Here is a 57,671-nt window from a genome sequence, read left to right on the forward strand (position 1 = left end):
ACCGGCAATAATTTTCACCAGCGTAGACGAAGCCGTCCAGACTGAAGCTTTGGCTAACGACATCAGGCGAAGAAACTCAGCAGAGAACTGATCACCGTACGCTGGTTGTTATCCGACAGGTTATAAAACAGCGGCAGACGCAGCAGGCGCTCACTCTCTTTGGTAGTGAAGCGATCATCACCGTGGAAGCGACCAAAACGTTCACCGGCTGGCGAAGAGTGCAAGGGAATGTAGTGGAACACCGTGAGGATTTCCGCCTCTTTCATCCAGTTGATCAGCGCCTGGCGATCGTCACTGTCGCGCAGCTTGATGTAAAACATGTGCGCATTGTGAAGGCAGTTATCCGGCACCACCGGCAATTCGATGCGTCCCGCCGCCGCCAGCGGTTGCAGCGCATCATAATAGCGCTGCCACAGGCGCAAACGCTGCTGGTTAATGCGCTCAGCCGCTTCCAGCTGCGCCCACAAATAGGCAGCTTGCAGGTCTGCCATCAAATAGCTCGAACCGATGTCGCGCCAGGTATATTTATCCACCTGACCACGGAAGAACTGGCTCCGGTTGGTGCCTTTTTCACGGATGATCTCCGCGCGCTCCACTAGCTTCGCGTCATTAATCAGCGTCGCCCCACCTTCGCCACCGGCGGTGTAGTTTTTGGTTTCGTGGAAGCTAAAGCAGCCAATATGGCCAATAGTGCCGAGCGCACGCCCCTTGTACTGGGACATCACGCCCTGCGCCGCATCTTCAATCACAAACAAGTGATGCTTCGCCGCCAGCGCCATGATGCTATCCATCTCGCACGCGACGCCCGCGTAGTGCACCGGCACGATCGCACGGGTTTTCTCGGTGATCGCTGCTTCAATAAGGGTTTCATCGATATTCAACGTATCAGGGCGCACATCGACGAACACAATCACCGCACCGCGCAGTACGAAGGCATTGGCGGTGGAGACAAAGGTATAGCTCGGCATGATCACTTCATCGCCGGGCTGGATATCGATTAACAGCGCGGCCATTTCCAGTGATGCGGTGCAGGATGGCGTCAGCAGCACCTTTTTGCTGCCAAAATGCTGCTCCATCCACTGCTGACAGCGACGGGTAAAGCCGCCGTCACCGCAGAGTTTGCCGCTGGCCATCGCCGACTGCATGTATTCAACTTCGCTGCCGACAATCGGTGGCGCATTAAATGGGATCATGAGGCTTTCCTGTAAAACCAGTAAGCGGTGCTTTCGAGGCGAGCACCGCTGCGTAAATAGAGGCGCATCGCCGTGAGATTGCTCAGCTGTGTCGCGACGCGCAGTCGTTCCAGCTGCCGCACGCGGCCCCAATCTGCCGCCGCCAGCAGCAAACGTTGGCCAATGCCCTGGCCTTGTGCTTCGGGCTGTACGGCAAGCAGGCCGATGCGCGCATCACCGTTGACTTCACGCATCGAGACAAAGCCTTGTAATTGGCCAGCTTCGTCGCTGGCCACCAGACATTGGTGATCAAAAGTGCCGCGTACCGCGTTTTCAACCCACTGCGCATAGAAGCGACCGCTGTCATCGGCGTTAAACCAGGGGGAACGAAAACGGCTTTGTCGAAACGCATGCGATGCCGCCTCCCGTAATGCCGGGATCTGCGCTTCACGCGCAATGCGTACGCCGGCCTGGCGCTCGGTGCGTTTGATATTGATGGCGAGGTCGGCCTCACCTTCCACCAGCTGAAAACCGTGCTGGCTCAAGGCATCAATAGCGTCGGTGCGCTCGGCGGGCACTTTGGCCTGCCACAACATTCCTGGCTGCTGCAGCGCGTCGGCCAGGGCGAAGTCGCCATCCAGCTCAATACGCGCACTGTTCACGCCAAAGAAATCGCTTTCCCACGCAAGGGGATTAATACTGACGAGGACGGGCATGGAGAACATCCATCAGGTATTGGCCGTAGCCGGTTTTGGTCAACGCTTGCGCCGCCGCCAGCAACTGTTCGTCACTCAGCCAACCGTTGCGCCACGCAATCTCTTCCAGACAGGCGATTTTGAAGCCCTGACGTTTCTCCACGGTCTGCACAAACATACTGGCTTCTATCAGGCTGTCGTGTGTACCGGTATCCAGCCAGGCAAAGCCGCGCCCCAGTAACTCGACAGAGAGTTCACCCTGTTCTAGATACATCTGGTTAATCGCGGTGATTTCCAGCTCGCCCCGTGCAGAAGGCTGTACCTGTTTGGCAAACTCCACCACGCGGTTGTCGTAGAAGTAGAGGCCAGTTACCGCCCAACGTGATTTGGGTTGCTGTGGCTTCTCTTCGATGGAAAGCGCATTGAAGTCGTCATCAAACTCCACGACACCAAAGCGCTCAGGATCCATCACCTGATAGGCAAACACCGTGGCACCGTGACTCCGCGCAGCGACTTTTTTCAGTTTCGGGCTGAAGCCCTGGCCAAAATAGAGATTGTCGCCCAGCACCAGGCAACAGTTGTCTTCGCCAATAAAAGACTCACCAATGATAAACGCCTGCGCCAGACCATCGGGGCTGGGTTGCTCAGCATACTGCAGCTGAAGGCCGAACTCGCTGCCATCACCGAGTAGACGCTCAAAATGCGCGCGGTCTTCCGGCGTGGTGATAATCAAAATCTCACGAATCCCCGCCAGCATCAGCACCGACAGCGGATAGTAGATCATCGGTTTGTCGTAAACCGGCAGTAGCTGCTTTGAGATAGCACGGGTGATAGGGTGCAAGCGCGTGCCTGAGCCACCCGCGAGGATGATACCTTTCATCGTTGCTGCTCCTGTATTGTGCCTCAGTGCGGCGTGGCTAAACCCAACCGCTCGCTACGATAACTGCCGTTGAGAATCGCCTGCCACCATTGTGGATTCGCCAAATACCACTGCACGGTTTTGCGAATGCCACTTTCGAAGGTTTCCTGCGGCGTCCAGCCTAACTCACGTGCAATTTTGCTGGCGTCAATGGCGTAACGCAGATCGTGACCGGGACGATCGGTGACAAAGGTAATCAAATCACGATAGCGCGTCAGATGCGTGGCGCGCTGCTGTGGGGCCAACTCGTCCAGCAGATCGCACAGGGTCTCCACCACCTCAATATTACGGCGTTCGTTGTGACCACCAATATTATAGGTTTCACCCACTTTACCGCTGCTCACCACACGATAAAGTGCGCGCGCGTGATCCTCTACATATAACCAATCGCGAATCTGGCTACCGTTGCCATACACCGGCAAAGGCTTCCCCGCCAACGCATTGATGATAGTGAGCGGAATCAGTTTTTCCGGGAAGTGATACGGGCCATAGTTGTTCGAACAGTTGGTGACGATGATCGGCAAGCCGTAAGTGCGTAACCAGGCGCGCACCAGATGATCGCTGCTGGCCTTAGTGGCTGAATACGGGCTGCTGGGGGCATAAGGAGTGGTTTCGGTGAAGAAATCATCACTGCCATGCAGATCGCCAAACACTTCGTCAGTGGAAATGTGGTGGAAGATGAAACCTTTTTTACGTTCATCCGCCATGCCATTCCAGTAATGGCGTGCGGCTTCCAATAACTGATAGGTGCCCACAATATTGGTTTCGACAAAGGCAATTGGCCCATCAATCGAACGATCAACATGGCTTTCCGCTGCCAGGTGCATAATGCAATCGGGTTGATACTGGGCCATAACGCGGTCCAGTTCAGCACGATCGCAAACATCCACCTGCTCGAAGGCATAGCGCGCATCATTCTGAACTGAAGCCAAAGAGGCTAAGTTGCCTGCGTAGCTAAGTTTATCCACCACCACCACTCGATGGTCGGTTTGCTCAATCAGAAAACGCACCAGCGCTGAGCCAATAAAACCTGCGCCACCTGTCACCAGGAACTGTTTCATCGCCAGACACCTTTAGTATCGACAATCCACTGCTGCGTAATCTGGCTGGCATCGATGGCGCGGAACTGCGCATGATCCACCAGCATCACCACAATATCGGCCTGCTGCAGCGCATCCTCCGTAGAAACCAAAGTCGCTTCATGGGCCAGTCGCACAGGGATTTCCGCCACATGTGGTTCCACCACCAGCGTGCGGCCGCTGTGCCATTCGGCTATCAGGTGTGCCACCGTCATCGCCGGGCTTTCACGTAAATCATCGATGTTCGGTTTAAATGCCAGACCGAAGCAGGCAATCGTCACCTCAGAAGCACGTTTGCCGCTGGCAGTCAGGCAATCCGCCAGTTGCTGTTTAACCTGATCTAACACCCAGGTGGGTTTGGCATCATTCACTTCACGCGCGGTGCGAATCAGACGGGCCAGTTCAGGGTTTTGCGCCACGATAAACCAGGGGTCGACAGCGATGCAGTGGCCGCCAACGCCTGGTCCCGGCTGCAGAATGTTGACGCGTGGATGGCGGTTCGCCAGCGCAATCAGCTCCCACACGTTGATATTTTGTTCCGCGCAAATCAGCGACAGCTCGTTGGCGAACGCAATATTCACATCGCGGAAGCTGTTCTCCGTAAGTTTGCACATCTCGGCGGTACGCGCGTTGGTTTCAACACATTCACCGCGCAGGAAGATGCGATACAGTTCGCTGGCACGCGCTGAGCAGGCGGGCGTCATGCCGCCAATTACGCGGTCATTTTCTAGCAGTTCCACCATCACTTTGCCGGGCAGCACGCGCTCAGGGCAGTAAGCGATAAACACGTCACAGTCATCACCGTGCTGCGGAAAACGCAGATCAGGACGTGCCTCCGCCAGCCAGGCGGCCATCTGCTCGGTAGCGCCAACCGGTGAGGTCGATTCGAGGATCACCAAATCGCCGGTTTTCAGCACCGGTGCAATCGACAACGCGGCTGCCTGTACGTAGCTCAGATCCGGCTGATGATCGCCGATAAACGGCGTAGGTACGGCGATTAAGAAGGCATCCGCGGCTTCAGCTTGCGTGGTAGCTCGCAGGAAACCTGCCTGCACGGCTTCGCGCACCACGTCGCCTAACTCTGGCTCAACAATGTGAATGTCGCCGCGATTGATGGTTTCGACCGCGCGGACATTGATATCCACGCCGATCACTTTTTTTCCCTTTGAGGCAAAAACGGCCGCCGTTGGCAGCCCAATGTAGCCCAGTCCGATAACGGAAATGGTTTCAAAACGCATAATTATACTCTGTGTTGTTTCAGTGCCTGCAGGATGCGCGAGCAGGCATGACCATCGCCATACGGATTGTGCGCGCGGCTCATCCTCTGCCAGGCTTCTTCGTCCCGCAGCAGCAGGCTGACTTCTTCGACAATCCGGTTGATATCGGTACCGACCAGTTTCACTGTGCCTGCATCCACGGCTTCCGGACGTTCAGTGGTGTCACGCATTACCAGCACTGGTTTGCCTAACGACGGCGCTTCTTCCTGAATCCCACCGGAATCGGTGAGGATCAACCAGGAACGGTTCATCAGCCAGACAAACGGCAAGTACTCTTGCGGCTCAATCAAAATGATATTGTCGATGCCGCTTAGGATACGATTCACCGGTTCGCTGACGTTGGGATTGAGGTGCACCGGATAGACGATTTGCGCCTGCGGATGCTGACGCGCAATCTGCGCCAGCGCGCTACAAATACGTTCAAAACCGCCGCCAAAGCTTTCACGTCGATGCCCGGTGACCAGAATCAGTTTTTTATCCGCATCAAGGAACGGATAACGCGCAGCCAGACGCGCATTCAGGTCGGTATCATCCAGCACCCGATCGCGCACCCATAGCAGAGCATCAATCACCGTATTGCCGGTGACAAAAATACGCGCATCCGGCAGATTCTCACGCAGCAGATTCTGGCGTGAATTCTCGGTGGGTGTGAAATGATAGCTCGCCAGATGGCCTGTTAGCGTTCGGTTAGCCTCTTCCGGCCAGGGCGACATCAGATTGCCGGTGCGCAGTCCTGCTTCGACGTGCCCCACCGGAATCTGATGATAAAAAGCGGCTAAGCTAGCAGCAAAAGTGGTGGTGGTATCACCGTGCACCAGCACCACATCAGGCTGGAAATCGGCGAGCACCGTTTTCATTCCCTGTAAAATGCGGCTGGTGATCTCCGTCAGCCCCTGCTCCGGGCGCATAATGTTGAGATCGTAATCGGGCTGCAGCTTGAACAGCCGCAGCACCTGATCGAGCATTTCACGATGCTGTGCGGTGACGCACAGGCGTGATTCAAACGACGGGTCCTGCGCCAGTGCCTGCACCAGCGGGGCCATTTTGATCGCCTCAGGACGCGTGCCAAATACGGTCAGAACTTTCACGTGGCTTCTCTTAATGGCTCGTTGGTGACGTCGGACGAGGACGGCGCACCAGCGCCACACCTGCACCCACCAGCGCGCCAATGACGCCCCACATGATCATCATAAATACCCGGCGCGGACTGTCGCGCGACACCGGCTCTTCAGGCGTACGCAGATAGCGGTAAGTCTGGAATGGCTTATCCAACTGCGCGCCTGCCTGCAACGTGCCCAGCATCGCTCTGTTCTGATCATAGCTCAAATCGTAAGCGGGCCCGCTGGCTTGCAATGTATCGAGCTGAGCCTGCAGCATTTGCTGCCCCAGCAGGAAGCGATCGCTGTCTGGCAGCGCTTCGCCGATGGCCGGTGCACGGTTTTCTTTGATGCCCTGCTGGCTTGCGACCTTTAAGGCTTGTTCAATGCGTTGACGCTGGCGATCAAAAACCGCCTGTGCCACTTCCTGCTGACGAGTGACCTGCGCTTGCAGCTGCGCGCTGCGCGCCTGCCACGCTCCTTTCAGCTCTGCATTCAAATGGCGTGCCGCGCGTTCGCTGGCATAGGCGATATATTGGCGCAGCAGGTTATTTGCATCGCCGGCGGTTTCGGCAATCAGCTTAATGTTATCCAGCGTGTTATGCGCCGCATCCGCAGGCGTGAACTGAATATTGGTAATCAGATCGTCCAGCAGTGCGGCATCGTTGTGCGCATTGCCACTTTTACGACTTTTGAAATAATCGGTCTGCTGCCAGAAATCACGGCGCGTATCCCAGGAGGCCAGTTGCATGGTGAACTCCTGATAAACCTCATCCATCACTGTTGGGGCGGGCGTGTTGAGATTAAGCGTGTTGGTACGCACATCAAGATTATTGAGGAATTGCTGCTGCACGAAGAAGTCACCCAGCATATTCACCGTCGGGCGATCGGTCGTCGCGGTGGTGCTCCATGCTTGCTTCATCAGCATCGACGCCAGCCATGCCAATAAGGCAAAGAGCAGCGCAAAGCCGATAATCCAGCGCTTACCGCGCCACAGCGTGCAGCCAAGGCCGCGCACATCCAGTTCGTTCTCCACAACGACAGAGGTCATAACAAAAGTCCTTATCAGGGTACTGATCGGGGTAACTTATTTTTTATCTTCGCCACTACTTTGCCAGCGGCGTTTAATACGACGGATTTTACGCGCCACACGCCAGGCGTGTTTCAGGCAATAGCCGTAAAGGAAAAACGCCATCAGGAACAACACCAGCATCACCCACTCGGGGATGAAGGCAAGGTATTCTCCCAGCACACCGATACCGGCCAATAGCGCTGCAGCCACGGTAATCAGCACAAAGGCCTGACGTGAAGTAAAGCCGGCGCGCATGATCAAGTGATGAATATGCTGGCGGTCAGCTGAAAATGGACTCATACCTTTGCGCAGGCGGCGATACATGATCGCCACCATATCCATCAAGGGAATGGCAATCAGCCACAGCGCGGTGACCGGCGTAATCGGATGACTCAAACCTTGGGTGGTTTCCAGCAGGATCCAGATAATGGTGAAGCCAATCATGGTGCTGCCTGCATCGCCCATAAACACTTTGTAGCGGCGGCCAATCAGCCCCAGGTTGAGCAAAATATAGGGAATGGTGGCGGCGATCATGGCGAAGCACCACATCGCTAGACTGGTTTGCCCGTCGAAATAGAGGATGATGCCCATGGCGGCAAAGGTCACACTGGCCAGCCCACCCAGTAAGCCATCGATGCCATCCACCATATTGAAGGCATTAATGGCAGCCCAGACGGCGAACAACGTTAAGACGTAGCCAAATGGCCCGACCACCAACTCTACCGGACCAATGATAAATCCGAGGCTCAGCAGATACAGTTTCGCGCCAACCATCATTACGATGGCCACCGCCGCCTGCACTAATGCACGGATTTTAACGCTGATATCAAAGCGGTCGTCTAATGCTCCCACCAGTACCAGCACCCCTGCGCAGCTCAGATAAAGAGCCGCATGAGGCAAATAATAATCTGAAATAGCGAAAGCAAAGCAAATCCCCGCATAAACGGAGATCCCGCCCACTAACGGAATGGCGCCATGGTGTCGTTTTCTTGAATTAGGTGTGTCCACCAGCCCAATTTTTTTAGCGGCTTTACGAGCAAAAAACAGGAACACTAAAGTAAAAAGAAAAACAAAACCCAGCTCAGTACTCATAGTGAGTAAATTCACGTTAACGCTCTCAGCTATAATCATCGACAACAATAAGCAAGATTCCTGCCATTGCCGTATATCCTTTGTCCGAATTGTGCCTGCGAAAAGTCTGACTGATGAAAAAAGCAGCACCTTTTAGCACAATCCTCATAATGCTTCCTGACTGGGCTAATCCTAATGCCCATAAATGAAAAACGCCACGTTAAGACGTGGCGTTAGCAATAAATCCTGGCAAATTGTGCGACCGAATCGCTTCGCTTAGCGATTCATTTTCGCCAACTTACGAACGCTTCATCATATCGAAGAATTCGTCGTTGGTTTTGGTCATCGCCAGTTTATTGATGAGGAACTCCATCGCATCAATTTCACCCATTGGATGGATGATTTTGCGCAGGATCCACATTTTCTGCAGCTCTTCCTGCGTGGTGAGGAGTTCTTCTTTACGGGTACCTGAGCGGTTGTAATCAATCGCTGGGAAGACACGTTTTTCGGCGATTTTACGAGACAGGTGCAGTTCCATGTTACCTGTACCTTTAAATTCTTCGTAAATCACTTCGTCCATCTTCGAACCAGTATCAACCAGTGCGGTGGCGATAATGGTCAGGCTGCCGCCCTCTTCCACGTTACGTGCTGCACCGAAGAAACGCTTCGGACGATGCAGGGCGTTAGCATCGACACCACCGGTCAACACTTTACCGGAAGCCGGTACCACGGTGTTGTAGGCACGTGCCAGACGGGTGATGGAGTCGAGCAGGATGATAACGTCTTTCTTGTGCTCGACCAGGCGCTTGGCCTTTTCGATCACCATCTCAGCAACCTGAACGTGGCGAGAAGCCGGTTCGTCGAAGGTCGATGCGATAACTTCGCCTTTCACCAGACGCTGCATCTCGGTCACTTCTTCCGGACGCTCGTCAATCAGCAACACCATCAGCACGCAATCGGGATAGTTGTACGCAATGCTCTGTGCAATGTTCTGCAGCAGCATGGTTTTACCCGCTTTCGGTGGTGCCACGATCAGACCACGCTGACCACGACCAATCGGCGATGCCAGATCCAGCACGCGTGCGGTCAGATCTTCAGTAGAGCCATTACCCCGCTCCATACGCATACGATTGTTTGCGTGCAGCGGCGTGAGGTTTTCGAACAGAATCTTGTTACGCGCGTTTTCCGGCTTGTCGTAGTTAACTTCGTTAACTTTCAACAGTGCAAAGTAACGTTCACCCTCTTTTGGCGGGCGAATTTTACCAGAAATGGTGTCACCAGTGCGGAGGTTGAAACGGCGGATTTGGCTAGGAGAAACGTAGATGTCATCGGGACCGGCGAGGTAGGAGCTGTCTCCAGAACGGAGGAAACCAAATCCGTCCTGCAATATCTCCAGCACACCATCACCAAAGATGTCTTCGCCACTTTTCGCATGCTGTTTAAGGATAGAGAAAATAATATCCTGTTTACGCATACGTGCCTGGTTTTCCAGACCCATATTTTCGCCGAGGGTAATCAGCTCAGAAACCGGCGTGTTCTTTAATTCGGTAAGATTCATAGTGAGGGTTCTTAAACTCGGGGTAATTCTCGAAATGATTGTCGTGGGTGGTATGGCGAAAATTCCATGCCTGTTAATGGCTCTCTTTCAACTCTACTCGGCGAACATCGTCAGGTGTGGCGATAGGAAACGTTAAGAGATAGTCGAAAGGTGATGCCGAATGTGCTAGTCATCAGATTGCCAAACCACGATAACGTTCAATGCGAGCAGGGTCTGACAAGGGAAAACTTTAGATGCAAACTACAAGGTAAGTGCGTAATGCAGTGAGGTCAACTTAACACGCCTGAATGGTGACGTCCAGCAGTGGCGAAAAAATTCACCACTGCGGAACAACGCCGTGCTGGGCTTAGGCCAGGTTAGCGTTCAGGAACTCTTTCAGCTGACCTTTAGACAGGGCGCCTACTTTGGTCGCAGCCACTTCACCGTTCTTAAACAGCAGCAGTGTCGGGATACCGCGAATGCCATATTTAGGCGCAGTGCCCGGGTTGTCATCAATGTTCAACTTGGCGATGGTAAGCTTACCGTCGTACTCTTCTGCGACTTCGTCGAGAATTGGGGCGATCATTTTGCAAGGACCACACCATTCAGCCCAGAAATCTACCAGAGTGACACCGTCGGCTTTCAGCACGTCAGTGTCGAAACTGTCATCGGTCAAGTGAACGATTTTATCGCTGCTCATGTTTAACTCCAAAGATTGTGCCTGGCGAATCGGCGTAAAATATACCAACGTAGGTTGACTTTATTTCATCGGATACGCTTTCGTAAAGCGCTAGTAAGCTGATATTCTACCACACTATGAGCAAAACACACTTAACTGAACAGAAGTTTTCCGACTTCGCCCTGCACCCACAGGTGGTTGAAGCCCTTGATACTAAAGGCTTTTCTAACTGCACGCCTATTCAGGCGTTGGCACTGCCTTTTGCGCTTTCAGGGCGTGATGTTGCGGGTCAGGCGCAAACCGGTACCGGCAAAACGATGGCGTTCCTGACGTCAACGTTTCATCATCTTCTTTCTCATCCAGCCGCTGAAGGCCGCCAGATTAATCAGCCACGTGCGCTGATCATGGCCCCGACGCGTGAACTTGCCGTGCAGATTCATGCCGATGCAGAGCCGCTGTCGAAAGCCACTGGACTCAAGCTGGGTCTGGCTTATGGCGGTGACGGCTACGATAAACAGCTGAAAGTGTTGGCCGATGGCGTCGATATTCTGGTGGGCACCACCGGTCGCCTCATCGACTATGCGAAACAAAATCACGTCAACCTTGGCGCCATTCAGGTCGTGGTTCTGGATGAAGCCGATCGCATGTTCGATCTTGGCTTTATTAAAGATATCCGCTGGCTGTTCCGCCGCATGCCGCCGGCCACCCAGCGTCTGAGTATGTTGTTCTCGGCAACTCTGTCTTACCGCGTACGTGAACTGGCGTTCGAACATATGAACAACGCCGAATACGTGGAAGTGGAACCGGAGCAGAAAACCGGCCATCGCATCAAAGAAGAACTTTTCTACCCTTCAAATGAAGAGAAGATGCGTCTGCTGCAAACGCTGTTGGAAGAAGAGTGGCCCGATCGCGCCATCATCTTCGCTAACACCAAGCACCGCTGTGAAGATATCTGGGGCCATCTGGCCGCGGACGGTCACCGCGTAGGTCTGCTGACTGGCGATGTGGCACAGAAAAAACGTCTGCGTATCCTAGATGACTTCACCAAGGGTGATGTCGATATTCTGGTCGCCACCGACGTTGCGGCACGTGGTCTGCACATTCCTGCGGTGACTCACGTGTTCAACTACGACTTGCCTGACGATCGCGAAGACTACGTGCACCGCATTGGCCGTACCGGCCGCGCCGGCGCCAGCGGACACTCGATCAGCCTGGCTTGTGAAGAGTACGCACTCAACCTGCCAGCGATTGAAGAGTACATTGGTCACGGTATTCCGGTGAGCAAGTACAACAGCGATGCACTGATGAGTGAGTTGCCTCCGCCGAAACGTCTGCAACGCAGCCGTTCTGGAAACGGCCCACGCCGTGGCGGGAACAACAGCAATCGTCGTAGCGGCGCACCGCGCAATAACAACCGTAAACGTTCGAGTTAAGCACACCATGCTAAGCGCATCGTCTCTTTATGCTGCGATTGATTTAGGGTCCAACAGTTTTCATATGTTGGTGGTGCGCGAGGTGTCCGGCAGTATTCAGACCGTTGCGCGGATAAAGCGCAAAGTGCGTCTGGCTGCCGGTCTGGACAAAGCCAATCACCTCTCCGCCGAGGCGATGCAGCGTGGCTGGCAATGTCTGAAGCTTTTCTCCGAACAGCTACAAGATATTCCGCCCGAGCAAATCCGTGTGGTTGCAACCGCCACATTGCGCATTGCTGAAAATGCGCAAGACTTCCTGACCCACGCTGAAGAAATTCTTGGCTGCCCGGTGAATGTCATCAGCGGCGAGGAAGAGGCACGCCTGATCTATCAAGGTGTGGCACACACCACTGGGGGATCCGATCAGCGCTTAGTGGTGGATATCGGCGGCGGTAGCACCGAGCTGGTTACCGGCGAAGGTTCGCACGCGACCACATTGTTTAGCTTATCAATGGGCTGCGTCACCTGGCTGGAACGCTATTTTGGCGATCGTCACCTGGCGAAAGAAAATTTCGAGCAGGCTGAAGTAGCCGCTCGCGAAATGATTCGTCCCGTGGCGGCTGCACTGCGCGAAAAAGGCTGGCAGATTTGCGTCGGCGCTTCTGGCACCGTGCAGGCATTGCAGGAAATTATGGTCGCGCAGGGCATGGATGAACGCATCACCCTGAGCAAGCTGCAGCAGTTAAAGCAGCGCGCAATTCAGTGCGGCAAACTGGAAGAGCTGGAAATTGAAGGATTGACGCTGGAGCGCGCGCTGGTGTTCCCCAGCGGTCTGTCGATTCTTATCGCTATCTTTCACGAACTCAGCATCGACAGTATGACGCTGGCCGGTGGTGCACTGCGTGAGGGTCTGGTGTACGGCATGCTGCATTTGCCGATTGACCGCGACATTCGCAGCCGTACGCTGCAAAACGTCCAGCGTCGCTTCTCTATCGATGTGGAGCAAGCAAGCCGGGTGCGTCAACTGGCTGAGAGTTTTTTCCGTCAGGTGAGCAGCGTCTGGAAACTGGATAACCGATGTCGCGATCTGCTACTCAGCGCCTGTTCGATCCACGAAATTGGCCTGAGCGTTGATTTCCGTCAGGCACCTCAGCACGCCGCCTACCTGATTCGCCATCTCGATCTTCCCGGTTTTACGCCCGCACAGAAAAAAATGCTCGCCTGCCTGCTACAGAATCAGAGTGGCAGCATCGATCTCGGTTTGCTGACGCAACAGAATGCCGTGCCACCGCGCATGGCGGAGCGCATGAGCCGGTTACTACGTCTGGCGATTATCTTCTCCAGCCGTCGTCGAGATGACACGCTGCCTGCGGTACGTTTACAGGCAGACGATGATACGCTGCATCTGACGTTGCCAGCCGGTTGGCTGGACGCGCATCCGCTGCGTGCCGAGTTGCTGGAACAAGAGAGTCATTACCAGTCTTATGTGCACTGGCTGCTGACTATCTCTTGATCAAACCTGCTGCGCTAGCTGATGCTGCGTTGATAAGTCCCCGTCAAATGCGCATTTACGGCCTGTAAACTCCGCTTTGCCGGGATCTTTTCGCCTTGCCTCCGCTACGCTCGCAACGGTTCTCGCTTGAGGCCTGGCCTGAACGAACGGCGGGGGATTTACCCTTTCTTCGCATTCTCCAGCATCGCACGTAAACCCGCGACGCGTGTCTGTCCGGTTTTCACCCGCTCCTCGGCGCTGATCACCTTTTTCTCGCGCTCCCACACCACATCATCCTGCGGCAGCTCCATCAGGAAGCGACTCGGCTCCGGGCGTACCAGTTCGCCATACTGACGGCGTTCACGGCACAGGGTAAACGTCAGCTCTTTTTGCGCGCGGGTAATACCCACATACGCCAGACGACGCTCCTCTTCGATGTTGTTCTCATCGATGCTGCTCTGATGGGGTAACAACCCTTCTTCCATCCCGACCAGATACACATACGGGAACTCCAGTCCCTTTGAGGCGTGCAAAGTCATCAGCTGCACCTGATCGCTATCTTCATCACTTTCACCGCGCTCCATCATGTCGCGCAGCGTAAAGCGCGTCACTACCTGCGCCAGCGTCATCGGCTCATTGAGTTCGTCGCCTTCCAGCATCTCGGTCATCCACTGGAACAGCGTGTTGACGTTTTTCATGCGCATTTCGGCGGCTTTAGGGCTCGGCGAGGTTTCAAACAACCAGCTTTCGTAATCGACACCGCGAATCAGATCGCGCACCGCATTCACCGGCTCGCGCTCCGTCAGCTGGATAATCTCATTCAGCCATTGAGTGAAACGCTGCAGATGCTCCAGTCCGCGGCCGCTCAGCGTCTGCTCCAGCCCCATGTCGAAGCTGGCATTGAACAGACTTTTATTGCGCAGGGTGGCCCATTCACCGAGCTTCTGTAGCGTTGCAGGACCAATCTCACGACGCGGCGTGTTAACGATACGCAGGAACGCGCTGTCGTCTTCCTGATTAGTCAGTACGCGCAGATAAGCCAGCAAATCTTTGATTTCCGGCCGCGAGAAGAACGAGGTGCCGCCAGAGATGCGATAAGGAATGCGGTTCTGCATCAACTGCTTTTCAAAGACACGCGACTGATGGTTGCCGCGATAGAGAATCGCATAATCTTTATAGGCGGTTTTATTGACGAAGTGATGAGCAATCAACTCACCAGCGACCCGCTCAGCCTCATGATCTTCATTATTCGCACTCAGAACCTTCAGCTCGCTGCCCTCGCCGAGCTCGGAGAACAGACGCTTCTCGAATACATGCGGATTGTTAGCAATCAGGATGTTAGCTGACTTGAGAATGCGCTGGGTTGAGCGATAGTTCTGCTCCAGTTTCACTACTTCCAGCGCCGGGAAATCCTCTTTCAGCAGCACCAGGTTTTGCGGCCGCGCACCACGCCAGGAGTAAATAGACTGGTCATCATCACCCACCACGGTGAAACGCGCCCGCGCGCCCACCAGCAGTTTCACCAGCTCATACTGGCTGGTGTTGGTGTCCTGATACTCATCCACTAATAAATAGCGAATGCGCTGCTGCCAGCGCTCGCGCACTTCCTGATTGCGTTGCAGCAACAGCGTCGGCATCGCAATCAAATCGTCGAAGTCCAGCACGTTGCAGGATTTCAGGTGCTGGTCATACAGCTGATAGCAGTGGGCAAAAATCTGGTCGCGCTGCGATTGAGCCAATCCGACCGCCGTTTGCGGATTGACGAGGTCATTCTTCCAGTTGGAGATGGTAGAAATCAGCTGCTGCAGTAAGGTTTTATCTTCTTCCAGCCACTGTTGGGTGAGGTCTTTCAACAGCGCCAACTGGTCCTGATCGTCGAACAGTGAAAAGCTCGCTTTCATGCCTAACGCTTTATATTCACGCTTGATGATCTCCAGTCCCAGCGTGTGGAAAGTGGAGATCATCAGGCCGCGCGCCTCTTTGCGTCCTAACGTCTGCGCGACACGCTCCTTCATCTCACGCGAGGCTTTGTTGGTGAAGGTCACCGCGGCGATATGGCGCGCCTGATAGCCGCACTCGCGGATCAGATGGGCGATTTTATTGGTGATGACACGGGTCTTACCCGAGCCCGCACCGGCCAGCACCAGGCAGGGACCGGTGACAAATTCGACAGCACGTTGTTGGCCGGGGTTTAAACGCATAACGGAATATCACTCAACAAATGAAAAGAAAATCCCCTGACGATGCCGAATGGCAGGAATACGACAGGTGGGCGAGCCCCGGAAGCGGACTCAATCAGACACCGTACCGAGCATTCGCAACCAACGCACCTGCAATTTGAGGTATGACGGGGATATAATGCGCCGAACATTATACATACATACAGAGACACCCACATGGCGAAAACCGCGGCAGCTTTACACATCCTCGTGAAGGATGAAGCGCAGGCCAAATCCCTGCTGGCTCAGCTGGAAAAAGGCGCGAACTTCCAGCAACTGGCAAAAAAACATTCGACTTGCCCATCGGGCCGCAACGGCGGCGATCTGGGGGAGTTCCGTAAAGGTCAGATGGTGCCAGCCTTTGATAAGGCGGCGTTCTCCTGCCCGCTGCTGCAGCCTTACGGGCCGGTGAAAACCGCCTTTGGTTATCACATCATCAAAGTGCTGTGGCGTAACTGATCACTTTTTACTTTTCATCTGCTGCAGCACGTTGCTGCACTGATTGGCATCGGTATCACTCGGTGAAATCAGTGCCAGCAGTGCGGCGGCCGGCGCCACCACTGCGCCCAGCGCCACTGCAGCGGCACCACGTGCGATCAACGGCCCGGCTTTCACTCCCGCATCCGGATTTTTGAAGGTGCCACGCACATACAGCGGCGATCGCAGCGTAATAATACGAATACCTTTGCTGTCTGGATTAATGGATAAATCCAGCCTTTCGTTGGCAAAGTTAACGTTGCCGGTGACATTAATCACCGCATTCTCCGTATCCAGCACAAACACTTTCGGCGTGGCTACGCCCTGACGGATATTGAGATCGGTGGCGGCACAGTTGATGCGCACCTCATCATCGCCAAACAGTTTGCCGACCACATAGTTACCGACGTTGAGGCCGGCAATCTCCATCAGGCTGCGGCTGATCAATCCATCATTCATCAGCAGTTTCAGCTCGCCGTTACTGGTTCCTAAAATATCCGCTACCGAGTTACCGGTGCCGCTCAGGCTGGCATCGCCGTTTAGCTGACCGAGGCTGCGCTGCATTGCGGTGACATTAGGGAACAGCTGACGCAGTTGCAGCTTACGCGCATGCAGATCGGCGCGACCGCGCATCGGGCTTTTATCCCCTTCCAGATGAATGGTCGAATTGATGCTGCCACCGGCCATACCGAAGCGCAGCGGATCGAGCAGCAAATCGCCGTTCTTCAGCTGCAGATGGGTATAGAGATCGCTGAGCGGCAGCTTGCTGCTGTGTTCGATGCGTTTTCCGCTGAATTTCACATCCGCATCCATCACATCCCAGCTTTTGGTATCAAACTTGTCATGCGGTAGCACGCGGTCCGCCGGTTGAGTCGAAGCATCGCCGCGCTGGGCTTTGGCCTGCTGAGTCTTCTCACTGCCCTTGCCTGAATTCACACCAATCAACGGGCCTAAGTCCGCCATACGCAGCTGATTCGAGGTCAATTCCCCGGTCAGAGTCGGGCGCGGTTTCACCTGCCGGTAAGTCAGCGAACCATGAATATCGCTGTCGCCGATGTGGCCATTGAAGTTTTCGTAGCGGAACAGCGGCCCTTTCTCTTCGTTAAAGCGCGCGATCAGATGGCCGTCAGTTTCATACGGCGGCGTATCAGGCAGCAGCACGCCGGTTAAACCGTACAGATTCGCCAGCGTATCGCCAGCAAAGCGCAGACGCACATCCAGCCCACCAAGGTTTAAAGGATCCTGCAACGTCCCGTCGATGCGCACGCGTGTGGTGCCGTTGCGCACATCCACCTGCAGTGGGAACGGCGTGGTTTTGCTGCGCAACGACAGCATGCCGCCGATCTTACCGTCGCCTTCCAGTTTCTGATTGTTGTAGGTCCCGTCGGCCTGCCAGCCGAAGACAAAATCACCTGCGCCTTTCTGCTGGTCGTTACCGCCAGCAACCTGCGCATAAGGCACCGGTTTGCCCAGTGGATTAAGGGTGACGGTCACATCGGCTTTATTGATGGCATCGCGATAGCGAATCTGGCCTTTGTCGAACAGGATATTATCGAGGCGGAAAGACCAGGCAGAAGGCGGCGCATTGGCATCGCTGTTCTCGCTGCTGGCTAAGTTGAAGGTCCAGTTATTCTTTTTATCCGCCGTTTGCACCAGCCGCGCATCAGGCAGCTGCATTTTTATCCACGGTAGATAAACCTGTTTATGCAGCAATGCCAGCGGCGCAAGCGTGGCTTCAACGCGCTGCAAATGGACCATGGTGACATCAGGAATATTCGGTGGGTTACCCAGCATGATGTCATCCGCATGCACCTGCGGCCACGGCACCCAACTGCGCCAGCCCGGCTCTTCGCGATTGCGCACCCAGGCAACGCCCAGATCGCCGCGAATGGCGAAAGGCCGATTTAATTCTGTGGAGACTTTTTGGTTGATGGTTGGCTTCAGGCGGTTCCAGTCAAACGTGGCGATAATCACCACGACCACTACAACCAACAACAATAAAATCCCGAAAACCCAGCTCAGGACTTTTCCCGTACGTGACATTCTGCTTCCTCCTTGCCCTCAACGTCTCACATAACTGTAGTCGAGACGTTGCGGATCGGGATCAGGGAAGCTCGAGCGCCAGGGATTCCAGCGTGCTGAAGGGAACGGGGCGCGAGAAGAAATAGCCTTGTGCAGCCATCGCGGGTGAGTTGCACACCTGCTGCCACTCCTCTTCGGTCTCTACGCCTTCGACGATAACGCCGTTGCAATAGCGATTGATCAACGCCAGCAGCATCGAGAACAGCGAACGACCTTCATCGGTAGAGCGTAGCAGCATGAACAGCTCGCGTGACAGTTTGATGTAGTCATAGCGCAGCTCAGTCAGCGCGGAGAAATTTGCCATGCCAGAGCCAAAATCATCGAGCCACAGCGGACCCAGCTCAGGCATCTTCGCCACCATCTCTTCCTGCGGCAATGCATGGTGTTCCGTGAGTTCAAAGCGCACCCAGGGCAGTTGTATTATCAACTGGCGGATAACGTCATGTTGCTCGATCGCCAACAGCGTCGGTCCATCAATATTCACCGAAGCAACCAGCTGACGCTGGTTGAAAAAGTGTGACCACTGTAATAACAGCTCAAGCTGTTCCTCGACGACATCGAGACGCTGCGCGATAGTCAGCGCTTCAAAATAGGTTTCGGGCGACAACCTTTTTTCTGGTGCGGATGGATGGGTCACCGCAGTCAGTAATTCAATAGCCAGTAAACGGCCGGAGACCTGGTAGATCGGCTGGAAAGTATAGAATCGTTGGCACTGCTGCCAGTAGAAACGCGTTTCCTGTTGTTGCTCCAGTTCAATTGAAATAGGCAGCCGATGACTCAAATTGTTCATCACCATGGTTTTTTCCTGGTAGGTGGTGGGTGCCTGCAAATTGCTTCTCAGCGGCAAGTATCGGCTATCAGCGCGATAACTTTATGCGTCTCAGCCACCACACGAGCAGTTGAGTGTATCAGTGCGTTTCAGGCTTAATCGGCAAAACAAGCGGCGCTTTGGCCGTTAAATCGCCGTGGAAAAGGTGCTCAGGCACCTTAAGTTAAATTAAAACGTCGTTTTAAAAACCATTGACAGCTGCCATACCAGACGCGAGACTCGTGGGCAGAATTCACTACAGGCCGAAGACCATGACGCAGAAGAAGATTGCCATTATTGGCGAATGCATGATTGAGCTGTCCGAAAAAGGTGAGAACATCAAACGTGGCTTTGGCGGTGACACACTAAACACCGCGGTTTATCTGGCACGCCAGTCAGATAACCAGCAGCTGCGGGTGGATTATGTCACCGCGCTGGGCACCGACAGTTTCAGTGACCAGATGATCGCAGCCTGGCAACAGGAGCAGGTGCACACCCAGCTGATTCAGCGCCTCGACAATAAAATGCCGGGCTTGTACTTCATCGAAACCGATGAGCACGGCGAGCGTACCTTCTGGTATTGGCGTAACGATGCTGCCGCGCGCTTCTGGCTGGAGAGCCCAGAGTCTGACGCGATCTGCGCCCAGCTGGCCGATTATGATTACCTGTATCTCAGCGGGATTAGCCTGGCGATTCTGCCGGCTGCCAGTCGTGAGAAACTGATGGCGCTGCTCAGCGCCTGCCGCAAAAACGGTGGCAAAGTGATTTTCGACAATAACTACCGTCCGCGCCTCTGGGCCGATAAAGCCAGCGCGCAGCAGGCTTACGCCGAAATGCTGCGTCATACCGATATCGCCTTCCTGACGCTGGATGACGAGCACCTGCTATGGGGCGAACAGCCGCTGGATGCGGTGATTGCGCGCACGCGTGAAGCGGGCGTGCAGGAGATCGCCATCAAACGCGGTGCCGATTCCTGTTTAGTGGCGATGGGCGATGAGCCGCTGCGTGAAGTGCCCGCCATCAAGCTGGCTAAAGAGAAGGTGATCGATACCACTGCCGCCGGCGACTCTTTCAGTGCAGGTTATCTGGCCGTGCGTTTAGCCGGTGGGAGTACAGAGGACGCCGCCGCACGCGGTCATCTCACCGCCAGCACGGTGATCCAGCATCGCGGGGCCATCATCCCTTTAAGCGCCATGCCGCAATAGTCTTGATCACAGCACTTCCCAGCGGCGCTATTTCAGGCAAAAAGTCTGACGCCGCTGGAAGCCAGCTGACGCGATGAGTTGCACCACTCGATCACTTTTACGTTCTGGATTTGATAACCACGACTTACATAATGCGCAGGATAATTTGCCTTAAATCCCGAGATTACACCGCCAATTTTGACTAACCTCGCCAGCCATCCATCTTTGACTCGCATCCGGCCACACGAGTTTAATAATTCTTACCATATCAATTTAAATTCAATGCATTACGGAAAGAAATCGGGCCGCCAGGCATAGTCCGAAACTGCAGAAATGGCGGGTTTTCGGCTGGACGCCAGCGCGAAAACAGACCATGTTTTAATCAATAACAGCAGGACGCTGTTAATCCGGCCGCGAACAAAATAATGACAACACGACTCGCTCAGGACTGATTTATGCACACAGAAATCATTAATATCTGGCCGCACGGTGATGCGCCAGGCGCGAGTGATTCGCGCGCACAACCGCAAATCGTCGATCTCGCCAAAGAGTACGAACCTTATGACCGCGCGGCGACTGGCGTGCGTTGCCCTGAAATGGCCATCTGGCATCCGGAAACCTCCAACGGTATCACGCTGCTGGTGGCGCCCGGCGGCGGCTTTCAGCGGGTGCTGATTGACCGTGAAGGCAGTGCGCTCGCCACCTTCTTCACGTCAATGGGTTATACGCTGGCGGTGATGACCTATCGGCTGCCGTACGATGGCCATCACGAAGGTCCCGATGCGCCGCTGGCCGATGCACAACGTGCCGTGCGCGTGCTGCGCGATCGCGCGCAGCGCGGCATGAACGGTAAATACATCGTGATGATGGGCTTCTCAGCGGGTGGGCACGTGGCGGCCAGCCTGGGGACGCGTTTTGCTGAGAAGGTCTATCCGGTGCAGGACCAGGCCGATAACTTCTCGCCGCGCCCGGATGCGATGGTGCTGCTCTATCCGGTGATCAGCATGCGCGACGGCCTGGCACACGAAAGCTCGCGCACTCGCCTGCTGGGTGCATGGCCGGATCAAAAGTTGATTGAGGCGTACTCAATGGAAACGCGCGTGCATGCGCAGACACCGCCCACGTTGCTGATACACGCTTCAGATGATGAAGCGGTTTCAGTGAATAACAGCATGGTGTTTTTTAGCGCCCTGCGGGAACACAAGGTGCCGGTGGAAATTCACTTTTATCAGAAAGGCGGTCATGGATTTGGCATTCGCGGTGTCGCCGACCTGCCACTCGCCAGTTGGCCGATGCTCGTCACCGAATGGCTACGCGCCAAATGATCTCCTTCATACTTTGAGCTGCAGCGGCGTTGGCTGCGTGGATGCGCCCCAGTCACTTACTGACGTAAGCTCCGGGGGACTTATCCACTTGCCGCCTTGCTGCAACTCAAATTATTTTGGAGATCTCATGTGCCATGAATCATAAAAATTGATACCAAAGCCATGAATTAAGCCATGTGTCATGACGAGGGTTGAGCCGGATCGGTTGCGCTCGCGCTGCCGTTACTTTCTGGTTTGGCTTCATCCGAAGCCGCCGGTGCCGCTGGTGCATCCGGCACCTTCATCACTTTATCCCAGCCGTCCTGAAGCATTTTCACATTGGTCTCAGCTTCACCCTGCGGCTGAATTAGCACCATCGTCAGTTCCTGCGTCAGTTGCTGGCGCAACTCCTGATTCAACTGCTCGCGCGTCAATCCACTGAGAAACGCCTGACGCAGCTTTTGATACTGCTCCGGCGCGATATCCACCACCGCATTTTGCTGCGAGCGTAAACGCTGACCCATCAGGATATCAGTGTCGGTGCGCGCGTAAGTGGCGAACAGCTTATTCAGTTCCAGCAGCTTTTGCGCCATCAGCGCATCAAACTCATCCTGCGGCAACCCTTTATCACGCACTGCCGCCAGCTCTTTCGCCACCTGGTTCATGTTCTGCGGCAGCGAGGCGTTGGGGCTGTCCATGTTAATGGAACACTGGGCACGCTGGTACAGCACGCGGCAGTCAAAGCCCACCTGAACGTTTTGCGCTTTGCTATCCGCCAGCGCACGTTGCACGTGCCAGAACAGCGCTTCACGTGCCAGGTCGCTCTGCCAGTAATGCTCTAAATTCTGCGAGTCGCGAATCGGTTGCCACGGCGTATCCCACACCAGCGACAGGCGATCCTGGTTCATGCTGCCATTAACCAGATTCACCGCCTGGTGCGGCAGAGGAGACAGCGTAGGCAGTGCTGCGGGTGCCACACGTTTACCTTTCAGCACGGAGAAGGTTTTATTGATTTGCTCTGCCATGCTGCGGCTATCAACGTTGCCCACCACATACAGGGTCATGCCATCCGGCGTGTACCACTGCTGATAGAAACTATTGAGCTGAGCAATGTCCACCGGCGCACGCGGTTGTTCGCCCGGATCGTGAGCCAGCATCGCTGAGCCTTTAAGACGATAACGCCACCAGACATCCTGGGTATTCGGCGGCCAGGTGGCGATAGGGTCGGTCGCGGTCAGCGCGGTCGAAACCACCTGCTCATTGATGGTCATTTTGCCTGCGGTTGCCGACAGCCAGTTCAGCGCTTCTTTCAGCAACTCCGGGCGGTTATTAGGCAGACTCAGGTTGTATTGGGTGTAATCGTACGACGAAATCGCCGGTGGCAGCGGTCTCTGCGGATCCATGGCTTGTTGCCACAGCGCACGCTGCTGATTGGTATCCAGCGCGGCGTTATGCACCATCGCCAGACGGGGAATTAAGTGGCTGAAGCCCGTTTGCTGCGCGCTTTCCACCAGCGAACCGGTGTTAACGATAAGACGTAACTCAATGCGATCGCTTGGACGTTGTGGCGTGGTGAGAAGCTGCCAGCTAAACCCATTGTCCAGTTTGCCTTCCTGCCACGCGGGATCGGGCTGGAGTGTTTCGGCGTGTACGCCGAAGCCGGATGCCGCAAGGATCAATCCGCCAACCAAAAGCCGAATTCTGGTGCCCTGCATGTGAACCCCTACATAAACAGATCAACGCTCGTTATCGCGACATGTGCGGCCACAACTTTGGTAGCCGACGCGGCAAGTTGCCGCCACGTTTATTGAAGAACAGACTCTTTGACCACAGGAAGGTCAGGATGTCGCGCAACGAGGTAAAAAATCGGGAAAAAAATCAATGGGGTTTATTATGCAAATGCCCGCTGTCAGGGCAAGTGACAGCGGGCATTTCTCGGGAAATTAACGCAAATAGATGATCAGATGCTGGTTTGTGAGGCGCTATTGACCTTTTTCGCTGAAGAAAGCGTCGCTTTCATCTGCTTTTCATCCAGCTGACCGACCCACTTCGCTACCACTACCGTCGCCACGCCGTTGCCGACCAGGTTAGTCAGTGCGCGTGCTTCGGACATAAAGCGGTCAATACCCAGAATCAGCGCCAGACCTGCTACAGGCAGATGGCCCACCGCAGACAAGGTGGCCGCCAGCACGATAAAGCCACTGCCGGTTACGCCCGCTGCGCCTTTTGAGGAGAGCAGCAGCACCACTAACAGCGTGATCTGATGGAAGATGTCCATATGCGCATTGGTTGCCTGCGCAATAAACACCGCCGCCATGGTCAGGTATATCGAGGTGCCATCCAGGTTAAAGGAGTAACCCGTCGGAATAACCAGGCCCACCACTGATTTCTTACAACCCAGCTTCTCCATCTTATCCAGCATGCGTGGCAGTGCAGATTCAGATGAAGAGGTGCCCAGAACAATCAGCAGTTCTTCTTTGATATAGGCAACAAACTTGAAGATGTTGAAACCTGCCCAGCGTGCTATCAAGCCCAGCACCACCACCACAAACAGCACACAGGTGATGTAGAAGCAGATAATCAGCTGACCGAGTTGCACCAGCGAGCCCACACCGTATTTGCCGATGGTAAAGGCCATGGCACCAAAGGCACCGATCGGCGCCAGGCGCATAATCATGTTGATGACGCCGAAGATCACTTTCGAGAAGCTCTCAATGACGTTAAACATCACCGTACCGGCACTGCCTAAACGGTGCAGGGCGAAACCAAACAGAATGGCAAACAGCAGCACCTGCAGGATGTTGCCACTGGCAAAGGCACCAATCACACTGCTCGGAATAATGTCGAGCAAGAAGGCAATAACGCCCTGATCCTGTGCTTGCTGGGCGTAGACCGCCACGGCTTTGGCATCCAGCGTGGCAGGATCGACGTTCATGCCCGCACCCGGCTGCACTACGTTAACCACCACCAGACCGATAATCAGCGCGATGGTACTGACAATCTCAAAATAGAGCAGCGCCACGGCACCCGTGCGTCCAACTGCTTTCATGCTCTCCATGCCGGCAATACCGGTCACCACCGTACAGAAAATCACGGGGGCGATGATCATCTTGATCAGCTTAACGAAACCATCGCCAAGCGGCTTCATTTGCGCGCCTAACTCAGGATAGTAATGGCCTAACAGGACGCCGATGCCGATGGCAACCAGCACCTGGAAGTAGAGGCTTTTGAACAGTTTCATAACAGGTGTCCAGGTATAGACGGAATTCACCGCCGTTATTATGGAGAACGCATGCGGCAAGCCGCCTGGAAGCGAAAAACCTTACCGATTGCGGGAAAATAACACTCCGTTAACAGGATTAATATACCCTTACATTCCTTACAAAAGTTACAAAACTCTAACTATGAACTGAAACGCTTCAGCAAACGGCTTCACTACAATTTCGTTAATAAAATCAATAAACAATGTGATTATTCAGGATGTGACGAGCTGTCAAGCCAGCGTTGATTAAAGACGTTGAGAGGGAGTGCTTCAGCGTATAAGTAGCCCTGTCCTATAGTAATTCCGCGCGCCAGCAGCCAGTCGCGCTGCTCTTCTGTCTCCACGCCTTCCGCGATCACATCAAGGTGAATGATGTCCGCGATCGCCGCGACGATGCGCACCATGGTGTCGTCATCGGGCAGTGCCGCGACAAAGCTGCGGTCCATCTTCAGCTTGTTCACTGGCAGCGCTTTAAACTGATGCAGGTAATTGAGGTTGGAGTAACCCATGCCAAAATCGTCTAGTGCCACAGCCACACCGGTTTGCTGCAGTGAACGCAGCAGCGTAATCGCTTGTTCGGCATCACCAATCTGCGCGGTTTCGGTAATCTCCAGCACGAAATTGCCGGGTGCAATACGATGGCGCTCCAGCAGGCCCTGCAGATGAGTCACCATGCTGGCATCGCGTAACTGCACGGCAGAGATATTGACGCTGAGCGGAATATTAATCCCCTGCTTCTGCCAGGCGGCGAGAATACGGCAGGACTCCTCGAACACCCAACGTCCAATCGCCGAAATCACACCAATCTCTTCGGCGCTGGCAATAAACTCTTCTGACAATCCATAGCTGCCATCTGGCATGCGCATGCGCAGCAGTGCTTCCGCGCCCGCCAGCTCGCCGGTTTGCATATTGATTTGCGGCTGCAGGTAAAGCGCAAACTGGCCATCCTGCAAACCCTGCAGGATATCGTGTTCCTGGGTCAGACGTTTTTGCGCCCGTTCAGTGAGTGCCGGATCGAAGAACAGAATCTGATTTTTACCCTGATGACGCGCCGACATCATCGCTGATGTCGCACGATCGAGCTGCTCGCTGGCGCTGACGACGCTGTCATCATGCAGTGCCAGGCCAATACTGGCGTTCGGCCGCAGCTGTAACTGATGCAGGTTCACCGGCTGATTGATACGAATCATCAGGTTACGCGCAAGACGCATGGCGCGGAACGGATTGTGCGCGCGCTTCATCAGCAGCGCGAAGTCGCTCGGCCCGGTTTGTGCCAGTAACGTGTGGTCGTCAACGGTGCTGCGAATCTTCTCCACCAGCGTCAGCATCAGCGTATCGCGCTGCTCATCACTCAGTACGCCATTGGCTTCCTGCAACGTTTCGATGCGAATCACCATCAATCCCCACGGCTGACGGCTGTGGCGATGGCTGGCGTGTTGATCCAATAACGCGAGGAACAGGGCACGGTTGGGCAGGTCGGTAACGGCAAAATGGGTGGTCATGCGACTCATTTCATCATGAATCGACTCCAGCACCTGTTGATTGCGATTGTAGCTGCGGATCAGCATGCCAATTTCATCGTCACGATGATTAAGCGGCAGGTCGAGCTTGTGCGTCAGAATGGCCTGCGGCGGCAACTCCTGCAAATCCCGCGAAAGATTACGTAAGGGATGGACGATCAGGCGGTTGATACACCAGCTAATCGACACCGAAAGGATCAGCGCCAGCAGCAGATAGGTGGTGATCATGGTTGAGAGCGTGCTCAACAGGAACTGGTAAACCCGCGAAGAGTCAGCCTGCAGTACCAGATAGGCAATCGGCTTCGGTAAGCCCGTTCGCTCCACTGAATAGAGCGGCAGCGTAATTTGCACCGGCAGTTCAAACAGACGCGCGACAAAACGTGGCACCGGCTTCTCCGGCGCGAAATCCGCGTGCAGCGCCTGGAACGCGTTCGGCAATACCACATCCGCACGAGACAGAATGCCCGCCGGTTTCAAAGTATTGAGAATGCGTTCGGCCTGTGGAATATCACCCTTCAGAACCGCTTCTGACAGCGGCTGACGCACCGTGTGCGCGATATTTTCCATCTGCTGGGCGTAGTCAATCCTGCGCTGCTGCACAAAATGGAATAACTGGATGACGATAAAGATGCTGATGGTCACCATCGCCACGGCGGACACCGTTGCCATCTGCTTTATCGTTAACGAACGACTGACGCGCAACAAAAACTCTCCAGGCGGCTAAAGCCGTGTATTTAGATGAAATGCGCTGCGAGTATATCGCAGGTCAGTGTTTTTTTGCGCCGGGATAAAGTCGAAAAATGGCAGGATGGGCGAGATAAAGCGGTGATTAGGAATTGCACACCCCATCACAACGAGGTTGAGGTCAAAACGGTCGACATCTCAGCCGACCGTTTCAATTGATAATTACTGCGGATAAGGCACCCAGTCGCCGCCGTTCAGACGGATCCAGGGTTTACCCTGGTACATCATCACCACGGCGTTATCGTTTTCCGACACCACTGGTGTTTGCGGCAGGTTATCCGTCAGCACCGACATATTGACGTTCGGCGCGTTAAACACCTGACCATCCACCACACGGGAAATGATTTCGGAAATCGCCAGCAGGCTGGTTGGCGTATCAATGCTCAACGGTTGTCCCTGATGCGGCGCTTTCATGCCAACAAACTTAATGCCGACCGGCACATGCGTAATGCTCGGGCTGGGAATATCACGCAAACCTGACATTTGCATTTTATCGCCCTGCAGCGCCGCACCGTGCTCCGGCACCACCAGCACCATCACGCGGCGACCTGATTTCTCCAGATTGGTCAGGAACGTATCCAGTTGATCAAACAGTACTTTAGCGCGCGGCTGCCAGTCAGCGGTGCGCGTGCTGCCGAGCTCGCGCGTACCGTCATGCAGTGGAATCAGGTTATAGAAGGTGGCACTGCGCGCATCACTGCTTTTGGTGCGATCGTCGAGCCAGCGCAGCATTAGTTGCCCATCATTGAACACCGGCGAACCATCAAATGAGGTCAATTCCGGTGCAATACCCGCTTGTGACATCAGCGGCGCCTGCAGATTGCCCTCTTCACGCAACTCTTTGAGATAATTACCAAACACGCCGGTATGATCCATCATCAGTTCCTGCTTAAAGCCCAGCTTCGCCAGGTTATCAAACAGGTAGCAACGCTGATCGGTGGCTTTATACAGATTGGTATGCGAAGTCTGACCACAGCTGGCGCGCAGCAAACGAATCCCAGCGGGTCCGCTGTAACCGGTAGCAGAGTTGTAATTGTTCAGCAGGATATCGAAGTGCTTCCACAATGGATGGTCGCGCAACTGTGCCACATCCAAATCGGACCAGGAGAGTGAACAGATGTTGATCACCAGGATATCAAAAGGCTGCGAGTCCGCGGGCAGCGCATCAGGGAAGTGAGTAGCACGCTGACGCTCGCTGTCGTAGAAACGATTGAGCCACGACGTCAGATTGGCGCTGGTGGGTGGCGCCGACTGATCAAGGCCGTTGGGCACTTTTGAGGTGGCCGGTTTGTCATTGAGGGACACTTCCGGGGTCGCCGCTTTGGTCGGCAACAGATTCATTGAGGGACCGGCAATGGTCAGCACGTTAAGCCAGATCAGCATCAGCGAGACCAGCACCGTGACGCGGATCCACTGCGCCACAAACATATAGATCACCAGCAGCACGAAGCCTGCGCCAATCATCTCCCAGTTAATAAAACGTTCCAGCAAATCGAGCAGATAGGCAGAGGAGAAGCCAGCAACCTGGCTGCCCTGACTCATGATCGATTCCAGTCCCGGCAGCCAGGTGTCATGCCAGAACAGTGCAAAGCCAATCGGCAGCGACACCCAGTGGCGCACACGGTGTAAACGGCGTGACGGCAGCGGGAACAACAACCAGGCCAGAAACACCAGATTGCTCAAGGCGTGGAAATTGAGATAGCCATACCACAACAGACCAAATTTGATCAGGAAGTAGAAGTTCCAGCCGCCGAGGCCGCGCCACCACGAACCGTGCAGCGTCGAAGGTTTGTTATCACTCATTACGGTTTGGTATCCGTTTTATTCGGTTTGCGTTGCCACTGCCCTTCCGACTTCAGTGCGCGTAACGGCAGCAGACGCATCAGCAAGCTGGTGCTACTGCGCGGTAACCAGCGCACAAACAACGATTTCAGGAACAGTAAAATTAATAACAGCAGGATCGCCACCTGCACCCAATCCATCAGCGTCATCAGTGGCGATCTCCATCGAGGTTGAGAACAATCGGTTGCGGGATTTGTGCCCCGCGCGCAGCGGAAGAGGTTGCACTGGGGGCCTGCGGCACCTCCAGCGGTGCCATTGGCGCCTCACGCTGCGCTAATGGCGTCAGCTGACGGATTTTATGCACTTCCGACAAGATCTGGTTGTCCTCGAACCACACCACGCGATTGCTGAACAACTCATCATGCGGCAGCGAGAAAATCGATTTCAACGCGATATCCAAATCGTTGAAGCGGCAGGACGACAGAAACAGATAGATGCGATCGTTTATCAGCGTCACCAAATCGCCAAAACGGCGCGGTTTACACAGCGTCAGAATCTGCTCGGGTTTCAACTGTGGCACCGGACGCAATGCCACCATCAACCCTTTATCATTCTCCGGCAGCAGCGTATTGCTCATCAGCTGCTGCACGGCAGCACAGAAGTTTTCCAGTGGCAGATAGCCTTTCTGTTGCAATGGCTGTAAGGCCTGCATCAGCGCTGTAAGGTTGGCAGGGACATGGCGGGTAAACTGCTGACCCTGAATCCCTTCCAGCGTGGTCAAAAAGCGCGACAGCGTCTGCGCGCCGGGCACGATGGCATTCACCCCACAGGCCAACAACAGTCGCTCATCGCTATACCTAAGACTGGTACTGATTTCGCGTACCACAATCTTTAAAGCGTTACCGCGAGAGCGACGCAAACTGTGGACCATTTTTGCCAGGGCATTTATATCCTGGTTATGGGCCAGGTTAAAAATCACCGTTGCCGCGTTAGCCTGCTGGGCGCGTGAGAATACCCCTTCGTTGTCGCTAAACAGTTGCCACTGGCTTGAGAGCGGTGGAGCACCTTCTAGCACACCCTCCTGAGCGAGAAATTGATTTTCATCATTCAGGCTCAGCGGAATATTCTGCTCCGCTTCATTGTCCGCCATAAATTCATTATCAACACAGCGCAAGCGAATAGCGCGGTCGGCTAACAATTTGTCAGCGGAGTACCACCAGTTAATTCGATATTGCCAGCTATCTTGTTGAAATTCTAAATGTGCGACACCATCAAGTTGGCGAAAATAACGCTGGAGATGATTGCGCAGATGAATAATCGATGCACCTGAGGTAATCAGCAATAGTGTGATTTGTTTTTTGATTAACAAACGTCGCATGCTTTTAACCCAATGATTCAGCTCATCCTCGGATAATTTACTCCACAGCGCGGCGTTACTGTAAAACAGCACTAAGCCACTACGGCTATTCAGCACGCGGGCGAAATCACTCTCCAGATGCTGCAAACTGGCTTTATTGGCAGGCAACGAAAATAGCGGGATACGCGCCGGTCCGTTCAGCGGATCGGGCGTCAATAGCGCCTGGGGTTTCTCATCAGCACTGATTAATGTTGCCGCATCCTGGTGGCTAACCACCTGACGCAGCAGTAATCGGGCATCTTCCTGACGCTGGCTGGTGATCCAATAAAACCCTGGATTTTGCAGGGTAATTAATTCCTGCTGAACCTGATGTAGGCCAAGTGCATAGCGATTTTTCATATTTGTTTCGCGATCAGAACAATCCAGGCTAGTTTAATATAGACGGCGACGATTGGAACTGCTGAAATAAATAAAACCTGCGCTATCTCAAATCATATCGATTTTTGCATGGTGCCCGCTTTTCTTCGGGTTTAGACTTTACAAAAAATATAACCACAATTCATCCGTTGCTGTTTTTTTGGTGGCAAAAAGTAATGAAAACAGAGAATGCCTTTTCACTGATCGCTTCCACCAGAGAAGATCAGGATGACATTAATGCGCTGAGTGAAGCCTTTTCCCTGAAGGCATTTCACTACATTGATATTGCTCGCGAAGAGCGCCTGAACAACTTGCTGGCACGCTGGCCGTTGCTGCAAGAATTAGCCGCCGATCAGGAGCCGCAACGCTAATGCCGATCATTGCCCTACAAGGTCTGCGCGGCGGCTGCGGCGCGACATCGCTCAGTGCAGCGCTCGGCTGGGCGCTCAATGCGCTGCAGGAATCGGTGCTGGTTATTGATTTCTCGTCCTCGAATCAACTGGCTGCGCACTTCAATCTGGCGCTCGCTAATCAGAACGGCTGGGTGCCGTCGCTGCTGGATCAGCAGCCGTGGCAACAGAGTGCCCAGCGCTATCAGAACGGACTCGATTTTCTCCCGTTTGGCGTGCTCAGCCATCAGCAGACGTTGAGTTTTCATCATGCCGACGCGCATTTCGCCGCGCCGTTGCTGAACGCATTACCGGCCCTGAAATCACAGTACGATTGGCTGATCCTCGACCTTCCGGCGGATCTGCTGCCGTGGCAACGATCCTTCGCCCAGGCCGCCGATCGTCTGCTCCAAGTCCTTTCGCTGGATGCCAACTGCCAGCTGCGCTTGCATCATCCGCGTTTTTTGCCGCATACGCTGTTTCTGATCAATCAATTTAATGCCAACAGCCAGCTGCAACAGGATCTGCATCAGCTGTGGCTGCGTACGCTGAAGAATCTGATTCCGCAGGTGATTCACCGCGACGAAGCGCTGGCGGAAGCGTTGATGATGAAACAACCGGTCGGCGAGTATCGCCCTCATGCACTGGCGAGCGAAGAGATCAACACGCTGGCAAACTGGCTGTTATTGAATGTTGCAGGAGAGACAGCGTGAATCCGTTGCGCTGGCTGCTGGTGCCGCAGGCCTGGCAGGCGCTGCAAAGCCGCGCGCGCGTGGCTCGCCAGCACGGCACGGGCCGCTTAACCGTGATGTTGCACCTGCTGTGGTGCGTGCTGGCCTGGTCGCTGCTGCGGCTGGAAACCCCTGGCTGGCAGCGCCTGTTGCAACAACGCCAGCGTTACTATCCACAAATTTCACCGCTGCGCCCGCGCCCGTTAGACGTGCTGCGTTACGCGATGCAGAGCCTCTGGTTGATGCTGGTTTTACCACTCGATAACAGCGCACGCAGCGAACGTAAACGCTTCAATGCTTTTGGGCCGCTGTTCCGCTGGCGTCAGCAACTCTATCAGTGGCTTGACCATGTGCCCGCACGCCTGGCGAAGACCGGACTTCATCTGCGGACCGAGCAGCTATTACAAAAGCTGCCTGGCCGCGTGCGGCATCTGCTGTTTATTGTTGCCGCGATTGTCGCCAGCCTGCTGGCGCTGCTGTGTATTTCGCAGCCGTTTGGTATCACCACACAATTCGTCTTTGTGCTGCTGTTATGGAGTCTGGCGATGATGGTGCGCCGCGTGCCGGGTCGTCTCTCGACCATCATGCTGATTGTGCTGTCGCTCACCATCTCCTGCCGCTACTTGTGGTGGCGCTACACTGAAACCCTGAACTGGGATGATCCGCTGAGCCTGACGTTTGGTCTGCTGCTGATTGGTGCTGAAACCTATTCCTGGACAGTGCTGGTGCTGGGTTACTTCCAGACGCTGTGGCCACTGAATCGCCAGCCCGTTTCAATGCCGCCGGAAATCACTTCCTGGCCGAGCGTCGATATCCTGGTGCCGACCTACAACGAGCCGTTAAGCGTGGTGAAACCGACGATTTACGCTGCGATGGGCATCGACTGGCCGCAAGACAAGCTCAACATCTATCTTCTGGATGACGGTACACGCGAAGAGTTTCGCGAGTTTGCTGCCAGCGTGGGTATCCATTATGTGGTGCGCCCCACCCACGAACACGCCAAAGCGGGCAACATCAATCATGCGTTGAAAGTGGCGTGTCGCAGTGATTACGTGGCGATTTTTGACTGCGACCACGTGCCGACCCGCTCCTTCCTGCAGCTGACCATGGGCTGGTTCCTGAAAGATCACCGCCTGGCGATGCTGCAAACGCCGCATCACTTCTTCTCGCCCGATCCGTTCGAGCGTAACCTCGGCCGCTTCCGCCAGACGCCGAATGAAGGCTCGTTGTTCTACGGCCTGGTGCAGGACGGTAACGACACCTGGGATGCGGCATTTTTCTGCGGTTCCTGTGCCGTACTGCGCCGCACCGCGCTAGATGAGATTGGCGGCATTGCGGTGGAAACCGTCACCGAAGATGCGCACACCTCGCTGCGTCTGCATCGTCAGGGTTACACCTCCGCCTACATTCGTATTCCGCAGGCGGCCGGCCTCGCCACCGAAAGTTTGTCAGCGCACATTGGCCAGCGTATTCGCTGGGCGCGTGGCATGGTGCAGATTTTCCGCCTCGACAATCCGCTGATGGGCAAGGGCTTAAAGCTGGTGCAACGCCTGTGCTATGCCAACGCCATGCTGCACTTCCTCGCCGGCATTCCGCGCCTGATCTTCCTGCTGGCACCGCTGGCGTTTCTGCTGTGCCACGCCTACATCATCTATGCGCCCGCGCTGGCGATTGCGATCTACGTGCTACCGCACATGGTGCACACCAGCCTGACCAACTCGCGCATCCAGGGACGCTGGCGTCACTCGTTCTGGAGCGAAGTGTATGAAACGGTGCTGGCGTGGTATATCGCTCGACCGACGACGGTCGCGCTGTTCAACCCGCACAAGGGCAAGTTCAACGTGACGGCTAAAGGTGGACTGGTCGAGGAACGTCATCTCGATTGGGTGATCACCAAGCCTTACATGATGCTGGTGTTGCTGAATATAGCGGGTATCGGCATGGCGTTCTGGCGCATGGCGTATGGCCCGGCCAACGAAATGCTCACCATCTGGGTCAGCCTGGTGTGGGTGGTGTACAACATGATTATTCTCGGCGGTGCCGTGGCGGTTTCGGTAGAAGCGCGCCAGATTCGTGAAGCGCACCGCGTCGAGATCGCCATGCCTGCTGCCATCGCGCGTGAAGATGGCCACATGGTGCCGTGCACCCTGCGCGACTACTCCGATGGCGGTGTCGGAGTCGAACTGCGTGAAGCGGATGCGCTAAAAGAAGATGAACCCGTGTGGCTGCTGCTGCGCCGTGGCCAGCAGGAGTTCAGCTTCCCGTGCCAGGTACAACGCGTATTCGGCCGACGCGCCGGTATTCGCCTGCATCAGCTCACCACCCGCCAGCATATTGAATTTATCCAGTGCACCTTTGCGCGCGCCGATACCTGGGCGCTGTGGCAGGACGGCTTCCCGGAAGATAAACCGGTGCAGAGTCTGGCCGATATTATGGTGCTGGGCTTCAAAGGTTATCTGCGTCTGGCGGAGTATGGCCCTGCCCCACTGCGCCGTATTTTCCGTGTACTGACTTCCCTGGTGAGCTGGCTGGCGACACTGCTGCCACAGGGCATTGGCCGCGCTCCGGCGGCAATCAAAACCGATTTTTCATAAGTTGATGATATGACCATGACGAGAAAACTGAGCTGGTTTACTGCCCTGATGCTGGGCACCGCAACGCTGGCACAGGCCGCACTGCAGCCTTCCACGCCCGAAGCGCCGCGTGCCAGTGCACAGATACCGCTGCCGACAGTCAGCCAGCCCCTGGATGCCAACGCACCGCTGCGCGACAGTCAGCTGCTGTTTAATCAGGTTGCGCCGCCACCGGGCAGCATGACGCTGCGCGGCACCGAGCCTACCAGCCAGATCGAGTTTGGCGTGCGCAGTGACGAAGTGGTGACGCGTGCTTTGCTGACGCTCAGCTATCGTCCTTCACCGGCGCTGATCCCGACGCTGTCTCAGCTCAAGGTCTATCTCAACGATGAACTGGTGGGACTGGTCACCGTCACCGCCGATCAGTTGGGCAAAGAGAATCAAACCCAGTTACCCATCGATCCGCGTTTTATCGGTGACTTTAACCGCGTGCGCCTCGAACTGGTGGGCCATTACGCCAACGTGTGTGAAAACCCGGCTAACAGCACCATCTGGATGGATATCGGCAAAGAGAGCAAGCTCGATCTGACGCTGCAAAAACTGCCGCTGAAGAACGACCTGTCGCACTTCCCGGAGCCGTTCTTTGATGCGCGTGACAGCCGCCCGTTGCAGTTACCGATGGTATTCAGCAACCAGCCTGACCTGGTGCAGCAACGCGCAGCGGGTATTCTGGCATCCTGGTTCGGCAGTAAAGCGCAGTGGCGCGGTCAATCCTTCCCGGTGCTGTATAACCAGTTACCCAAAGAACAGCATGCCGTGGTGTTCGCCACCAACGACCATCGCCCGGACTTCCTGAAAGATTTGCCACCGGTGGAGAAACCGACCGTTAAAATGGTCAGTCAGCCGGACAATCCGTACGAAAAAATGCTGCTGATTCTCGGCCGCGATGATAATGATTTGCTGACCGCCGTCGAAGGTATCGCTCAGGGTGAACTGCTGCTGCGCGGTGAAACCTCGACCATCGACAGCGTGAAAATGCTGGCACCGCGTCAGGCCTATGATGCGCCTAACTGGGTGCGCACCGACCGCCGCACCACCTTTGCCGAGCTGACGCAGTATCAAAATCAGCTGCAGGCCGATGGCTTGCAGCCAAACCCGATCAGCCTGACGTTGAACCTGCCGCCGGATCTGTTCCTGGTGCGCGCGCGCGGCATCGACATGGATCTGATTTACCGCTACACCTCGCCGATCCAGCAAGATGGCTCGCGCCTGGCGGTGCATCTGAATAATCAGTTCATGCAGGATTACCCGCTGACGCAGAAAGACACGGCAGGTCAGCAGATAATGCGCATTCCGCTGATGCAAGGCCTGCAGGACAGCAACCGCCAGTTGACCATCCCGGCATTGCGTCTCGGCGTCGTCAACCAGCTGCGCTTCAACTTTGATTACGCCAACACCTTTATCGGTGGCACCGCTGACGGTCGCTGCGAAACTGTCACCGCCGTCGGTCATCACGTGGTGATTGATGACAACTCCAGCATCGACTTCTCCGGCTATCGCCACTACATCGAGATGCCGTCGCTTGGCGCGTACGCCAACGCCGGTTTCCCTTACAGCCGCTACGCCGATCTGGCGCAGACGCTGGTGTTGGTGCAGCCGAAACCCGCCAACGGGGAAGTCAGCACCATGCTGAACGCACTGGGCGCCATCGGTGCGCAGACCGGCTATCCGGCGCTGCGCGTGCAGATGAGTGATGACTGGAATCAGGCGAAAGATAAAGACGCTGACCTGCTGATGATCGGCGGCATTCCGCAGGATCTGCAGGATGACAAGAAGATCAACCTGCTGGCGGATGCGGCACGAAGCTGGATTAACATGCCATCACGTCCTGTCACCGCACAGAACGTGCCGGTGTCAGCCAGCGATCGTGCGGTGGAGAGCCAGACCGGTATCAGCTCACGCGGACCGATGGGTGCGATTGTCGGCTTCCAGTCACCGTTTAACGACCAGCGCAGCGTAGTGGCACTGCTAGCCGACAGCCCACGCGGCTGGGACCTGCTGAATAATGCCCTGCTCGACAGTGGCAAACGCGCCGCCGTATTTGGCTCCGCCACGGTGGTACGTGAGTCGGGGGTCACCAGCGTGCGCGTTGGCGATACCTACTTTGTCGGCCATCTGCCGTGGTGGGAACGCCTGTGGAATCTGCTGGCAACGCATCCGGTGTGGCTGGCGATTTGTGCCGTGGTGGTGGTGATGCTGTTTGCGCTGATGGCCTGGCGCCTGATGCGTATGGTGAGCCGTCGTCGCCTGGCTGAGCTGGAAGACGATGAATAAACTGCCTCTCGGGCTGCTGATTACCAGCATCCTGGCGGGCTCCGGCATCGCAGCCGAGGGTCCGCAGGTGTCACCGGTCGCCTGGCTGCTGATGCAGATTCGCACCGGTGAATCCACCAACAAGTATGATTTGGTGCAGCAGTCGCTTTATCGCCTGGAAAAAATCGATCCTGATAATCCACAGGTGCTGGCGGCGCAAATTCGCATGGCGCTGCGTCAGGGCGATCAGGCCAAAGCGCAGACGCTGCTGGATGAACTGAAAAAGGTCGCGCCCAATGACGTGGCGACACGTGAATCCGAAACCGGCCTGCGTCTGATGAGCGCTGAAGGGCGCCAGCAGCTGCAACAGGCGCGCTTACTGGCCACGGCGGGCCGCGTGGAAGAAGCTAAAGCCGCATGGGATGCCTTGTTCCACGGCGTGTTCCCGGATGTGAATACTGAACTGGAATATTGGCGGCTGGTGGCGCGCTTGCCCAACCAGCAGCTGATCGCTTATCGCCAGTTACAGGCGCTGGAAGCGCGTTATCCCGGCAATATCGGCGTAGAACTGCAGCTGGCGCGCATGGCGTTTGATAACAATCAGCCGGGCGAGGCGCTGGTGCAGTTGCGTCGTCTGGCCAATCGTGACGGCGGGCGCGATGCCGCCTCCGAACTCTGGCTGCAACAAATTCAGAACCAACCGGTCAGCGATCGCAGCGTAGCGAGCCTGAAGCAGTATTTGCAGGTGTTCACCTCGGGTGATGCCCAGCAGCGCGGTGAAGAGGAACTGGCGCGACAGCAGAAGCTGCTGGCCGATCCCGCCTATCGTGAGCGCATGCGCGGTCTGGCGCTGGTGGATGCCGGTGGGGGCGCGGGTGCCATTGCGACGCTCAGTGCCGCGCTAAAAGCCAACCCGAATGATGCCGAGCTGATGGGCGCGATGGGTCAGGCGCAGGCGCGAGCCAACAACCGCGCCGCGGCGATCAGCTGGCTGCAGAAAGCGATTCAGGCCGGACAGGCCAGTACCCAAGTCGGCAAATGGCAGTCACTGTTGCAAACCAATCGCTACTGGCTGGCGATCAACAACGGTGACGACGCACTGAAAAAAGGCGATGTGGCGGGTGCAGAGCGCCAGTATCGCAGCGCGCAGGCCATTGATAACCGTGATAGCTGGGCGCTGATTGGCCTTGGCGATGTCGCACAAGCACGGAAAAATGACGCGCAGGCTGAGCAATACTGGCAGCAGGCGCTGCGCCTCGATCGCAGTAATACCACCGCCGTGCGTCGGCTGGCCGCGCTGTATCAGCAGCAGTCACCTGCTCGTGCCATGGCGTTTATCAATGCCCTGCCTGCCGCGCAACAGCGTGCGCTGGCGGAGACGTTGCGTTCACTGCGCAGTGACAGCCTGCGAGCAGAAGCGGATGCGCTGGCTCAGCAAGGTCAGTGGCATCAGGCAGTGGTGAAATATCGCCAGGCTGCACAGGACAATCCCAACGATGTCTGGCTCTCTTACCGCTTAGCCAACGCACTGCGCAGCAGCGGTGAAGAAGCCCAAGGTGCACAGGTGATGGACGCTATGGTGCGCCACCACGCGCAGGAACCCGCCGCGATCTATGCCTGGGCACTGTGGCTTTCGTCCGGCGATCAGGATGATGCGGCGCTGGCGGCACTGCATCGCCTGCCGGAAACCCGCTGGGACAGCAATATGCACGAGCTGGCGGATCGCTTAACGCAGGATAAAGTGTACGCTCGCGCCACCGAGCTGCGCGCCAACGGCAATGAATCTGCCGCACTGGCGCTGTTGCAACAGCAGCCGGCCTCGACGCGACGCGATATCACCCTGGCGGACTGGGCACTGGAACGTGGCGACGCGAAATCCGCGCTGGCCAGTTACCAACGTGTCCTGCAGCAGGATGCCACCAACAATGACGCCGCGCTGGGCCGCATCGAAGCACTCATCGCCCTGAAGCGCAAAGACGAAGCACGCAAAGCGCTGCAAGCTTTACCCACCAGCGTGGCCCAGCAAAATATCAACAGCGGTCGCCGCGTGGCGCTGGCCTGGCAAAACAGCGGTGACACGGCGCGTGCGCAGCAGTTGTTCAGTGATTTAAAAACGCGTGCTGCTAAAGAAGCCCCATCGCAAAGCAAAGCGCTGGTGTATCGCGATGCGGCACGGCTCGAAACTCAGCAGCAACAGCCTGATGCGGCGCAGCAGGATTATCGTCTGGCGATGGCCGCCAGCGGTATCAGCGCTGACGCACCGCAGGATAACGACAGCTACACGCAGCTAACGCGCAACGACGCCAGCGATGACTGGCTGAAGCGCGGTATTCGCAGCGACGCCGCCGATCTCTATCGTCAGCAGGACACCACCTTCACCCTTGAGCAGGATTATTCGCGCGATAAAGGCACCGGCGGCATCTCCGACTTCACCGCGCACACCACCATGATGCAGGCGGAAACGCCGCTGGCCGACGGGCGCAGTTTTGTGCGCGTCGATCATGTGCTGGTGTCAGCGGGCACCTTCGCCACCCGCGATGGCAGCCACAGCGAACGGTTCGGCAGCTGTAATGATGACAACTCCGGGGGCTGCAGCCGCGACTTTACCCAGCGCGATGAAGGCACGTCGATTGGCGTCGGCTGGCATAACGATCGCTGGTCTGGGGATATCGGCACCACACCACTCGGCTTTGAAGTCACCAACTGGGTGGGCGGGCTGAGCTGGAAAACCGATGTTGATGATATTGGCGTGACGTTCACTGCTTCACGCCGACCGATCTCCAGCTCGCTGCTGGCCTATGCCGGTGCGCGCGATCCTGCTGCCAACGGCGGCAAAACCTGGGGCGGCGTAGTGGCAACCGGTGGCTCGGTTGGGCTGAGTTACGATCAGGGCGGCGCCAATGGCGTGTGGGCCGATATCAGCGCCCATCAAATCACCGGTGAGAACGTGGCGGACAACAGCCGCGAACGCCTGATGGCAGGCTATTACTACAAGCTGATCAACGAAGATAACCGCCGTGCCACCGTTGGCCTCAACAGCATGCTGTGGCATTACCAGAAAGACCTGAGCGATTACACCTTCGGCCAGGGCGGCTACTACAGTCCGCAGCAATACTTCTCGCTGGCGGTGCCGGTCACCTATCGCCAACGCACCGAGAACTGGTCGTTTGATCTGGGCGGCTCGGTGTCGTGGTCACAATCGCAAACCGACGGCCAGCAGCGTTATCCGGTCAATCCTGGCTTTACGCTGGCTTCCAACCCCACTTCAGACAGCAGCTCCGGCAACGGCTTCGGTTACACCCTGCAAGCGGTGGTAGAACGTCGCGTCACGCCGCACTGGTCAGTCGGTCTCGCGATGGATATTCAGCAGGCCAAGGATTACACCCCGAGCCACGGTTTGATTTACATGCGTTATTCAATGGGCGGCTGGAACGGCGATATGGATATGCCGCCACAACCCCTTGATCCGTATGCGGATTTTAAATAAAAAAGCCGTACTTCATCGGTGAAGTACGGCTTTCCCATTACGATGTAAATTGTGTCGCGACAAATTACTGTACCCGGTGGTAACAGCTCGATTTATCGCAAGATGTCTAACGCTTTTCCTGATACGCCAGCCAGGTCAGCAGTTGCAAGCTGGCGGAAAAGTAGTTCTGATCTGGCGCTAAACGATCGCTGAGATAACCGGTTTGATTCAGGGTTAAGTCACGTACCGCCAGCAAACCACCGTCCATATTGTAGGGCGCAGGGGTGTTGGCGAGCACATCAAACCAGGCCGGCGTCGTCTGGCGACCATAGCCCTGCCAGACGCGCTGGAACGGCACCAGGCGCAGGCTTTGCGGGTCATACCACCAGATATTCAGCGGAACACGAATCGCATCGTAGCTGAAGCGATTGGAGTAACCCACCGCCGGCGCCACCGAACCATCGGCATTCAGCGCCACCCAATCCAGCGGCAGGCCGGTTTTGCCAAAGTGCATATCACCCAGCAGTTCCATGCCGTCATCGATCAGGTTATTCCATACGCGCAGGTGACTGCGGTCGGCAAACTCCTGCCATGCGGCAAACAGGAAATATGAGGGATTCAGCACCACATAGCTGTTTTTGTTGAAGCCCTGTGCGCCAGGCAACATCACCGTGTGGCCACCAAAGGTGATCACGTTCAGTTTGACGATGGCGCGCTGAATACGATCAGAGGTTGACTGGTAATCACCGCCCCACTTTTGGCCAGCGCGCTGCAGTGCCCACGCAATCAACACATCACCATCTGAGGCATTGTTCTTGTCGGCAATCGGATCAGACGCACCCGGCGTGTAGCGCCAGTAGAACAGGTCATTCTGCGGATTACGCAAATGCGTGCGTGTCCACTTCCACAGCAGATCAAAAGTGCTGCGGTCATCATTGGCCACGGCCAACAGCATGCCGTAGCCCTGACCTTCGGTATGACTCACATTATTGTTGGCCGTGTCGCTGATACGGCCATCGCTGCTCATAAAACGGCTTTTATACGTACTCCAGCCATCTGCGGCCGCCTGGGCGCTAAAAAACATCACCATGAAACACAGCATCCATTGACGCCAGAACCGCAACACTTTCATTACCGCTTCCTATTGATATCGATAGTGCAGTGTACCGCCATCATTTTTCTCAAATGTGACGGGCACTGCTGCACTGCCACCCTGAGCCTGCAGCCATTGCGCATAGACACCGGCCAGCACGGCGCTCAAGGCCAGCTGCCAGCGCTCGGCATCCACATTGCTGTCGCCTTTTGGCAACGCGTGATGCTGAATCAAAATGGCATTTTCCTGTGGCTGCAATTGGGCAAATCCCCAGTTGAAGCGAGCCAGTTGCAGATTGATTTCACGCTCCAGATCCTGCACGGTGCGCGCTTCCGCTAAAGGATAGCGTGCCGCCAGCGATGCGCCCACGTCGATAAGAAAACCCTCGGCTTCCTCACCCGCGTTGTTCAACATGCTTTCAATCATCACGCTGACCAGATCAAACCAGCCCGGCTGATGCGGATGGCTGATGCGCGCGGTTACTTGCTCACTCATTTAGTTGTCTCCGAACAGATAACGGAAGTACAGATTCGCTGTGCTTTCGTTGTAATCACCAAAGGTGTCGTAGCCTAACTGGCCGCCCACGGTGACATCTTTGTTGATCTTGTAGTCCGCACCGGCATGCAAGTTATAACCAATGCCGTTTTTGCTCTCGCCGCTGTAATACGCGCTCTTCACATAGCCCAGATCGGCCAGGCTCTGCATTTGCGCCTGGTAAGTCGGATCGTTCGGGAAGTAGGCGCTCTTATCCTGGCTGTAGGATTGATAGCCCACTGAGCCGCCAACGTTCACTTTCAGATCGTCAAATTTGCGGGAGAAATCGATCGGGAAGGAGACCGATGCATAGTTCTGCGGGCTGAAGTAACCGCCCTGACCGTAGCTGAAGTAACTCAGGTTTTTCGAGTAATCCATCCACGACAGACTCATACCCACTTTCAGCTCGCGATCATCGTAGTGGAACGGACGCACGTAAGCACCGGCAGTGGCCTGGACGCTGTTGTTGCTCGCCACGTTTTCACCGATGTAACTGTACGCACCACCGCCGACGTAGAAACCAGCATCGCCGTTGTCGTAGCTCAGCAACGCGTTACCGCCGTTTTTGGTCACGCGACCCCAGCGCTTACCGCTGGTCTTATCTTCCACGCCGACATAGGAGAGCAGACTGTCAGTCATCGCACGACGTTCACCGGTGAGGATCAGCGTCAGGAAATCAGTCAGTTTCGGCGACCACTGCACGCCACCCACCAGGGTACTCAGATCCTGACCCAACGGCGTACTGCCAAGGTCGATCTTGTAGCTGTCGCCTTTCAGCGCCAGGTTCAGCTCAACACCGGTGGCCTTCTGCGAATCGGTAGAAGAGGTCGGCACATCATCAATTTTGGCATCGCCCGCGGCCACCACATTGCCCTGCACCAGCGAATTGGTGCCAAAACGACGCCACGCATCGCCACCCGCACTGCCTGCCGTCAGCGAGATTGGCGTCATGGTGAAGTCAAAGCGCGATTCGCCAAACGGCACGGTGGAGAAGGTCAACGGCGCTTTGGCTTCGGTCAGCTTACTCAGACCCGATTCGCCGTCACGACCACGAATCTGCATGCCGCCCTGCACCCAGGTGCCGGTTTTCTCTTGCAGGTCATCCATCATATTGTCGATCTGACGCAATGTCTGGCTTTGCTGGATCGCTGGCGTATTGCTCGCCAACGTCGTACCCGCTGCGCTGCTGGTGACATCCGGTGCCGATTGCCATGGCATCACCGCGCCATACGCAGACGGTGAACGTCCCACCGGCGAAGTGCCACGGTTGATGAACGGGTTATCCGACAGTGCCAGGCCACCCACGCTTGGTGTATCACCGTTGGTGGCACCCTGCAGGCCAATCAACTGACCGCGCGCGCTGCGCAGATAGCTCATCGCCTGGCTGTGATTACCGTTGGCTTCTGCCACGCGCGCCAGTAACAGTTGGCGATCCGGTGATTGCTCGTTGTTCAAACCGCGTGTCAGAGTATTGGCTTTATTGACGTCATTGTTGGCCAGCGCCACGTTGATTGCGCCGGTACGCGCATCTTGCGTTGGCGTATCCTGCGTCATCAGATAGTCATACACCACGCCCGCTTCTTTGTTCATCTTACCGGACTGATACAGTCGCGCCATGGCGAACATCAGATCGCGGTTCTGTGGATCGTGTTGCAGTGCGCCCACCAGCTTGTCGTAAGCCGCGGCGTACTGCTTCTGCTCGCGCAGACGATCCACTTCGTTGATCACGTAACCGTTGCGAATCCCTGCCAGCTGCGTTGGCGTACTGCGTGCCTGCAACTCCGGGCTGCTGAGGAAACTCTGCGCTTCGGTATTCAGACCGGCCTGGTTGAGCACCGCGACCTGCGCTGCGTAATCACCGGCGTTGCCCTGAATGCCGCGCTGCATATTTCTGCGCACCACCGAGACCGCGGTAGTGAGATCGCCCGCTTTCGCCAGCTTCTGCGCCAGGTTACCGGCATCCACCGGGTTAGACGGCGGCGATGACGCCAATGCACGCAGGGTGTTTGCCGCTGCAGCATTAGAACCCTGAGCCAGATACTGATCGGCGGTGGTCATCTGCAGGTTGAAGTTCACGCGCTGCGCCAGTTCACGCATGTCGCTGCTCTTGCTGCCGTTAGGAATGCGTGACAGCAACAGGCTCGCCTGCTGCCAGGCGCCGCTTTCGCTGGCGTTCAGTGCGCCGGCATACAGTTCGGTGGTGCTGGCACCGGTACGCATCGCTGGCTGCATGATATTGGCGGCCATCATGCTATCGCCCTGCGCACGATAAATACGCGCCAGATCGAGACGTAACCAGCCATCGTTCGGGAAGCGCTGAATACCGCTGTTCAAAGTAGCAATCGCGGCACTGTTATTGCCCGCCGCCAGCTCACGCTTGGCCTGCGCACGAATCGGATCGGTGCTGCTGCCGCGCGGGGCCACGCTCTGGCGCACGCTATCCGGCAGAGAGGCCAGCAGCGTGTTCGCCTCAGCGCTGCGGTTCTGCTGACGCAACACGTAGAACAGGCCTTCTTTGGCGTTACGGTTGTTCGGGTCGGCTTGCAGGATGGAACGATAGGTTTGTTCCGCCTGATCAAGTTGGTTGCTGCGACGCTGCACGTCAGCGCGGAACAGCTTGGCCGAGACCCCTTTCTCGCCATCGGCCTGTGCCAGTGGCTCACTCAATGCTAATGCCTGCGCGCTGTCACCGTTTTTCAGTGCCTGCTGCGCGGTTGCCAGCTGGGCATAGAAGCGTGCATCGGCTGCCTGCTTCTGGCGCGTGTCGCTCTGATCACCGCCCATCTGCGCAGCGCGCGTCAGGTAATCCGCCGCTTCAGCGTAGCGCCCGGCACGCTGAGCCACATAGCCCATACCCGCGAGTGCATCGGCATCCTGCGGGTTGGCCTGCAGCACTTTCTCAAAGTTGTTCTGCGCGTTGCTAACATCGCCGCTGTTCAGCGCGGTAAAGCCTGCACCTTTCTCGGCGCCACCGACGTTTTTACGGTAGTAATCCAGCACCGCATTGTCCTGCGGATGGCGTTGCTGCCAGGTCTGATACAGCGAGGCATCGGACGCCTGCGGACCGAGCCACAGCAGCGCCTGACGCAGTGAGCGGTCAGCATCTTTATTGCCATCCGCCAGCGTGCCCAGCAGATCAATACCCTGACGGCGGGTCGATTCCTGATAGGTCAGTGCCTTGCCCAGCGCCAGCTTCGCGCCGGTATCCTGTGGATGATCGGCCGCGAATTGACGCAGCGCTTCAACTGCCTGTGGCAGCAGGGCGCGGTCACCGGCCATGGTCAGGTAATATTCAGCCGCCACGCTTGGTGGTGGCTCATTACCGTTAAAAGTATTGCGCCAGGTCTGCAACGAAGCCGCGATATTGCCGCTGCGCGCTTGCTGGCGTGCCAGAGACAGCTGCGCCTGCGGGATAGTTTGCAGCTGACGCGCATTATCCAGTTCACTGAGATGAGGATCGTTAGGCGATGCGGCACTCAGGCGCGCACGCCACTGCGCCGCTTCGGCAGTGCTACCGCTCTGCTGGGAATAGAGCGCCAGCAAATAAAGCGCCTGGGTGTTGTTGGGTTCCACCATCAACACTTTCTGCAGCGAAGATTTCGCCAAATCGTCATGCGCTTTCTGATGCCAGTAAGCCGCCTGATCGAACAATGCTTGTAACGCAGGATTGGTGCTCTCCGCCGCCAGCAGCGGCTGAGAGAACGCCAGTGCCCCACCCAGAATCAGGGCATGACGAATACCGGCACTCAACAGATTTTTTTTCATTGTTTTTATCCTTACTTCTTGCCGGACTTGCTATCAGCTTTCGGGTTGAGACGTCGCCATGCATGACGTTTCAGCATCGCCCAGGCGCTACCCCCGACCAGTGCGGAGAGCAGCAGTGCCGCCAGCGCCATCAGTACCGAGTGCTGGTTGGCATACCACACCACCATCATGTACCACGGCATCTCACCGCTCGGGAATTGCGGACCCACGCGGAAACTGCGGATACCGTTTTCATCAGTGATGATGGCGGTATCGCCACGAATACCGGCGTTAATACGCGCCGAATTAAGATCTTCATGCAGACGCAGTAGCTGTTGATCGCTGGTTGCCACCGTCATCACCACCAGGCGATCGGCATTCCACGGCGAGCGGTAGCTGACAAAGCCACGCCACGCTTCGTTGGAGGAGAAGTAGCGATCGGCATCCAGCTGCTGAAGATTCCAGTCTCCGGTCAGCCAGCCACGCAGCTTGTCCCAGGTCGTCGGATCTTTCACACCGAGCGTGTTACCGCTGGTCTGATAAGGCGTATTAGCCAGCATCTGCTGATTGAATTCACTGTTCTGCGTGGTGCTCACCGCCAGCAGATCGCTGTCCTGCAGGCGCGTCAGATTGGTGCCGCCATTTGGCAGGCCAAACAACACCTGGTTCTGCACCAGCGGTACACCGGTCGCGTTACCGGCACGTGAAGACATATCCAGCAGCGTGGAGATCTCCGCGTCGGTCGGTTTTTCCGGCAACAGCAAGGTGGTCTGCGAGAAGTCCGCCAGACGCGAGAACGGGAACGATGCGCCAACGAAGTACGACAAGTTCGGCAGCATGGTGAAGTGACGGGTGTGGCTCAGATCGATCCACGAATCATCTTCGATACGGCTCTTGATGTTGTTGTTCAGCAGCACACCGCATGGCGCATCTGCTTTCGGTTTGATGTTGAAATACAGCGCCAGCTGGTTATCACCGTAAATCAGGTACGGCTCCAGCTTCAGGGTGTAATGCTCCTGACGGGCGTCGCCGCCCAGACGATGCCAGGCGCTTTCCAGCAAGCCGACTTTATTCACGGTCAGGTTGCGCAGGAAGGTGCCGTTGAGCATCACGTTGAGGAACGATTTGTTCTCATCAATCCAGCTTTCTGACGGGAAGCGATAGTGCAGCTCCACCGGAATGGTGTCGCCATCCCACATAAACAGGTCTGGCGCCGCGCGGAAGTTCACGCTCAGCGCATCGTGCCAGATGCCGGTGGTGGTCAGGCTCTGATCTTTACGCAGCAGCTCGCTCAAACGTACCGGACGGCTGGTGTTGATCCAGCGTGGCGCGTCATACGGCTTACGCAGGCCAATCGGCTGCGGCTGCACGTTCAGGCTGCTGGCATCGGTTGCCAGCGGCTGGGTGGTTAAGCGGTTGGCCGCCTGACGCAGTTGGGCATCGTCCGCGCCGACCACTAACAGCAGTTTGTAAACCGGGTTGTTCGGGTTATCAATCACCTGCAGCAGCGGACCGTTGGTCGCCGGCAGGGTCACAGAACCAATTTTATCGCCGGGATGGCCAATCAGAATACCGTTATGCTCCGGCAGATCGCCACGCACCACCGGGAAACGGATACCGCGATAGTCAGATTGAATACCCATCCACGATGAGACTAACGCCGCTGCGCTGATACTGTCCGGCGTGGCATTGGCGGCGAAGCCAAAGGTTACGCTGGCGGGCGTCATGCGCTGCGCATCCATAAACGGACGCGGGAAATTACGCAGGCTGGTGCCGATATTCAACTGCTGGCCTTCGAGGCTTAGCGTGGTTTTCGGCAGAATCGACACCTGATACTGCTGTGCACTCTCTTTTTCGCACAGCAGTTTGTCGGCATCGTTAATTTTGAAGCTGAGGTTGTTGCTTGAGACCACCATTGCAGCTGGGATATCCAACTGATAATCGCTGACATCGCTGTCACTTGAACCTAATGGCAAGGTACCCAGCGGCTGACCGTTCAACATCAGCTGCAACGAGGTATTACGCGCCGCCAGTGCCGCCGAAACGCGCAGCGACAAATTCAGGCGCGCGTTGGTGATCACTTCATCGCTCGGCAGGGTAAACACGATACCGGATTGCAGCTGGCCACCGGTCAGGGTGACGCCCTGCGGCTGACCCATCTGCGCCACGGAAATGGTGGTGCTGACGGGCTGGTTAAGCATCGCAGAGGCCGCAACAGGTGCAGCTTCCGGTGCCACAGGGGCCACGTTTGGCAACACCATTTCGGGTGCAGGCGTGCTGTCGGCAGGCTGGTTCTCTGTCGCAGCTGGCGCAGCATTTTCAGTTGGGGCGCTTTCTACTGGCGCATAAGGCGTGGTGCCCGCCGCCTGCTGCAGCTGTGCATCCGCTTCACTTTGAATACCTTGCGGTGGCGGAACGTTGGACAGGGCCGAACTATCCTGCGTTACCGCAGGGGTTTCCGCCCAGGCCGGGGCGAGCATCAGCGCCGTCGCCAGCGAGCTTGCCAGCAACGTTTGCGTCAAATTCTTCATACTGCGCTGTCCTCTTTCACTGACGGCTGGTTGTCACGCTTACGCTTCTCACGGCGATCTTTCCAGGTCAGCCAGAACAGCTCAAATACGGTACGAATGATGGTGCCCAACGAAACCAGCGGATTGTCCGCCTTATATTCCGGCTGAATCCATGCATCGGCACGCGCCAGTACCACGCGCACCAGTTCACGGCGGCGCGACAGCGGCATATCGCCAAAACGCAGGCGGATAGACTCTTCATCGCCGGAGATTTTACTCACCGGAATGGTAATAGCACCGGATTTCAGCAGCAGATCAATCTCTTCGATTTCATCGTGCTCATGACGATTATCTGGCGCATCCAGCTGCGCACCGCCCATCGACAGGTCGCTGGTTTGGGTGCGTGATGAGATACCGCTGGCATAGTGAATCACCGCCGGAATCTGCACTTCGATACGGATAGTTTTACGTACCTGCTTGGTTTCACGCGCCACGGCAATCGCCGCCATCAGGATGATCAAGCTAAACACCGCCCAACCTACGTTGAGGGCGATAACATAAGGATCCACGCCAAAGTAGTCATGCGCGGTTGCACGCACCACCCCCGCCACGATACCAATGGTCAGCAGCACCGCGACAATCACATGCGGACGTACAATGTGGAAATCGAAGAAGCCCTGATCCAGCAAACCGCCCTTATCCGTTACGTTAAATTTCCCGCGTTTCGGTGCCAGCATGGTCAGCAACGTCGGGATAACGAGGTGGAAGCACATCACGGTCTCGTAGATTTCACCCCAGAAGGTGTAACGGAACTTGCCGTTCATACGAGAGTTGACGTACAGCGACATCACCAGGTGCGGCAGTACGTAGGCGAAGATCAGTGATGCTGAAGAGTGAATGATGTTCAGGTTGAACAGCAGGTACGCCAGCGGCGCGGTCAGGAACGCCACGCGCGGTAAGCCGAACTGGAAGTGCAGCATGGCGTTGAGGTAGCAGAGACGCTGCTGCCATTTCAGACCACGACCAAACAACGGGTTATCGACGCGGAAAATCTGCGTCATGCCACGCGCCCAGCGGTTACGCTGTACCACGTGCAGACCGAGACGCTCAGTCGCCAGACCGGCAGCCAGCGGAATCGCCAGGAAAGCCGAGCCCCAACCTAAACGCTGCATTTTCAATGCGGTGTGCGCATCTTCGGTCACGGTTTCGACCGCAAAGCCACCAATCTCTTCCAGCGCACTGCGACGGATTACCGCACAAGAACCACAGAAGAAAGTCGCATTCCAGTTGTCGTTACCCTGCTGAACAGGGCCGTAGAACAGTGCACCTTCGTTCGGGATAGTACGCGCCGCACGCAGGTTACGCTCGAATGGATCCGGCGAATAGAAGTAGTGCGGGGTTTGCAACAGAGCCAGTTTAGGATCTTTCAGGAACGGACCCACGGTCGCCTGCAGGAAAGTACGTGTTGCCACGTGGTCACAGTCAAAGATGCAAATCAGCTCACCCTTAGTGATTTTCATTGCATGGTTGAGGTTACCGGCTTTCGCATGGCTGTTGTCGTCACGGGTGATATAGCCCACACCGACATCGGCGGCAAATACCGCAAACTCACTGCGCTTGCCGTCATCCAGCAAATAGACCTTAAGCTTGTCACGCGGATAATCAATGCACTGCGCTGCCAGCACGGTATCACGGACTACATCGAGGCTTTCGTTGTAGGTCGGGACATAAACGTCCACGGTTGGCCACAGGCTGGTGTCATCCGGCAAAGGTTCAATGGTGCGTTTTAATGGCCAGGTGGTCTGCAGGAAGCCAAGAATCAGAATCAGCCAGACGTACAGTTCGGCCAGATATAAGCCGATACCGAGAATCGCTTCAATCTCGGAATTAAACTGCAGCGTCTCCGTGGTGCGCCACCAGATATATCGGGTCGACATCAGCGCAGAAAGGATAACCATCACAACGGTTATTTTGCGGCTTTTGCTGAAGCCCAGTAAAAACATCATCCCGATGCTGATTAAGCCAAAGATATACTGCTTTTGGCTGTCCATAGGCGTGATGATGATTACCGCGGCCACTGGTGCGAGCACCAGCAGCAGCAGGTAAAACCCGAGTTTACTCATGATTCACCCTGAAGAAGCTGTGTTGTTATTATTTCTGTCTGACAACGACAGAGTGTTAATAATGGCTGCGGATCGGCGCCTGAACTTCACCGTTACCCACGGTAACGTTGAGGATATTAGCCACCCGTTTAGCAACCAGTTCGATATCAAATGCGGCCGCAGAAGCTGGGCTGAAATCAAACACCGATTGCTGTGAGGCATTTGCCTCCGCGACACTTTCATCGCGGTGCACCACACCCAATAAGTTTTCACCCAAGCGCTGCTGCATAAAAGCAGTCACTTCGCGGCTAATATTGCGGCGATTGTCGCTCTGGTTTAATACGAAATAGTGACCACGTTTATTATTGAGCGGCTGACCAATCATGCGGTCATTTTCAATTTGCGGCAGTAAAGAGACCGAGGCGGTGTCCGCTAACATCACCACTAAATGCATATCGGCTAATGCCTGCATAGCTTTAAGCGCAGGACCCGGGCCTGGCGGGAAATCGGCAATAATCACCAGCCCCGGATAATTCAGCACCGTATCCAGACCACGACGCAGGAAATGCGGATCTTTGATCAGGTTCTCTTCAAAACGCTCACGCTGATCTTCGGTAACGTCACCATAAGGCATGACAAAAATATTCCCGCCGGTGGTGAGAATGGATTGGCTCCAGTCCGCCTGCTCTTCTGAGCGCGCAACAAAGCCGCGGCCATCATGCAGTGGCACACCAAAATGCAGGCGCAGTGCGTTCTGGACATCGAAATCGATTGCCAACACCTTGCTGCCGGCGCGAGCCAGACTCCATGCAAGGTTGGCCGCCATAGTGGTTTTCCCTACTCCCCCTTTTGGCGAGCACACACAAACTAACGGCATAGCGCAATCTTCTCCAGTAACGGTTTCAATGGTGTTTCTTTAGAAATATTAGCAGGTTCCGCGGGACGGGAACGGAACAGTGAACCAAAGCGAGACGGTGCAGCCGCAGCTGGACGCGCCGGTTCTGCTGGTGCGGCGAATGTTGGCGCAGGTGCAGGACGCGCTGGCTCTGCTGGTGCGGCGAACGTTGGCGCAGGTGCAGGACGCGCTGGCTCTGCTGGTGCGGCGAACGTTGGCGCAGGTGCAGGACGCGCTGGCTCGACCGGAGCAGCAAACGCAGGTGCAGCCGGGCGCGCTGCTTCAACTGGTGCAGCAAAGGCAGGTGCCGCCGCCGGAGCGGGCACGACTGCCGCCGCCGGTTTGGCTGGTGCCGGTGGAAACAGTGATGTGGTCGCCTGGCGCTCAACATGGGTGGCTTTCGGCGCCTGGGTTAATACAGAAGGTGCCGGCTTAGCCGCCGGAGCGGGCGGAAACAGCGATGAAACGCCGGTCGGCGACGTCGCTGGCGCAGATTCAACCGGCGCAGTGGCGGCCAGGCTATCAAGAATCGAACCGCGTGGGGTGCTGGTAACAGGCGCAACCGTCGCAGGTGCAGCCTGAGCTGGCGCGGTAAACTCATCGCCACGAATCGGTTGCGGCTGTGGCAGGTCAATGCGTTGGCCACTGCCTAATTCCGGCACATTATCGGTACCCAATTGGCGAATAATCGCCCACTGGCTGTGATCCGCTTCCTGCGATTGCCCAGACATATCCTTAAAAGCGATATCAAGCGTTTTGGTCTTTTCTTTAAAACGCTGCAGATCGTCGTAATTCTTCATGATCAGAGCCTGTAAAAACGGGAGGGGATTTTTCCTGGAATATAGCACACACATTAACGGAGAGTGAGAGAATTCTGATTATAAAAGCGCCGCATTCGACAAAAGAGTTTTATCCGGATGATTAAAAAACTGGAGATGCAAAAAGCATGCTGATATTTAAGCCCGGAGATTTATTAATATCGATTAACTGAAATAATAACGGGGAGTACACAACCCTAAATGACTGATATGTCATGCATGTGGTTCAATTTACGGATTTTACAGCTGTGTGATTATGCTCACAGATTCCTGACGGTATTCAGAATTTGCCTTAACAATTTATATCTTTATCAGGACCAATTCTTTATTGATGCAGCGGGGTAATACATTTCAGTCTCCTTTTTACATCGCCTTTTCTGGCGTTAATTTTCCTGAAGTATAACGCAGTAAAAAAAAAGGCTCCCACAGGAGCCTTTACTCATTTCTGGCGTTATTAATTACACGCCCACCGGCTGATTCTCATCTTGATCCACCGCGAAACAGGCGATTTGCTGGTCGCCATATTGCTTCAGTTTGGGCTGCAACTGGACGCAGGTGCCAAAACGACGGCGACAGCGCGCGTTAAACGCACAACCCGGCGGCGGATTGAGTGGGCTTGGCAACTCGCCGGTCAATTTAATACGTTCGCGACGCTCATCTGGATTCAGACGCGGCGTGGCTGATAACAAGGCCTGCGTATAAGGATGACGCGGATTGCTGAAAATGGCCTCTTTACTGCCCCGCTCAACGCAACGACCTAAATACATCACCATCACTTCGTCAGCGATATGCTCCACCACCGACAAATCATGAGAAATGAACACATACGACAAACCCAAATCCTGCTGCAAATCCATCATCAGGTTCAGTACCTGTGCACGCACGGATACGTCGAGCGCGGAGACCGGTTCATCGGCAATCAGCACATCCGGGTCAAGCATCAGCCCACGCGCAATGGCGATACGCTGACGCTGGCCACCGGAGAACATATGCGGATAGCGATCGTAGTGCTCGGTTTTCAGGCCCACCTTCGCCATCATCTCCAGCGTCTTTTCACGGCGTTCCGCTTTGGTCAGCGAGGTATTAATCACCAACGGCTCTTCAAGAATCTGGCTGATTTTCTTACGCGGATTGAGCGAGCCGTAAGGGTTCTGGAACACGATCTGGATTTTCTGACGGCGCAACTTTTGCGCCTGCGGATCGTGCTTCAGCAAGTCCTGACCGTGCCAGTACAGCTGGCCTTCGGTCGGTGTTTCAATCATGGTCAGCAAGCGGCCAAGTGTGGATTTGCCACAGCCCGACTCACCCACCACCGCCAGCGTTTTGCCGCGCTCAAGGTTGAACGAGACGCCATCCAGCGCTTTCACCAGACGCTCCTGGCCAAACAGGCCTTTCTTCACCGGGTAATGCTTTTTCAGGTCGATCGCCTGCAGCAGGTAATCCTGCTTAGTGTTATCAAGACTCATAAGTTGGTCTCCCGGCATCATCCAGTGGGAAATGGCATTTGGACTGGCGACCCGGAATGTCACGCAGTTCAGGTTCTTCACGACGGCAGCGCTCGGTCACATACGGGCAGCGCGGATTGAGCAGGCAACCATTTGGACGGTCATATTTGCCCGGTACCACACCCGGCAACGAGGCCAGACGCGCTTTATCCGCCGCAAATTCCGGCAGTGCGCGCAGCAACGCCTGGGTGTACGGATGACGCGGCGCTTTAAAGATATCCACCGCTTTACCACTCTCGACCACCTGGCCGGCGTACATCACGATGATGTGCTGCGCGGCTTCTGCCACTAAAGCCAGATCGTGTGTAATCAGGATCAGCGCCATGTTCTCCTGCTTCTGCAATTCCAGAAGCAGTTCGATGATTTGCGCCTGAATGGTCACATCCAGCGCGGTGGTCGGCTCATCGGCAATCAGTAGCTTGGGTTTGCAGGCAATCGCCATGGCGATCATCACACGTTGGCTCATACCCCCCGACAGCTGATGCGGATAAACATCCAGACGAGACGCTGGATCGGGAATCCCCACCTGATCCAGCAAATCAATCGCGCGCTGACGACGGGTACTTTTGCTGCCGCCCTGATGCACCTTCAGCGCTTCCATGATCTGGAAGCCCACGGTGTAGCACGGGTTAAGGCTGGTCATTGGGTCCTGGAAGATCATCGCGACTTCAGCGCCCACCAGCTGGCGGCGCTCTTTCTCGGAGATTTTCTGCAGGTCGCGCTGGTTGAACTCCAGCTTTTCCGCCATCACGCGGCCGGGATAATCAATCAGCCCCATAATCGCCAGCGAGCTGACCGATTTACCGGAGCCAGATTCACCAACAATCCCCACCACCTGGCCTTGTTCAACCTGGTAGCTGATGCGATCTACTGCACGGAACGGTGTTTTTTCGTCGCCGAAGTGCACCGACAGTTTTTCTACATTTAATAGTGCCATCTCGGTGCCTCTTTACTGCTTGAGTTTCGGGTCGAGTGCGTCACGCAAACCATCGCCCATGAGGTTGAATGCCAGTACAGTGAGCAGGATGACGACGCCAGGGAACGTCACGACCCACCAGGCACTTTGCGCATACTGCAACACGTCGGAGAGCATGGTGCCCCACTCCGGCGTGGGCGGCTGCGCCCCCATTCCGAGAAAGCCCAACGCCGCCATATCAAGGATGGCGTTGGAGAAACCTAATGATGCCTGCACGATCAGCGGTGCCAGGCAGTTAGGCAGAATATTGACGAACATCTGGCGCAGCGTACCGGCCCCCGCCACGCTGGATGCGGTGACGTAGTCGCGGTTCACTTCCACCAGCACGGCAGCACGTGTCAGACGGATATAGTGCGGCAGGGCGACGAAGGTGATCGCCAGTGAGGCGTTCACAATCGACGGGCCGAAGATGGCCACCAGCACCAACGCCAGCAGCAGGCTTGGCAGCGCCAGCATGATATCCACCAGACGCATGATCACCGCATCGACGACGCCGCCGAGGTAACCGGCCATCAGGCCAAACACCACGCCAAGAATCAGCGACAGCACCACCACTAAACAGCCAACCAGCAGCGACAATCGCGCGCCGTACATCAGACGAGACAGCACATCGCGGCCCACATCATCGGTGCCAAAGATAAATTTCCAGCTGCCACCGTCCTGCCACACCGGCGGATGCAGCAGCGCATCGCGGAACTGCTCCGACGGCGCGTGCGGCGCCAGCACATCAGCAAAAATAGCGATCAGCAGCATCAGAATGATGTAAACCAGGCCAATCACCGCGCCTTTATTACGTTTGAAGTAGTGCCAGAATTCCTGAATCGGGGTCATCGGCTTGGGTGCAGCGCTTACGCTTGCGGGATCAACAGTTGTCATGATGCCCCCCTTATTTCTTATGTCGAATGCGCGGATTGACCACGCCGTACAACAGATCAACCAGCAGGTTGACCACGATGATCAGAATCGCCACCAGCAATACGCCGCCCTGCACCACCGGATAGTCACGGCGCTGCAATGCTTCGATCAGCCAGCGACCGAGTCCCGGCCACGAGAAGATGGTTTCCGTCAGAATCGCGCCCGCCAGCAAAGTACCGACCTGCAGACCGATAACCGTCACCACCGGCAGCATGGCGTTACGCAGTGCGTGCACCACGATGACACGCATACGCGTCAGGCCTTTGGCGCGCGCGGTACGGATGTAATCTTCCCCCAGCACTTCCAGCATTGAGGAGCGCGTCATACGCACGATCACCGCCAGCGGGATGGTGCCCAGCACAATGGCCGGCAGAATCATGTGCATCACCGCATCTTTGAAATCGCCCGCTTCGCCCCACAGCAAGGTATCGATCAGCATAAACCCGGTCAGAGGATGGCTGTCGTCAAGGAAGATGATGTCACTGACACGCCCGGAAACCGGCGTCAGGTTCCACTGCACCGACACCAGCATGATCAGCATGATGCCCCACCAGAAAATGGGCATCGAGTAGCCGGTCAGTGAGATGCCCACCGCCGTGTGATCAAACACCGAGCCGCGTTTTACCGCCGCCAATACGCCAACCGGAATGCCCACCGCAATCGCGAAGAGCATCGCGCAGATGCCGAGTTCCAGCGTGGCTTTAAAACGAGGGACGAACTCATCCCATACCGGGATACGGCTTTTCAGCGAGATACCGAGGTCACCGTGCAGCACACCATTAATGTAGGTGATGTACTGTTTCCACATCGGCTGGTCGAGGCCAAACTGGGCCATCAGCTGGGCGTGACGTTCGGGAGAGATACCGCGTTCGCCGGCCATGATCAGTACCGGGTCGCCGGGGATCAAATGGACAAACGCAAAGGTCAGTAAGGTAATACCGATAAACGTTGGGATGACAAGGCCCAGACGTCGGAGTATGAATTGCAGCATAAGCCGGGTTCTCAGTCATTTCCCGTGACGTTGCCGCCAGGGACTACATTGCTCACAACACGCAGCCGACAAAGCCGGACGCGACGCAAGAAGCGCTTCAATATAAGAAATTAGCCGGAAAAAAAGTGCGGAATACGGGCGGCAAAGGTGCCGCCCGAGGGCCAGCAGCGCTGGCCCAGACCGCGATAATCCGAAAGGTTATTCCTGGATATCGACGTTTTCGAAGTGATGTTTACCTAATGGATCAACCACATAGCCACTCACTTTCTTGCTCACTGGCTCATATACGGTTGAGTGAGCAATGATCAGTGCCGGAGCCTGGTCATGCATCACAACCTGAGCCTGTTTGTAGAGCTCAATACGTTTGTTGTGATCGGCTTCAGCACGTGCAGGCTGAATCAGATCTTCAAACGGCTTGTAGCACCAGCGTGAGTAGTTAGAACCGTCTTTGGCCGCGGCACAGCTAAACAGGGTGGCGAAGAAGTTATCCGGATCCCCATTATCACCGGTCCAGCCCATCATTACGGTCTGGTGTTCACCGGCTTTAGCGCGTTTCAAGTACTCGCCCCACTCGAAGGTGACGATTTTGGCTTTCACGCCAATTTTCGCCCAGTCAGCCTGAACCATTTCCGCCATACGACGAGCGTTCGGGTTATATGGACGCTGAACCGGCATCGCCCACAGGTCGATAGAGAAACCGTCCGGCATGCCCGCTTCTTTCAGCAGCTCTTTCGCTTTAGCAGGATCGTAAGCGTAATCTTTGATGTCGTCGTTGTAGCTCCACATGGTTGGTGGAATCAGGTTTTTCGCGGCCTGGCCAGCGCCCTGATAAACGGCATCAATAATGGCTTGTTTGTTCACCACCATGGTCAGTGCCTGACGCACTTTCACGTTATCCAGCGGTTTTTTCTCGGTGTTAAATGACAGGTAACCGACGTTCAGACCAGGCTGCTCCATCAGGTTAATTTTGTCATCTTTCTTCATGCTGGCGATGTCAGCCGGGTTCGGATACGGCATCACCTGGCACTCACCCTTCTGCAGTTTGGCGTAACGCACAGACGCATCAGGGGTGATGGAGAACACCAGACGATCAATCTTCGGCTTGGTGCCCCAGAAGTCCGGGTTGGCTTTGTACAGAATGCGCGAGTCTTTTTGGTATTGCTGCAGCACGAATGGACCAGTACCCACTGGATTGAGGTCCAGCTTCTCTGGGGTGCCGGCTTTCAGCATGTTGTCGGCATATTCTTTTGACAGGATTGAGGCGAAGTCCATACCGAGGTCGGCAATGAACGGCGCTTCTGAACGGCTCAGGGTGAAGCGTACGGTGTAGTCGTCAACTTTCTCGATTTTCTCGATCAGCTTCGGCATATCCATACCTTCGAAGTATTCGTAGCTGCCGCCCGATACACCGTGGTACTTGTTGTTTTTGTCGAGCTGGCGCTCGAAGGAGAACACGAC

General features: G+C 55.8%; 42 protein-coding genes (2 of these 42 cut by a window edge). 10 read left to right on the forward strand and 32 right to left on the reverse strand.

Annotation, left to right across the window (positions count from 1 at the left end; translation table 11 throughout):
- The 11 genes from wzxE to trxA form a co-directional block, all read right to left on the reverse strand.
- On the reverse strand, positions 1 to 63 hold the 5' portion of the coding sequence (wzxE, locus tag LBW88_RS18400; RefSeq protein ID WP_224933779.1) for a lipid III flippase WzxE. 1,191 nt of this gene lie to the left of the window's left edge; 63 of the gene's 1,254 nt are visible here — the first part of the coding sequence; it begins with the start codon at positions 61 to 63; the stop codon falls past the left edge of the window.
- Positions 63 to 1,193: a dTDP-4-amino-4,6-dideoxygalactose transaminase gene (rffA, locus tag LBW88_RS18405; protein ID WP_224933778.1), complete on the reverse strand. Its 1,131-nt coding sequence runs from the start codon at positions 1,191 to 1,193 to the stop codon at positions 63 to 65. Before rffA ends, wzxE begins: the two co-directional genes overlap by 1 nt.
- The gene (gene rffC, locus LBW88_RS18410) at positions 1,190 to 1,888 is read right to left on the reverse strand and encodes a dTDP-4-amino-4,6-dideoxy-D-galactose acyltransferase (protein ID WP_224933777.1); all 699 of its coding nucleotides are present in this window, start codon (positions 1,886 to 1,888) and stop codon (positions 1,190 to 1,192) included. Before rffC ends, rffA begins: the two co-directional genes overlap by 4 nt.
- On the reverse strand, positions 1,866 to 2,747 hold the full coding sequence (gene rfbA / locus LBW88_RS18415) for a glucose-1-phosphate thymidylyltransferase RfbA (protein WP_224933776.1): 882 nt from the start codon (positions 2,745 to 2,747) through the stop codon (positions 1,866 to 1,868). Before rfbA ends, rffC begins: the two co-directional genes overlap by 23 nt.
- Before the next feature lie 23 nt (positions 2,748 to 2,770).
- A complete protein-coding gene (rfbB, locus tag LBW88_RS18420; RefSeq protein WP_224933775.1) occupies positions 2,771 to 3,847 on the reverse strand; it encodes a dTDP-glucose 4,6-dehydratase in 1,077 nt (358 codons plus the stop codon).
- Positions 3,844 to 5,103: a UDP-N-acetyl-D-mannosamine dehydrogenase gene (gene wecC, locus LBW88_RS18425; RefSeq protein WP_224933774.1), complete on the reverse strand. Its 1,260-nt coding sequence runs from the start codon at positions 5,101 to 5,103 to the stop codon at positions 3,844 to 3,846. The genes rfbB and wecC overlap by 4 nt, the downstream gene beginning before the upstream one ends.
- Before the next feature lie 2 nt (positions 5,104 to 5,105).
- The gene (wecB, locus tag LBW88_RS18430) at positions 5,106 to 6,230 is read right to left on the reverse strand and encodes a non-hydrolyzing UDP-N-acetylglucosamine 2-epimerase (RefSeq protein ID WP_224933773.1); all 1,125 of its coding nucleotides are present in this window, start codon (positions 6,228 to 6,230) and stop codon (positions 5,106 to 5,108) included.
- A gap of 10 nt (positions 6,231 to 6,240) precedes the next feature.
- A complete protein-coding gene (wzzE, locus tag LBW88_RS18435) occupies positions 6,241 to 7,290 on the reverse strand; it encodes an ECA polysaccharide chain length modulation protein (protein ID WP_224933772.1) in 1,050 nt (349 codons plus the stop codon).
- Positions 7,291 to 7,326: 36 nt separating this feature from the next.
- Positions 7,327 to 8,403 carry a UDP-N-acetylglucosamine--undecaprenyl-phosphate N-acetylglucosaminephosphotransferase gene (wecA, locus tag LBW88_RS18440; protein WP_200574210.1) on the reverse strand — a complete coding sequence of 359 codons (1,077 nt, stop codon included), beginning with the start codon at positions 8,401 to 8,403 and terminating at the stop codon, positions 7,327 to 7,329.
- 277 nt (positions 8,404 to 8,680) lie between these two features.
- Positions 8,681 to 9,940, reverse strand: coding sequence for a transcription termination factor Rho (rho, locus tag LBW88_RS18445; protein WP_084933178.1), 1,260 nt, complete (start codon positions 9,938 to 9,940; stop codon positions 8,681 to 8,683).
- A 346-nt stretch (positions 9,941 to 10,286) separates the two neighbouring features.
- Positions 10,287 to 10,619, reverse strand: coding sequence for a thioredoxin TrxA (gene trxA / locus LBW88_RS18450; RefSeq protein WP_003851963.1), 333 nt, complete (start codon positions 10,617 to 10,619; stop codon positions 10,287 to 10,289).
- 116 nt (positions 10,620 to 10,735) lie between these two features.
- Here trxA and rhlB point away from each other — a divergent pair, with 116 nt between their 5' ends.
- Positions 10,736 to 12,031: an ATP-dependent RNA helicase RhlB gene (gene rhlB, locus LBW88_RS18455; protein WP_224933771.1), complete on the forward strand. Its 1,296-nt coding sequence runs from the start codon at positions 10,736 to 10,738 to the stop codon at positions 12,029 to 12,031.
- Between the two features lie 7 nt (positions 12,032 to 12,038).
- Positions 12,039 to 13,523 (forward strand): exopolyphosphatase, encoded by a 1,485-nt coding sequence (gene ppx, locus LBW88_RS18460; RefSeq protein ID WP_224933770.1) that lies wholly within the window; start codon positions 12,039 to 12,041, stop codon positions 13,521 to 13,523.
- 158 nt (positions 13,524 to 13,681) lie between these two features.
- Here the strand turns inward: ppx and rep are convergent, their stop codons facing one another.
- Positions 13,682 to 15,703 carry a DNA helicase Rep gene (gene rep, locus LBW88_RS18465; RefSeq protein WP_224933769.1) on the reverse strand — a complete coding sequence of 674 codons (2,022 nt, stop codon included), beginning with the start codon at positions 15,701 to 15,703 and terminating at the stop codon, positions 13,682 to 13,684.
- A 195-nt stretch (positions 15,704 to 15,898) separates the two neighbouring features.
- Between rep and ppiC the strand changes: the two genes are divergently transcribed.
- On the forward strand, positions 15,899 to 16,180 hold the full coding sequence (gene ppiC, locus LBW88_RS18470) for a peptidylprolyl isomerase PpiC (protein WP_084933160.1): 282 nt from the start codon (positions 15,899 to 15,901) through the stop codon (positions 16,178 to 16,180).
- Here ppiC and LBW88_RS18475 read toward each other — a convergent pair whose 3' ends face one another.
- Positions 16,181 to 18,241 (reverse strand): AsmA family protein, encoded by a 2,061-nt coding sequence (locus LBW88_RS18475; RefSeq protein WP_224933768.1) that lies wholly within the window; start codon positions 18,239 to 18,241, stop codon positions 16,181 to 16,183.
- A gap of 61 nt (positions 18,242 to 18,302) precedes the next feature.
- On the reverse strand, positions 18,303 to 19,076 hold the full coding sequence (gene pdeH / locus LBW88_RS18480; protein ID WP_224933767.1) for a cyclic-guanylate-specific phosphodiesterase: 774 nt from the start codon (positions 19,074 to 19,076) through the stop codon (positions 18,303 to 18,305).
- 284 nt (positions 19,077 to 19,360) lie between these two features.
- Between pdeH and LBW88_RS18485 the strand changes: the two genes are divergently transcribed.
- Both LBW88_RS18485 and LBW88_RS18490 read left to right on the forward strand, forming a co-directional pair.
- Positions 19,361 to 20,293 (forward strand): sugar kinase, encoded by a 933-nt coding sequence (locus LBW88_RS18485; RefSeq protein ID WP_224933766.1) that lies wholly within the window; start codon positions 19,361 to 19,363, stop codon positions 20,291 to 20,293.
- Between the two features lie 434 nt (positions 20,294 to 20,727).
- Positions 20,728 to 21,597, forward strand: coding sequence for an alpha/beta hydrolase (locus tag LBW88_RS18490; RefSeq protein WP_224933765.1), 870 nt, complete (start codon positions 20,728 to 20,730; stop codon positions 21,595 to 21,597).
- 179 nt (positions 21,598 to 21,776) lie between these two features.
- On the opposite strand, the gene LBW88_RS18495 is transcribed toward LBW88_RS18490, so the two are convergent.
- The 6 genes from LBW88_RS18495 to bcsE form a co-directional block, all read right to left on the reverse strand.
- Positions 21,777 to 23,291: a M16 family metallopeptidase gene (locus LBW88_RS18495; protein WP_224933764.1), complete on the reverse strand. Its 1,515-nt coding sequence runs from the start codon at positions 23,289 to 23,291 to the stop codon at positions 21,777 to 21,779.
- A gap of 245 nt (positions 23,292 to 23,536) precedes the next feature.
- Positions 23,537 to 24,817, reverse strand: a complete 1,281-nt coding sequence (locus tag LBW88_RS18500; RefSeq protein WP_224933763.1) for a dicarboxylate/amino acid:cation symporter — start codon at positions 24,815 to 24,817, stop codon at positions 23,537 to 23,539.
- Positions 24,818 to 25,047: 230 nt separating this feature from the next.
- Entirely contained in the window at positions 25,048 to 27,060 is a 2,013-nt protein-coding gene (gene hmsP / locus LBW88_RS18505) for a biofilm formation regulator HmsP (protein WP_224933825.1), read from the reverse strand.
- Positions 27,061 to 27,264: 204 nt separating this feature from the next.
- A complete protein-coding gene (gene bcsG / locus LBW88_RS18510) occupies positions 27,265 to 28,905 on the reverse strand; it encodes a cellulose biosynthesis protein BcsG (RefSeq protein ID WP_224933762.1) in 1,641 nt (546 codons plus the stop codon).
- Positions 28,905 to 29,093 carry a cellulose biosynthesis protein BcsF gene (gene bcsF / locus LBW88_RS18515; RefSeq protein ID WP_224933761.1) on the reverse strand — a complete coding sequence of 63 codons (189 nt, stop codon included), beginning with the start codon at positions 29,091 to 29,093 and terminating at the stop codon, positions 28,905 to 28,907. The genes bcsG and bcsF overlap by 1 nt, the downstream gene beginning before the upstream one ends.
- Positions 29,093 to 30,640, reverse strand: a complete 1,548-nt coding sequence (gene bcsE, locus LBW88_RS18520) for a cellulose biosynthesis protein BcsE (RefSeq protein WP_224933760.1) — start codon at positions 30,638 to 30,640, stop codon at positions 29,093 to 29,095. The genes bcsF and bcsE overlap by 1 nt, the downstream gene beginning before the upstream one ends.
- 194 nt (positions 30,641 to 30,834) lie before the next feature.
- On the opposite strand from bcsE, the gene bcsR reads away from it, so the two are divergent.
- Genes bcsR through bcsC form a run of 5 tightly spaced genes read left to right on the forward strand, consistent with a single transcriptional unit; the run spans position 30,835 to position 40,151 of the window.
- Positions 30,835 to 31,029, forward strand: coding sequence for a cellulose biosynthesis protein BcsR (gene bcsR / locus LBW88_RS18525; protein WP_224933759.1), 195 nt, complete (start codon positions 30,835 to 30,837; stop codon positions 31,027 to 31,029).
- The gene (gene bcsQ, locus LBW88_RS18530; RefSeq protein ID WP_224933758.1) at positions 31,029 to 31,760 is read left to right on the forward strand and encodes a cellulose biosynthesis protein BcsQ; all 732 of its coding nucleotides are present in this window, start codon (positions 31,029 to 31,031) and stop codon (positions 31,758 to 31,760) included. The genes bcsR and bcsQ (LBW88_RS18530) overlap by 1 nt, the downstream gene beginning before the upstream one ends.
- Positions 31,757 to 34,372, forward strand: a complete 2,616-nt coding sequence (bcsA, locus tag LBW88_RS18535) for a UDP-forming cellulose synthase catalytic subunit (RefSeq protein ID WP_224933757.1) — start codon at positions 31,757 to 31,759, stop codon at positions 34,370 to 34,372. The genes bcsQ (LBW88_RS18530) and bcsA (LBW88_RS18535) overlap by 4 nt, the downstream gene beginning before the upstream one ends.
- A 15-nt stretch (positions 34,373 to 34,387) precedes the next feature.
- Positions 34,388 to 36,685, forward strand: a complete 2,298-nt coding sequence (gene bcsB / locus LBW88_RS18540; protein ID WP_265112756.1) for a cellulose biosynthesis cyclic di-GMP-binding regulatory protein BcsB — start codon at positions 34,388 to 34,390, stop codon at positions 36,683 to 36,685.
- Positions 36,678 to 40,151, forward strand: coding sequence for a cellulose synthase complex outer membrane protein BcsC (bcsC, locus tag LBW88_RS18545; RefSeq protein ID WP_224933755.1), 3,474 nt, complete (start codon positions 36,678 to 36,680; stop codon positions 40,149 to 40,151). Before bcsB (LBW88_RS18540) ends, bcsC begins: the two co-directional genes overlap by 8 nt.
- 106 nt (positions 40,152 to 40,257) lie before the next feature.
- Here bcsC and LBW88_RS18550 read toward each other — a convergent pair whose 3' ends face one another.
- The 12 genes from LBW88_RS18550 to dppA all read right to left on the reverse strand — a co-directional run.
- Positions 40,258 to 41,262 carry a glycosyl hydrolase family 8 gene (locus tag LBW88_RS18550; RefSeq protein WP_224933754.1) on the reverse strand — a complete coding sequence of 335 codons (1,005 nt, stop codon included), beginning with the start codon at positions 41,260 to 41,262 and terminating at the stop codon, positions 40,258 to 40,260.
- Between the two features lie 9 nt (positions 41,263 to 41,271).
- Positions 41,272 to 41,718 (reverse strand): cellulose biosynthesis protein BcsD, encoded by a 447-nt coding sequence (bcsD, locus tag LBW88_RS18555; protein ID WP_224933753.1) that lies wholly within the window; start codon positions 41,716 to 41,718, stop codon positions 41,272 to 41,274.
- Positions 41,719 to 45,522 carry a cellulose biosynthesis protein BcsC gene (locus tag LBW88_RS18560; protein WP_224933752.1) on the reverse strand — a complete coding sequence of 1,268 codons (3,804 nt, stop codon included), beginning with the start codon at positions 45,520 to 45,522 and terminating at the stop codon, positions 41,719 to 41,721. It lies immediately after the preceding gene.
- Between the two features lie 11 nt (positions 45,523 to 45,533).
- Positions 45,534 to 48,032, reverse strand: a complete 2,499-nt coding sequence (bcsB, locus tag LBW88_RS18565; protein ID WP_224933751.1) for a cellulose biosynthesis cyclic di-GMP-binding regulatory protein BcsB — start codon at positions 48,030 to 48,032, stop codon at positions 45,534 to 45,536.
- Positions 48,029 to 50,134 carry a UDP-forming cellulose synthase catalytic subunit gene (gene bcsA, locus LBW88_RS18570; protein ID WP_224933750.1) on the reverse strand — a complete coding sequence of 702 codons (2,106 nt, stop codon included), beginning with the start codon at positions 50,132 to 50,134 and terminating at the stop codon, positions 48,029 to 48,031. Before bcsA (LBW88_RS18570) ends, bcsB (LBW88_RS18565) begins: the two co-directional genes overlap by 4 nt.
- A 55-nt stretch (positions 50,135 to 50,189) precedes the next feature.
- Positions 50,190 to 50,990, reverse strand: a complete 801-nt coding sequence (bcsQ, locus tag LBW88_RS18575; RefSeq protein WP_224933749.1) for a cellulose biosynthesis protein BcsQ — start codon at positions 50,988 to 50,990, stop codon at positions 50,190 to 50,192.
- Positions 50,981 to 51,808, reverse strand: coding sequence for a cellulose biosynthesis protein BcsO (gene bcsO / locus LBW88_RS18580; protein WP_224933748.1), 828 nt, complete (start codon positions 51,806 to 51,808; stop codon positions 50,981 to 50,983). The genes bcsQ (LBW88_RS18575) and bcsO overlap by 10 nt, the downstream gene beginning before the upstream one ends.
- 476 nt (positions 51,809 to 52,284) lie before the next feature.
- Positions 52,285 to 53,292 carry a dipeptide ABC transporter ATP-binding subunit DppF gene (gene dppF / locus LBW88_RS18585; RefSeq protein WP_200574135.1) on the reverse strand — a complete coding sequence of 336 codons (1,008 nt, stop codon included), beginning with the start codon at positions 53,290 to 53,292 and terminating at the stop codon, positions 52,285 to 52,287.
- Positions 53,282 to 54,268 (reverse strand): dipeptide ABC transporter ATP-binding protein, encoded by a 987-nt coding sequence (gene dppD / locus LBW88_RS18590; RefSeq protein ID WP_200574134.1) that lies wholly within the window; start codon positions 54,266 to 54,268, stop codon positions 53,282 to 53,284. The genes dppF and dppD overlap by 11 nt, the downstream gene beginning before the upstream one ends.
- 12 nt (positions 54,269 to 54,280) lie before the next feature.
- Positions 54,281 to 55,183 carry a dipeptide ABC transporter permease DppC gene (gene dppC / locus LBW88_RS18595; RefSeq protein WP_224933747.1) on the reverse strand — a complete coding sequence of 301 codons (903 nt, stop codon included), beginning with the start codon at positions 55,181 to 55,183 and terminating at the stop codon, positions 54,281 to 54,283.
- A gap of 10 nt (positions 55,184 to 55,193) precedes the next feature.
- Complete coding sequence (gene dppB / locus LBW88_RS18600; RefSeq protein ID WP_224933746.1) at positions 55,194 to 56,213, reverse strand: dipeptide ABC transporter permease DppB; 1,020 nt, start codon at positions 56,211 to 56,213, stop codon at positions 55,194 to 55,196.
- 198 nt (positions 56,214 to 56,411) lie between these two features.
- On the reverse strand, positions 56,412 to 57,671 hold the 3' portion of the coding sequence (gene dppA / locus LBW88_RS18605) for a dipeptide ABC transporter periplasmic-binding protein DppA (RefSeq protein ID WP_224933745.1). It continues 351 nt past the right edge of the window; the window shows 1,260 of its 1,611 coding nt (coding positions 352-1,611); its start codon lies beyond the right edge, outside the window — the gene reads right to left on this strand; the stop codon is at positions 56,412 to 56,414.

It is taken from the genome of Pantoea sp. alder81 (assembly GCF_020179835.1).
GTDB lineage: Bacteria > Pseudomonadota > Gammaproteobacteria > Enterobacterales > Enterobacteriaceae > Pantoea.

What these genes read in the sequence shown, in the direction of transcription:
- rffA (WP_224933778.1), bottom strand. Translation starts at nt 1,193, where the DNA reads ATGATCCCATTTAATGCGCCACCGATTGTCGGCAGCGAAGTTGAATAC.
- rffC (WP_224933777.1), bottom strand. Translation starts at nt 1,888, where the DNA reads ATGCCCGTCCTCGTCAGTATTAATCCCCTTGCGTGGGAAAGCGATTTC.
- rfbA (WP_224933776.1), bottom strand. Translation starts at nt 2,747, where the DNA reads ATGAAAGGTATCATCCTCGCGGGTGGCTCAGGCACGCGCTTGCACCCT.
- rfbB (WP_224933775.1), bottom strand. Translation starts at nt 3,847, where the DNA reads ATGAAACAGTTCCTGGTGACAGGTGGCGCAGGTTTTATTGGCTCAGCG.
- wecC (WP_224933774.1), bottom strand. Translation starts at nt 5,103, where the DNA reads ATGCGTTTTGAAACCATTTCCGTTATCGGACTGGGCTACATTGGGCTG.
- wzzE (WP_224933772.1), bottom strand. Translation starts at nt 7,290, where the DNA reads ATGACCTCTGTCGTTGTGGAGAACGAACTGGATGTGCGCGGCCTTGGC.
- wecA (WP_200574210.1), bottom strand. Translation starts at nt 8,403, where the DNA reads ATGAGTACTGAGCTGGGTTTTGTTTTTCTTTTTACTTTAGTGTTCCTG.
- rho (WP_084933178.1), bottom strand. Translation starts at nt 9,940, where the DNA reads ATGAATCTTACCGAATTAAAGAACACGCCGGTTTCTGAGCTGATTACC.
- trxA (WP_003851963.1), bottom strand. Translation starts at nt 10,619, where the DNA reads ATGAGCAGCGATAAAATCGTTCACTTGACCGATGACAGTTTCGACACT.
- rhlB (WP_224933771.1), top strand. Translation starts at nt 10,736, where the DNA reads ATGAGCAAAACACACTTAACTGAACAGAAGTTTTCCGACTTCGCCCTG.
- ppx (WP_224933770.1), top strand. Translation starts at nt 12,039, where the DNA reads ATGCTAAGCGCATCGTCTCTTTATGCTGCGATTGATTTAGGGTCCAAC.
- rep (WP_224933769.1), bottom strand. Translation starts at nt 15,703, where the DNA reads ATGCGTTTAAACCCCGGCCAACAACGTGCTGTCGAATTTGTCACCGGT.
- ppiC (WP_084933160.1), top strand. Translation starts at nt 15,899, where the DNA reads ATGGCGAAAACCGCGGCAGCTTTACACATCCTCGTGAAGGATGAAGCG.
- LBW88_RS18475 (WP_224933768.1), bottom strand. Translation starts at nt 18,241, where the DNA reads ATGTCACGTACGGGAAAAGTCCTGAGCTGGGTTTTCGGGATTTTATTG.
- pdeH (WP_224933767.1), bottom strand. Translation starts at nt 19,076, where the DNA reads ATGGTGATGAACAATTTGAGTCATCGGCTGCCTATTTCAATTGAACTG.
- LBW88_RS18485 (WP_224933766.1), top strand. Translation starts at nt 19,361, where the DNA reads ATGACGCAGAAGAAGATTGCCATTATTGGCGAATGCATGATTGAGCTG.
- LBW88_RS18490 (WP_224933765.1), top strand. Translation starts at nt 20,728, where the DNA reads ATGCACACAGAAATCATTAATATCTGGCCGCACGGTGATGCGCCAGGC.
- LBW88_RS18495 (WP_224933764.1), bottom strand. Translation starts at nt 23,291, where the DNA reads ATGCAGGGCACCAGAATTCGGCTTTTGGTTGGCGGATTGATCCTTGCG.
- LBW88_RS18500 (WP_224933763.1), bottom strand. Translation starts at nt 24,817, where the DNA reads ATGAAACTGTTCAAAAGCCTCTACTTCCAGGTGCTGGTTGCCATCGGC.
- bcsG (WP_224933762.1), bottom strand. Translation starts at nt 28,905, where the DNA reads ATGAGTGATAACAAACCTTCGACGCTGCACGGTTCGTGGTGGCGCGGC.
- bcsF (WP_224933761.1), bottom strand. Translation starts at nt 29,093, where the DNA reads ATGACGCTGATGGATTGGGTGCAGGTGGCGATCCTGCTGTTATTAATT.
- bcsE (WP_224933760.1), bottom strand. Translation starts at nt 30,640, where the DNA reads ATGAAAAATCGCTATGCACTTGGCCTACATCAGGTTCAGCAGGAATTA.
- bcsR (WP_224933759.1), top strand. Translation starts at nt 30,835, where the DNA reads ATGAAAACAGAGAATGCCTTTTCACTGATCGCTTCCACCAGAGAAGAT.
- bcsQ (WP_224933758.1), top strand. Translation starts at nt 31,029, where the DNA reads ATGCCGATCATTGCCCTACAAGGTCTGCGCGGCGGCTGCGGCGCGACA.
- bcsB (WP_265112756.1), top strand. Translation starts at nt 34,388, where the DNA reads ATGACGAGAAAACTGAGCTGGTTTACTGCCCTGATGCTGGGCACCGCA.
- bcsC (WP_224933755.1), top strand. Translation starts at nt 36,678, where the DNA reads ATGAATAAACTGCCTCTCGGGCTGCTGATTACCAGCATCCTGGCGGGC.
- LBW88_RS18550 (WP_224933754.1), bottom strand. Translation starts at nt 41,262, where the DNA reads ATGAAAGTGTTGCGGTTCTGGCGTCAATGGATGCTGTGTTTCATGGTG.
- bcsD (WP_224933753.1), bottom strand. Translation starts at nt 41,718, where the DNA reads ATGAGTGAGCAAGTAACCGCGCGCATCAGCCATCCGCATCAGCCGGGC.
- LBW88_RS18560 (WP_224933752.1), bottom strand. Translation starts at nt 45,522, where the DNA reads ATGAAAAAAAATCTGTTGAGTGCCGGTATTCGTCATGCCCTGATTCTG.
- bcsB (WP_224933751.1), bottom strand. Translation starts at nt 48,032, where the DNA reads ATGAAGAATTTGACGCAAACGTTGCTGGCAAGCTCGCTGGCGACGGCG.
- bcsA (WP_224933750.1), bottom strand. Translation starts at nt 50,134, where the DNA reads ATGAGTAAACTCGGGTTTTACCTGCTGCTGCTGGTGCTCGCACCAGTG.
- bcsQ (WP_224933749.1), bottom strand. Translation starts at nt 50,990, where the DNA reads ATGCCGTTAGTTTGTGTGTGCTCGCCAAAAGGGGGAGTAGGGAAAACC.
- bcsO (WP_224933748.1), bottom strand. Translation starts at nt 51,808, where the DNA reads ATGAAGAATTACGACGATCTGCAGCGTTTTAAAGAAAAGACCAAAACG.
- dppF (WP_200574135.1), bottom strand. Translation starts at nt 53,292, where the DNA reads ATGAGTCTTGATAACACTAAGCAGGATTACCTGCTGCAGGCGATCGAC.
- dppD (WP_200574134.1), bottom strand. Translation starts at nt 54,268, where the DNA reads ATGGCACTATTAAATGTAGAAAAACTGTCGGTGCACTTCGGCGACGAA.
- dppC (WP_224933747.1), bottom strand. Translation starts at nt 55,183, where the DNA reads ATGACAACTGTTGATCCCGCAAGCGTAAGCGCTGCACCCAAGCCGATG.
- dppB (WP_224933746.1), bottom strand. Translation starts at nt 56,213, where the DNA reads ATGCTGCAATTCATACTCCGACGTCTGGGCCTTGTCATCCCAACGTTT.